Here is a 57,671-nt window from a genome sequence, read left to right as displayed (position 1 = left end):
GTCTAATAGCTCCAGCTATAGCCAAGGGCGAAGGAATAAGCAATGAGACAAAAGGCAGTGTGGTTGTGGACCGCAAGCTGGAGCAAGACGGAATCACTATTGGCAGTACCCTTATAGATCAGGCTACCGGGATGACCTGGAGCGTTGCTGGATATGTCCAGGATAGCTCCTATAGTCACACCCCAGTGGTCTATTTGAATTTGCCGGATTGGCAAGAGATGAAGCAGGGGATGTCCCGAGGTACGGCTGCTGACCAGACTGTGTCTTTTAACGTAATTGCTATTAAGGCCACTCAGAAGCAGGTGAACCAAATTTCCGAACAAACGAAAAATGTTGAGGTTATCACGAAAAAACAAGCCATTTCCAGTATCCCCGGCTATTCCGCCGAACAAAATTCCCTAAAGATGATGATTATTTTCTTATTCGTCATTGCAGCGTTTGTATTGGCGGTGTTCTTCTACGTTATTACGATCCAAAAAACAAGCCAGTTTGGGATTCTAAAAGCGATGGGGACCAAAATGTCATACTTGGCTTGGAGTGTAGTCGGTCAGGTTATGATTTTATCCGTCGCAAGTCTATGCATCAGTCTGCTGCTGACCTTTGGAATGAACATGTCACTTCCTGACTCTATGCCGTTCCAGTTGGACACCTCGACGATTATTTTAACAAGCTGCTTATTTATTGGAATGTCACTCTTGGGATCCCTAATTTCAGTGGCTAGAGTAGCAAAAATAGATGCATTAGAAGCAATTGGGAGGACTGGCGCATGAGTGCAAAGTTAGTAATGAAGCAAGTGTCCAAAACCTACGGAGACGGAGATTCTGTGATGTCTGTACTCCGAAATCTGGACCTGGAAGTAAATGAGGGAGAATTCGTTGCTGTTCTGGGACCTTCCGGCTCGGGGAAAAGCACATTTCTCTCAGCGGCAGGAGCTTTGCTTACTCCAACTAGCGGTGAAATTTTCATAGATGGAGAATCACTCACGAATAAAGATAAGGGAGAGCTCACCGAACTGAGACTTCAAAAAATAGGTTTTATGTTCCAAAGCGCTCAGTTGCTACCTTACCTGAAGGTAGAAGAACAGCTGCTGTATGTGGCTAAGCTTGCGAAACTAAATGCGAAGGAAGCTAAGCAACGTTCTGCTGAAATACTGAAACGGTTGGATATCTGGGAACGGCGCAATCACTACCCGGAACAACTCTCCGGTGGGGAGAAGCAGCGAGTGGCTATTGCCAGAGCCTGGATGAATAAGCCGGCTATTCTGTTTGCCGATGAACCAACCGCAAGCTTGGATTTCAAGAGGGGCAAGGAAGTTGTACGGATGATTGCTGAAGAAGTAAAAAGCCAAGGCAAAGCTGCAGTCATGGTGACCCATGATGAGCGTATGCTGGAATGGTGCGATCGGGTGCTGCATTTGGAAAATGGGCTTTTGGTTGAAGGTTAAGGATAGAGAGATTAGAAACCCCCGTTTGGCATTATGCCGGGCGGGGGTATTTGTTGTACGGATGATGCGGCATGATTAAAGAGTCTGTGTGGACAACGCCTCGAAATATTCACCAACGATTTCACGAAATTCCATAGCAGCCCGCGAAATGTACCGACTCCTGTGCCATAATAATGCAATCTCACGTACCAATTCCTGATTTTCTACTTGGAGATATGTGATCTGTTCCCGTGAAAACCTCGCTGTGCTTGGGATGAAGGCTATGCCGAGTTCGGCTTCCACAAGACTACTTAACCTTGCTGGTTCATCCCCCTCATACACATATTTAGGTACAAAACCAACCGATTCACATACAGAGTCCACTAAATCGCGGGTACCGTAGCCTTTTTTTACACCGACAAACCATTCATCTCTTAATTCTGCCAAGGATACGCTACTTCGGTCTGCCAGTCGATGCCCTTTTGGAACAGCTACTAGGATGGGGTCGATGAACACAATTTGACATTCAATATCATCCCCTTGTATAGGAGGTGAGGACAAGCAGAAATCGACTTCACCTCTATGAAGAAGCGTAATCATTTCCCGCGTTTTCAGCATTTGCACATGAAATTGGATATGGGGCCGTTTTTTCCGAAACTCTCGAAGGATATGGGGTAACGTGCTTGCGGTGGTCACCGCCAATTCGAGTGTGCCATATTCCGGACTGGATAAATCGCTAATCTCTTGCTTTCCTTGTTCCAGTTCAAACAAAGCCCTTTCAGCTCGGCGAAGGAAACTCCTTCCGAACTCATTCAATCGTAGCTTTCTTCCTATACGATCAAATAGAGGGACCCCTAAATCCTCCTCCAAGCGTTGAATCGTTTTGCTTAGTGAAGATTGAGTAACGTGCAGACTTCGTGCAGCTTCGGTCACATGTTCCAGACGAGCTACCTCAAGAAAATATTGCAGTTGTAAAAGTTCCATTTAAGCACCCTCCACTCATTCCCTCAAGTACATGAAATCATAACATGAAATGCGTTGGAATAAATAATTGATTTCAAGTACGATGACATTAATAAGCTTCGGGGGGGACCCAAAATGAGTGTTCGCAGCAGGTGGTTGATGATTTCCGTAGGTCTGGGGGTATTATTAAACCCATTAAATTCTTCGATGATTTCTATAGCTATTGCAAGGCTGCAAAATGTGTACAGCCTTGATTTTACAGCTGTATCCTGGATTATTTTTTCTTTCTACATTGCGAGTGCGGTTGCTCAACCTGTCATGGGAAAAGCCAGTGATTTATTCGGCCGTAGGAAGATATTTCTTAGCGGGCTTGTAATCTCCTTTGTTGCATCCTTATTAGCTCCACTATCACCCAACTTTGGGTGGCTCATCGTGTTCCGCATTGTACAATCCATCGGAACAAGCATGATCGTGTCCGTTGGGATGGCTATTGTGCGAATTCATATTACGGAGAAGCAAGCGACAGCACTGTCAGTGTTGTCCATATTTCTATCAGGAGCGGCAGCCATTGGACCCTTTATTGGCGGGGTCTTGATTCACTGGTGGGATTGGCCTGCTATCTTTCTCGTCAATATTCCGTTCGTAGTGACAAGCTTTCTATTAGCTTGGAGGAATATCCCTAAGGATGAACCGCCAACATCCGTTGCACAAGGCATGTCCTTTCGTAAATGGTTTGAGTTGATTGATGCGACAGGGGTCCTGCTCTTTACAATAGGATTGGTTGCCTTACTCGTTGGATTACTGTCCGCAAAATCTTCTGGGCATATCTCATTTAGGCATGTGATTATCGGATCGATTGGTCTTGTTTCACTGGGCGTTTTCGTACGACATGAGTTAAAAGCGAAGTCACCCTTTATTCCTTTGCGCACATTCGCCAAATATCCTGCGATGACTTGGGTCAATGTCGAATTCATACTCGTAAACTTGCTTTTTTACTCGCTCTTTTTCGGGCTTCCGTCCTACTTGCAAATGGTACGTCATGTTAGTGAATTCCATACAGGGATTCTCATGCTAAGTTTAGGGTTATGCTCGCTCGTTGTTTCTCCACTAGCAGGACGATGGATTGATAAGTCAGGACCTCGCCCAGCATTGCTGGTATCCGGAATACTGATGACCCTTGGGTCTGTATGGATAGTGACATTGAATGAAACTTCACCGGTGATCAGTGTGTGTCTGGCGTTAGCTGCATTCGGTATTAGCAACGGTTTGAACAATGTGGGTATGCAAACGGCCTTGTTCAGAAGTTCTCCAAAAGAGATTATCGGTGTAGCATCCGGAGTATTTATGACATCGAGATACCTGGGGACCATTCTCTCTTCATTGTTGCTAGGTATAGTAATGGGGGATAAGTTCAGCGCAGGAGGATTTCGACTTCTTGGGGTTATTCTTACGGTAATTGCATTGTCTTTGGTGTTCATGAGCTGGCGTCACAGGGACTCTCATCCATCGCAGGAGTCTTAGACCTACAATCATATCCCGAAATTGGCTCCGGGAAACACTGTGTAGCGATCCAAATATTTCGTTGAATTTGGTACAACCTTTACAGAACTAATTTTGTTTTGTGAATAAGTGAATTTCCATTTCTCCACTTTGATTTTATAATTATCTTCTGCCGTTACTCGTTGGACAATCCGCACTGTCAGACTAGTATCTGTAAGTGCGGTAGCTTTGAAATCTACAATAGTTGACAAATTGTAAGTACCGGCAGGGAAGCTTTCATTATAGATATCGGTAATGAAGTCCGGGCTAACTAATTCCTGCACTTCTTGATGCTGTCTCTCGTCATAAGCCATAATCCACTTGTTAGCTAAATTTCCGATTTGATACATACGATTCGTCATTAAGTCAACGGGAAGAATAGCGTAAAAACAATTTGTAACTTTATTGTTTTTACGTACGTCTATTTCTACTAAGGAGGGGATTGACTTGATAAAGTATTCTAGTTTTGCAATAACTACATTACTTGTTATTGTATTAGTAGGATGTTCAAATAAAACAACAGAATATCCTCATGTAATTATTTTTAACAACACCCAATTTTATTTATCAGTGGAAAAAGTCACTCTAGATAGGCTAGGAAATCAAGTCGGTGCAGTGAAACGACAGGTTGATCAAATGCCACAAAAAAATGAAGAATCAAACTTTACACCAGTAGGAAGTAAATTATACGAGATCAAGGAGATAGATCCAAACGAGGCAATTGCGGTTGAATTAGACGGGGAATACCAAAAAGCATCATCAAAGTAAAAATGGATTGCTATTTCGTTCACTCAGTATGATTCAGTTTTCTCACTCAGGCTCATGAATTCGCAGGATTTCACCTTTAGCTAAGTCTCAGATAAGAAGGAGACAGAGGAGGCCCAGTGGCTTGAGAACACCTGTAAGGGCATGCAAGAATAAAGGTGAGAGTTATCACCCAGTCTTTTCCATGCCCTCACAACTCCATGTCGCCCCTAGCGAATTTTCACTCCCATGTCTCAACGGGTCTATGCCCTATTATTCCTTCGTCACATCTAACAAAGGGGTGGAGGTCGGTTAAACGTTAGTTCAATAAAACGGCGGTAGCGGGATATGCTTCGGCACTAAACACTAAGGTTAAGGTTAAGCCGGATAATCCAAATTTTAGGATTTGTTTCATTGTAAAATTCCTCCAAAGTAGTTTATTATTTAGACACGAGTTAATCTAAGAAGTTTCTTTAATTCAGAGGAGAGATGAGCAATATGAAATTTTTCATGGTCGTTCTAATAGTATTCTGTGCAGTGGTCCCGACTTATTATTATATTAAAATCCGTGGATGGAAGAAAAAGTTGTAGAAAGAAGGAGTCGGGTATGCCTAAACGAACTAAGCAAAATCGATGGATATGGATATGTTCAGGACTGATTTTAGCATCTGCACTTCTTTTTTATGCAATTGTATATTTGTATGACAGACCTGGCGGCTTTTTAGATCAGCGAATGTCCCACGCGATGGGCCAGGAAGATACCATTCACATCCCACTCGGCAAAACCGCGGAGGAAGCCATTCAACTTTTTCGGCGGAGTCCGACGTTAAATGTAATTCACCGAGAACCGGTTGAAGGTGGCGTGCTTCTTTTTATGAATAGGATTAAACAGGAAGTAAGTAATCTACAGTTAGAATATGTACGCAAAACATGGCTCGGATGGAAATGGGGCTGGGGTGGAGAATTCAGTATAGGGAGTTCTCTGCAATCTAAGTCTGCACTCAATTATATGAGTATACCTGCTATAAAAGGCATATCAACGCCCTTTCCTTTAGTTTATGGCGATGTCTTAAATGCATCAATTAAGAGTGTGACCGTTGATATCAAAGGCACTGATAAATACAACGCCAAACTTACAAAAGTAACCTCAGAGCAAACGATTTGGTTCGTTTTACTGCCTTCAACCGCTTCAACTCCTTTTAATATCGAGGGTTATAATGAACAAGGTGACCTTATAGCTGTTAAAACAATAAGTGATTCCAGAGACAGTGGTTGGATAGATCTAAGAGATTGAGTTCGGATATTCAGTCTATCATGGGGGGTGATCATTGTAATTGTCTTAATTAATGGGGCATTTGGTGCAGGTAAAACCACAGCTGCTCATACACTACAGTCACGTATTCCAAACAGTATGATATTTGATCCTGAAGAAATAGGTTATATGCTGCGAAAAATTATTCCTGAAGAAGTTAGATTACACGATGAAAGAACGGATGATTTTCAGGATATGGAGTTATGGCGAACTCTAACCGTACAAGCATTGAGTGAGGTAAAGAGGAAATATAATAGACCAATAATTGTTCCAATGACGATTTATAAGCCTGTGAACTTTGATTATATTGTTAAGGGTCTTCAAGCTATTGATAACGAGGTTTACCACTTCTGTTTAATGGCTACTGAACAAACGATATATCAGAGATTAGCTTCTCGGGGGATCAAGAAGGCGGATGGACGTATCAGCAAACCCTAAAATGTCTAAAAGCTTTCTCCAACATTGAAAGATATAAAGAGCAAATTCATACAGATCTTTTAAACACAGATGAAGTGGTACATAGAATTCTTGATAGGATAAAGGAGCTGCAAGAATGACGCTAGAACCTACACTTGAGGAGATTAATGAATTATTCCAATTACATCACATCAGAGATGAAATCGTAATGATTAAAAAGCTGTCGGGTACTACAAGCGGCCTCGTGTATAGACTGGATTCCCAACTTAACAACCACTATATATTAAAATTTGACGATCCCGATCAAGTGCGGCTGGTTAGTGATTTTTTGAAACATCATCCTAACTCGACACTAATGCCAAAAGTACTTTATACAGCCTCAGATCATTCCCATCTAATCTATTCGTATATCAAAGGTACAACTCACTTTAATCGTGGACAGAAAATCAACTGGTTAAGAGTGCTTGTTCATGAACTATTTAATACATACAGCAAATATCCGAAGGCAAATATATGGGGGAGATTAGAGTATCCGCTGCTATCATGGAAAGAATTCAATGAGATAGGCATCGAGGAAGCGAGAAACAATATCGGGGATCTATTAACCACCGAAGATTACAACTTTGTAAAATCACTAGTCAATAAATTGTTCAAGGAAGAGGGGAAACAGGCTGAGCGTTACTTGTTGCATGGGGATACTGGAGTACATAATTTTGTTTTTGATAACTCCACTTTAATGGGTGTCATCGATCCTTCTCCTATGGTGGGTCCTTTAATCTACGATTTTCTTTATGCTTTTTGTTCTTCCCCAGACGATTTAGATATCAATACCTTATTTGCAGCCTTCGAAGATCTTGACATTGAAGAGAGTTATATGGACAGATCAAGGTTAATGGATGAAGTATCCGTTCAACTCTATTGTCGTATTGGTCTTAGTAAAAAGCATCACCCCCATGATCTGTCGGAATACTTAGAGGCATGGGAATATTGGAAAGCTCAAATTAGGAGGACTAAGGATGATCACACGGATTACAACGCCATATAGTTATTCAACGGCAGTCGTAGCAGGAGATTACGTTTTTTTAGGATTACATAGGGGTTTTGGGGAGAGCTTCACACAACAAATACACGAAGCTTTTAGATTCTTAAAGGATACTCTAAATGAAGTTAATGTTCCTCTTGAGAATATTGTAAAGGTAAACGTATATCTCAAAAACATTGCTGATTTGCCTGAAATGGAACGGGTGTTTATGGAGTATTTTGAAAAAGATAAATTTCCTGCACGAATGACAACAACAACAGAATTTATCGATACGGATTGTCTGATGATGATTGATGGGATCGCTTACAAGGATTGAACTAACGGGACATTGAGCCGGGGAGAACTATTCTCTCCGGCTTTCGGTTCTTACCAGCAGCTTTTGTAAAAATACATTGAGTGCCATAGAGCTTGTGCTGTCTTTATGACGGATAATGGAAAAGTCTCTTTCTAGATGATTGTGTCTAATCCGCAATTCCTTGATCTCACCGCTAGCCAACTCTTTCCGCACAATCCATCTGGATAACATGGCAATACCCAATCCAGCAGATACCGCCTCCTTGACGCCCTGGCTGCTGTTAAAGACGTAGGATCTCTTCACATTAATATTCGTTTCCTCCATGAAATGATCGCTGAAGGCACGCGTTCCTGAGCCATGCTCCCGAAGTACCCACACTTGATCTCGCAGCATTTCTTTCTCAACGACAATATTATCCGATAGAGGGTGATCCGTTGGGGAGACGACAATCATTTCGTCTTTCATATAGGGAATCACGGTTAAGTCCGCATCTTGTGTTTCGCCTTCGATAAATCCAATATCCAGTTGATTCGTGCGTACGGCTCCAATTACTTCTTCTGTATTTCCGATGGTAACCTGCAGGTTGACCTGCGGGTACTGATTCGCGAATTCTGCAAGCTTTGCCGGCAAAATATATTCACCAACCGTAAAGCTGGCTCCTATATGTATACTGCCTGTCACCTGATCCTGCAGCATTTGAATCTCCTGTCCGGCTTCTTCATAGTGGGTTAAGATTTGCTTGGCATGTTTATATAGAATTGCCCCCGCCTCCGTCAGGCGAACCTGCTTGGGAGAACGGTGGAGCAGCTTCGCCCCCAGTTCATTCTCCAGATTTCGAATATGCAGACTGACCCCCGGTTGAGAGAGGTTCAACAGCTCCCCAGCTTTGGAGAAATGGCTCTGCTCTGCTACAGTTACAAATACCCGCAATGCATCTACTATCATTACAATCCCTCATTGTTATTCATATTAATCCCTGTTTATAAGCCTATTAGGCTCATTTTAGCATAATTTTCAATTCAATCATAAGTTTTTATAATGATACAGATAGCAAAGTAGTATTTCACTTCCTCCTCTAATGCTTCTATAGTGAAGCTAAGAGATCCGATGATCGGTGAATGGGAGTGAGAAGTATGGAACACACACTTATGGCAAAAACCAAATCACACCAAAGGATAAATGTGGGGTTTATTCAAGGATTAATTCTCACGTTCGTACTGTCCGTTACAGCGAAGGGTTTAGCCGCTCTTCCTTTCCTAAGTATAATGGGGCAGCTTGTTCTGGCTATCCTGCTGGGGATTCTGATAAGGGCGATTGTAGGTGTTCCACACCAAGCGGTGTCTGGGATCACTTTTTCAAGTAAAAGATTGTTAAGAGTCGGCATTATATTGCTCGGGATGAAGCTTAATTTGGGTGATATCTTACATGCAGGGCCTAAAGTAGGGGCGATTGCCGTAATTAACATTATATTTACACTGTTCACAGTGTACGGGTTAACCCGCTGGTTGAAGGTAGATCGGAAGCTCGGACTCCTAACGGCTTGCGGAACAGCGATTTGCGGCGCCGCCGCGGTGGTTGCTATATCTCCTCAAATCAAGGCAAGCGATAACGAAACGGCAGTAAGTGCGGCTACGGTGGCGATCCTCGGGACGATTTTCACGTTGTTATACACGATCATGTATTCCATTCTAGGTTTAAGTCCAGCAGGATACGGGATCTTGTCAGGGGCTACTCTGCATGAAGTGGCACATGTAATCGCAGCGGCTGCGCCGGGAGGGCAAGAAGCGGTTGATATTGCGGTGATTGTGAAGCTTACCCGGGTGGCCATGTTAGTTCCTGTAGCTCTGATCATTGCTGTGTGGGAAGGTCGTAAGGAGCGTAAGAGAGAAGGCAAACCCAAAGGGATACAATGGAGAAAGCTACCTGTACCTTGGTTTATCTTAGGTTTTCTGATGATGAGCGGTTTCAACACCTTAGGAATATTACCGGGAAAGATCACAGAATTGATTATTGTTATTGCTTATTTATTGATAGCCATGGCGATGGCGGGGCTTGGGTTGGGTGTGGATATAGCGACATTTCGGCGGTTGGGGAAGAAGCCTTTTTTGGCAGGTCTCATTGGGTCTGTATTGCTCTCAATACTAGGATTTCTTCTTGTTCATGCTTTTGGATTGGCATAGCTTTCATTTAAATGGAAATATTTTCTTATCTACTTTTCAAATAAAACTTGTTACCCTAGGAGAGGACTAAAGAAATTGAGGTGGTAAACTGCGATGAGTAAGAAATATTGTTTGTTCTGTGATGAATTGGTCTCTGTAGAAGTACAAGGTGACTATGATCGGTATGTAAACTGTCATTGTTCACCCGATGGTTCGTATAATCTGCTAAGGGACAGCTATGAACCAATCAATGCGTTTTCGCATGGGACGAAACATCAAATGTTTCCTATAGTATCTGCGTTTATACGGGAGCAAACCGATTGCGATGAAAGAATAGCCCTATCGATTGAGGATTTAGAGAGTCTCATGAATTCTCCGAAAATACCAGTTACGTTAGAGGAAAAGGGAAATCGATTCCTGCAATACTTGTACAGACATTCCCAAGGGCCGGACGATCCGGTTGTGATCCCATTAACCCACAGTTATAACTTGACGTATTCTCCTAATATACAAGAACTGGTATTTATTATTGATAGGCTGAAAAACGAGCAATCCATTCTTAGGGAAGGGATGACCTTTCGACTCACCGAAAACGGCTGGAGAGAAGCGGCTGCCAGGGCCGGAGGAAGAAAGTTGAAATCCTGCGTCCTGCTGATCTCGGAGGAAGAGGAGAGTTCCGTTCAATGGTTAGAAAAAGTTCTCCCGAAAATTGAACAGTGCGGGTACATGCCGCGAATTTTAAATTCATCCGAAACTGTGAATCCTGAGCCCTTTTCTATGGAACTGATCGCTGAAAGCAAGCTCATTATAGCGGATATCAGCGGGCAAGGCCCTGAGGTGTATTTTGCAGCTGGTTATGCTCTCGGGTTAAATATTCCTGTGGTGTGGACCGTAAAAAGCAGCGCTGCTGATCAGATGTTTATCCCTTCAAATGATATTCGTCCTATGGTTTGGGAGCATCATGAGGAGCTGGCTGCCTTATTGCAGCAGAAGTTAATTCAATAAGTGGACATTTATTCTTGGCTGGGCTACAGTTGTTCTAAGTAACAATAAGGGGCAAAAGCCATGAATAAAACAGATCGACTGCTGGCGATTATCCTTGAATTACAGCGCAAGGGAATGCAGCGAGCAGAGGATTTAGCGGGTACTTTCGAGACAAGCATTCGAACCATTTACCGAGATGTACAAGCGCTAAGTGAAGCTGGAGTGCCCGTCATAGGAGCGCCGGGGATGGGTTACTCTTTGATGGAGGGTTATTTTCTGCCCCCTGTGAGCTTTACGGCGGATGAAGCAGTCACATTGTTGATCGGAATTGATTTTGTAGAGCAACAGTTTGATGCGGACTATAGGGCTAAGGCTATGGCAGGACGCAGTAAGATTGAGGCGGTTTTACCTGAAAATGTACGCCTCGAATCCTTGCGGATTCGTGAGGGGATGAAGATTATAAGCAAGTCCAGAAGAATCAATAAGACGAATGCGGAACTGCTCGGGAGCTTGCGTGAGGCGATACAGGGGAAACGTAAAGTACGGATGATCTATGCAAAAGTTAAACCTGATGCCTCCGAGGATCCACGCATGTCTCGCGAAATTGATCCATATGGTCTTGTGTTCATCAATGGAGGATGGATTCTGGTTGCCTTTTGTCATGTCCGGCAAGGGCTTCGTCATTTTCGTGTAAGCAGAATACAAAGTCTCGAGCTACTGAAGGAAACCTTTATTTTAGCGGAGGACTTTCAGTTACATTCGTATAAACCTATAGATGACAGAAATCTTCTTGTCCGGTTATTGATTCGCCCCGAGCTTGCATCCAGGGTTAAGGACAATCCGTACTATTACATGGAGCATATGGAAGATCAAGAAGACGGACTGCTTGTAACGCTAAGAGTTCGTGAACCTGAAGAGGTGTTGGATTGGGTGTTGGGATGGGGTGGAGGTGCCGTCGTGCTGGAGCCGGAGATTCTCAGGCAAAAAGTACGGTTGGAAGCTGAAAATATGTTAAAACGCTACTGACATAATGCTGTCAGTAGCGTTTTTATATACTGAAGCCACACCAATCACAAAGGAGAAATGATTCAATGATGAATACGAAAGAATATCTGCAGCGATTTGAGGATACAGTCAACATCTACCTTCAAGATCTGGAAGCCTATAATATGGAGCAGCTTCTGCTTAAACCGCAAGAGGACAAGTGGTCAATGGGACAAATGTATTTGCATTTAATTCAATCCGCTCAATTTATGGGGCTTCGCAATATCGAAGTTTGTCGTGTTATGGATACAACACCAGAAACAGCTGAGGTTAAAACAGACGCTGGTAAAGCTGTATTCGAGATTGAAGGCTTCCTCCCAACCTCCATCCAGGTTCCACCTTCTAAGGAATACACCCCTTTACAACCTGTAAGCAAGGAGCAGTTGTCAGAAGGATTGCATCTAGTTCTTAAGAAAATGCGTGAAGTTGAACCCTTACTGGCTGGAATTCCGACCACTCGTACTAGCCCGCATCCTAGATTAGGGGCATTGAATGCCTACGAGTGGTTCTATTTAACCGAAATGCATTATCGCCATCACTTCTTACAAAAGAAGCGTTTGGAGGAGTTTTTAGAGATTAAGATCTGATGAACAGCAGCTAGGACATGAGGTACATGTCCTGGCTGCTTTTTTAATTTCTTCATGACATTTACACCCCCGAGTAAGCCATAAATCCACCATCTACGGGAACGGTTATCCCGGTAATAAAGCCGGACATCCGCTCATCCGCAAGCCATAAAAGGGTGCCGAGCAGATCCTCGGGCTTACCAAAACGGCGCATAGGAGTATGCGCGATGATTTTTCGAGAGCGTTCTGTGAGCTCTCCATTTTCTTGTATAAGCAGCTTCTCATTCTGTTGGGTCAGAAAGAATCCCGGGGCGATAGCATTCACACGTATCCCTGCCTCTGCCAAATGTACTGCTAACCACTGCGTTAGATTATTTACGCCTGCTTTGGCGGCACTATATGCCGGTACCTTGGTCATTGGAGATGCCGCGCTCATGGAGGAAATATTAATCACAGAAGTACCTTGACGACCAAGCATCTGCTTGGCAAAGACTTGCGTAGGAATCAAGGTACCCATCATATTTAAGTCCATGACCTGACGAAATCCCGGAACACTTAGATCAAAAAAGGAGAGAACGTTCGGGTTCTCCAAATCTTCGGTCTTGAAGGTCTCGTGGGTCGTATTCGCGCTGGGATCGTTTCCTCCTGCCCCGTTAATTAGCAGGTCGCAAGGTCCCCAGTGCTTCAATACTTCATCTGCCGCGCGGAGTACACTGTCTTTATCTGTAACATCACAGGGATAAGCGACGGCTTGGCCTCCTGCAGCTATAACCTGATCTGCCACTTGAGCGCCTTTATCCAAGGTGCGGTTTAAGATGACAACCCGGGCGCCTTGACGACCTAGTTCTTCTGCCATCGCGCGACATAATATTCCAGCACCGCCTGTGATTACAACAATTTTACCGATCAATGCGGGATGTAAGGATAATTCAGTCATGACTATCACTCCTCCATTAGGTTACTTATTCTATTTCGTACTGTTTCGGTAAGCAGAAGGAGAGACTCCGCTTAACTTTTTGAAATATTTAGAGAAATGGGCCAGTTCCATCCCGACCTGTTCCGCGATGTCTGAGATGGTGGAATCCGAATAGGACAGCAGCCTTTTAGCAAATTCCATCCGTTTCAGGTGCACATAATGCATAGGGGGAACACCCATGAACTTTTTAAAGTAAGGAATGAAATAATTCGGGTGAAGGTGGACAAGTTCGGCTAACTCTTCCACCTCCAAAGGTTTATTCAGGCGCTCATCAATGTAATTAAGGACATGGGCGAGCTTTCCTTGATCACGGGTCTGGATAAATTCCTGCATGAAATCCGTGTAACCACCGGATTCCAGACATAAGGCGACCAGGTTCAGGAGATAGGATTGAATACGCAGCGTGGATAGAACATCGTTATTTTGCAGCTGGTGGATCATGTCGGAGAAGATTTCCCGTGCAGCGTCAGGATCGGGGGCGTCACTGATAAACAGCTTGTTAGCGGAGTGGAACAACGGCCATTCCCCGATACGAGCCTCGAAATGACAATAATAACGTGAATATGGATTCTCCGTTGAGGTCTCAGTCGTTTGGGTGCTTCCGGCCGGCATAATCATTAGTTGACCCGGTTTGGGAAAATGAGTGATTCCATTGAGGATCACCTTTCCTTCACCCCTATCTATGAAATACAGCCTATTGAAGGAAGGAGTCTCATTCGTGCGGTTCCAACCCGGGTATTTACTGCTTAGCTGAGCATGTGTTACCGTGACCGTTAGATTTTCAAGTAGACGGCCTGTAATTGTTGTGGGCTGATTCACGGTCTCACTCCTTCTAGTGATGCTTGTTATTGATTATATCGGATTTCATTTATCTAATACATCTTATTATTTGACAAAAGATTCTTAGTTTCAGTCATGTTATCTTTCGGCAATTGGGTATATTCTCTAACCATAAACTTAAAAAAGAATAGGGATGTGACCCACGTTGGAGTTAGTACGCTATGGAATTATTGGATTAGGAAATATGGGCCGAAGCCACGCCTTGAGTCTGCTAAATGAGGTTAAAGGCGCAGAGCTTACGGCCGTGTGCGATATGGACCCGGAACGACTGAAATGGGCTGAGAAGAATTTACCGGAGAGTGTGGTTTTATTCCAAAATCCAATCGACTTATTCAAGTCGCATTCTGTTGACGCTGTACTGATCTCCACACCCCACTATGATCACCCCACGCTCGCCATAGAAGCGTTAAGCTATGGATATCATGTGTTGATAGAGAAACCGGCCGGGGTATACACAAAGGCTGTGCGAGAAATGAATGATGCTGCCGCTCTGTCGGATCGCAAATTCGGAATCATGTATAATCAGCGGACGAATCCCCTTTACCAGAAGCTGAGAGAGCTCATTCAATCCGGAGAGCTTGGTGAAATCCGCCGAACCAACTGGATTATCACGAATTGGTATCGCTCTCAGAGTTATTATAATTCCGGCGGCTGGCGCGCCAGCTGGGCAGGTGAAGGCGGCGGCGTGTTATTGAATCAAGACCCGCATCAATTAGATCTGTGGCAGTGGACAACAGGAATGATGCCCAAGCGGGTCCGGGCTTTCTGCCACTTCGGTAAATATCGTGATATAGAGGTGGAAGACGATGTTACCGCGTATGTGGAGTATGAGAACGGCGCTACGGGCTTATTTATTACTACCACTGGTGAAGCACCGGGAACCAACCGTTTTGAAATAAATGGGGATAACGGAAAAATTGTCGTGGAAGACGGGGCACTAACTTTCTGGCGTTTACGGACACCGGAACCCAAGTTCAATGCAGAATTCACAGGCGGTTTCGGTGCCCCGGAATGCTGGAAGTGTGAAATTCCGGTAGAAAAAGGAATAGGTGAACAGCATTTAGGCATCCTTCGTAATTTCACGAACGCTATTTCCTTTAACGAGCCGCTCCTCGCACCTGGTGAAGAAGGAATTAAGGGTCTAACTCTTTCAAATGCCATGTATTTATCGGCTTGGACCGACAACTGGGTAGAACTGCCCATCGATGAAGACTTATTCTTTGAGAAGCTGTCTGATAAAATCAAATACTCCAATTTTGTAAAAGAAAACGTGGTAAGTAAGCCGCTGGATGTTAAGGGAACTCACTAAACGATAAATAGACTATGGAGATGAATACAGATGAAGCCTTCGATGATTGCAGCACAAATGTACACCTTTAGAGAGTATACACAGACCAAAGAAGAATTAAGGTCAACTTTTCAAAAGCTGGCTTCCATAGGTTATACCGCCGTTCAGGTGTCTGGTATCGGACCTATCGATCCGTTGGTAGTTAAACAATTCGCCGATGAATATGGATTGGAGATATGCGCTACGCATGTGCCATGGACTCGTTTGGTGGATGATTTGGACGCTCTGGCTAAAGAACATCAGCTGTGGAACTGCAAATATATCGGATTAGGCGGGTTGCCCGATCTGTACCGCACCGGTCTGGAAGGTTACCGTATCTTTATTAAAGAGATTTCAGCAATCGCCAAACGATTGAATGAGAATTACGGCTTGCAATTTATTTACCATAATCATGATTTTGAGTTTGAACGCCTAGAGGACGGCAGAACAGGAATGGACATTCTTTTGGCAGAGACAGATCCTGATTATGTGGGCTTCGAGCTCGATTTATATTGGTTACAGGCAGCAGGTGCGGATCCGGTGGAATGGATTCACAAGGTCAACGACAGAATGCAAGTGGTCCATCTTAAAGATATGGCCGTAATTGATCGAAAGCCTGTTTTTGCTGAGGTGGGTGAAGGGAATATGAATTATCCGGGTATTATTAAGGCTTGTCGTGAGACCGGTGTTGAATGGTATGTGGTGGAGCAGGACGTTTGCCGACGGGATCCCTTTGAGAGCGTTACCATTAGTTTGGACTATCTTTTACATACGATCGAGGGGGTTTAGGATGAGTCGCAATGATGGAATGCTGTACGCGCCTACTTATGAAGCCAAACCTGTAGTTAAGCCCGGAGAATTCATATTCGCGGCCATTGCTCTAGATCACGGACATATCTATGGGATGTGCAACGGTCTAATAGAAGCTGGAGCTCAGTTGAAATGGGTGTATGACCCCGATGCGGAAAAGGTTAAATCGTTTATAGATAGGTACCCGGGAGTGAGAGCCGCCCGTTCGGCAGAAGAAATTCTGGAAGATCCTGGGGTGCGTATGGTGGCTACTGCTGCTATTCCCTCAGAACGGGGTCCGTTAGGGCTTAAGGTCATGGGACATGGTAAGGATTACTTTACAGACAAAACACCCTTTACGACACTTGAACAATTAGAAGCGGCAAGGGTGCAGTCAGCTCGCACGAAGCAGAAGTATATGGTTTATTTCAGTGAAAGACTGCATGTTGAAAGTGCAATATACGCAGGTCAACTCATTCGCCAAGGAGCCATTGGCCGTCCTTTACAAGTGATCGGATTGGGCCCGCACCGTTTAAATGCTGCTAATCGTCCGGAATGGTTCTTCCAAAGAGAGAAATACGGCGGCATCCTGTGTGATATTGGGAGCCATCACACCGAACAATTTCTATACTATTGTGGATGTACTGATGCAACAGTCCTTCACAGCAAAGTAGCCAACTATAACAACAGCGCCTACCCTGAACTGGAGGATTTCGGAGATGCCACACTTGTGGGGGATAACGGAGCTACACAATATTTCCGAGTAGACTGGTTTACACCGGGCGGTCTGGGCACCTGGGGAGACGGACGAACGATGATAATGGGGACTGAAGGCTATATTGAGCTGCGCAAATACACCGATATCGGACGTTCGAGCACGCCAGACCATGTGTTTTGGGTAGATAGTCAAGGAGAACATTATGAGCATGTAGCGGGCAAGATCGGATACCCTTTTTTCGGGGAGCTAATTCTGGACAGCATGAATCGAACGGAATTGGCCATGACGCAGGCTCATGTATTTAAAGCGGCAGAGCTATGCCTTCTAGCACAAGCTAAGGCAATCCATCTTTCATCAATTTTGAGGTAACGCGTGGGGTAGAGCTCAGAAAGAAGATCGGACGGTGAAAAGACGATGGAACTTGGAGCGGCTATTATAGGATGTGGAGCGATTTCACCTTTACATGCCAAAGCGATCTCAGCCATGAAGGGAGTTCAACTTCGGGTGGTAGTCGATGTGGATGCAGCAAAAGCAGAACAGGCAGCGCGAGAATGCGGATGTTCCAGGGTGGTGGATTACCGAGAGCTATTGGACCGACCGGATATAGATGTGGTGCACTTGTGCACTCCCCATCACTTACACGCTGAGATGGCCATTGAATGTTTGAATGCGGGAAAGCATGTACTTACCGAAAAGCCGATCGCTTCAGATCTCCCATCTGCAAAGCGTATGGTGGAAGCTGCTGAGAACAGTACCGGTCAACTCGGAGTCGTGTTTCAGAACCGCTATAATGAGCCTTCGATTCGTATCAAGGAGGCTCTGGACTCTGGTGAACTGGGACAGCTGATCTGCATGAAGGGTATAGTAACCTGGCACCGCGATGAGTCTTATTATACAAATAGTACATGGAGAGGTCGCTGGGATACGGAAGGCGGAGGCGTACTGATTAATCAGACGATCCACACACTGGATTTACTTCAATGGTTTGGCGGAGAGATATCCTCAGTTAAAGGAAGTATCACTACAGATGCCCTGAATGGCATTATTGAGGTGGAGGATACGGCGCATGCAACCTTATTTTTTAAAAATAACGTCAGAGCTCTATTCTATGCCACCAATGCCTACCTCGTAAATTCCCCTGTAGAGCTGGAGCTGGTTTTTGAACAAGGGACATTAATTCAGCGCAGGGATTGCTTATATCTCTATAAAAAGGGTAAAGAAACCTTATGGAGCCACCCCCCTACGGGTAACGCATTGGGTAAGTCCTATTGGGGCGTCAGTCACAGTCTGCTGATTAAAGACTTTTACGAGCATGTTAGGGATAAACGGGATTTTTGGCTGAATGGTACGGAGGGAATGAAGGCTTTACAGCTGGTTTCGGATATCTATACCTCTTCGAGTGCCAGACTTACAAATCTCTAATCCAAAAGCATACAACCCAAAAGACTGTCTCTATTCGTATAGTAAATTCTACGAATAGACAGTCTATTTTTTTTACCAATAGTGAAACTAAAATAAGTCACAACCAAACTTCCGGTATGCGGCCACAAACTGTTATTATAGGATTTATAAATAAGAAGATAACGAAGAAGGTGATTAGGTTGTCGAAACTTCAGGTTCTAATCGTAGATGATGAATGGAACATGCGCAATCTGCTGCGGATCTATCTAAGTAAAGAGGGCTTTGGAACCAAGGAAGCTACAACAGGACATGAAGCCTTGGCGATGTGGCGTGAGCATCAATTTGATCTGATTTTGTTAGATGTGATGATGCCGGATATGGATGGTTGGCAAGTCTGCAAGTTGATCCGGGAGACCGATTCGACCATTCCGGTTCTGATGCTAACCGCCCGCTCAGAGACAAAGGACAAAGTTCAGGGGCTTGGAATGGGTGCGGATGATTATTTAACCAAACCTTTTGAACCGGAAGAGTTATTGGCTCGAATCTATTCTTTACTTCGGCGTTCCACCGGAGGATTGCAGGCCAAACAACCAGAACGTGTTGTTATTGAATTTCCCGGTCTGAAGATCTATCCAGAGTCCCGTGAGGTTCATATTCAAGATACAAACGTCGAGTTTACGCTTAAGGAATTTGATCTTCTATCTACGCTGGCCCAGAGCAGGCAACGTGCGTTCAACAGGGAAGAGCTTGTGGACAGGTTATGGGGGAATGATTACGGAGGAGAGACTCGTGTCATAGATTCACACATCAAGAATATCCGTGAGAAGCTGCACAATGCAGGGCTCCCGTATAACCCGATACAGACCGTCTGGGGACTCGGCTATAAATTTCAGATTCCTGGTGATGTCTAATGAGAAATAACATTATCGGGCGAAAACTCGGTGTTGTAATCATTTCCGTCTTTTTAGTGGTACTGTTGTTTCTGGGCTTTACCATTGACCGGATGTTTACTAATTTTTATTACAGTGAAATGCAAACAGAGACGGAGGAGCTTACCTCTCACTTTACGATAATGGCTGAATCTCAAGATACGACTACAGAACAGATGATGCGTACCTTTGCTGAATTCTCGAATGTCAGTATCTTTAATATTTCTAAGAACGGAAACGTTGATTTCCATTCAGGTGTGCACGATTCAACCGACCGTTCCTTTATTCGTGCTGCTGACTTAAAGGGAATATTCCTAGGGGATAGCGTAAGCTTTGACTATAAAGATCCTAGTGGACATCGCTACTTCGTAACAGGACAACCTATACTGGAAGGGGAAACCATACGCTCTGCTCTCTACGTAATGGCTTCCACAGAAAGTATGGATCGTTCCCTATCTGATGTTCGGAATATATTATTCTTGTCCGGATTCGGCGCATTTATCTTGGCCATGGGCATCACTTGGGTAATTGCCAGAGCTTTGTCCCGTCCGCTTGTACAAATGCAAAAGGCAACCCGTCAAATTGCTGCCGGTGAACTCGAAACCAGGCTAACCATTCGAAGTAAAGATGAGATTGGATTTCTTGCAGGTGCCATAAATGACCTGGCCGTGGATCTTCAGCGATACCGCGATACTCGTCAGGAGTTTCTAGCTAATATCTCTCATGAGCTTCGAACACCCATTACTTATCTGGAAGGTTATGCGAAGGTAGTCATGGATGGTCTATATGAGACTGAAGAGGAGAAAAACCTGTATTTGAATATTATTTATCAGGAAGCGCACCGAATTCAACATCTGGTTGACGACCTTTTTGAACTGGCCAAGATGGAAGAAGGCAATATTTCTCTAACCTTTGAATGGGTGGATCTATCCCAAATGGTAGACCGGGCAGTTCATAAAGTTGAATTGAAGGCCCGGGAGAAAGATCTTAAGCTGGACGTGCAGTATATTGGAACAGCCGTGAAGGTTCACGGGGATGAGAAACGCATGGAACAGATTGTGATGAATCTTTTGGAAAATGCTATTCGCTATACAGATCATGGTGAAATCAAAGTTTATCTAGATTTTGGAGCAGGCTCCGTTGCTTTTATTGTAGAGGACACGGGCATGGGTATACCTGAAGCAGAGATCCCTTATATCTTTGATCGGTTTTACCGGGTGGAGAAATCTCGTTCCAGGCAATACGGCGGGAGTGGACTTGGACTCTCTATCGTTAAAAAGCTGATGGATCTCCACGGTGGTAAAATTGTGATTACTAGTAAAGTTGGAATCGGTACCCGCTTCGAGGTCCATTTTACCTAGATAAACTGAAGCATTGGGATAATACCGTATTTAAAGTCTGATGTTCGTATTTTTGTCTCCTTAGATTGCCTTCAAGTATCTTATGAGCCCAGGCTAATGCTTTATAATATTGGTCTGGTTCTTGAACTCGAATTCTAAAGTGGCAAAAATCCAAATGTGTCTGATATTCCTCAACGGAGGTTTCAATATCGAGCTGGCGCAACTGATTCTTCCGGATACTCTCAGCATGCTGCTCTTGAACAAGTTCATGTACGTTAGAGACTTGTTGAGAATGCAGTCTGTATACGAGTAATACTTCAGGTAAGTTAACAATTTGCGTAACTTCTGCTAATCGATTCCATATTTCATAATCCTCCGCATAATAATAGTACAAATACCGGATTCCATGGTTGTTAAGAACGGATTTTCGGATCATTACGGAGGGATGGACAAGAGTACAGTGGAATAACTGCCAGCATTTAATTTCTTCATGATTTAAGGGTTTCTTGGTAATCTCGTTTCTTCCCAAGTAACGAACCTGAGAGCCACACACACCGCAGTCTGGATGAGCATCCATGAATGCCACCTGGCGCTCAAAGCGCTGGGGCAATGCGATATCATCCCCGTCCATTCGGGCAATATACTCGCCGTTGGCTAAATCTATCCCTTGATTTAAGGATTCGATGATACCCAAGTTGATCGTATGAGTAATTAATTTGATTCTGCTGTCGTCAAACTTTCTGATGATATCTAAGGTTCCGTCTGTAGATCCATCATCAATAATTAACAATTCGAAATCCCGATAGGTTTGCGTCAGAATACTGCAGATTGATTCTTCAATATAATTTGCTACATTATATACCGGCATGAGAACTGATATCTTGGCCAATACTACACACCACCCGTCATTAATTTCTGAATTATTGTATGTAGCGTAAGTCCTATACGACCTGAATACCTGTCTATCTGCATGAAAATAGACCAAACTGTCCAATCCCTTTTTCCCGCTGCTTAATTTAATAGCAGTATAGGGAGGGATGTACATTGAATTACAATGAAATTAAGGGTACCTATGATGTTATTTTCAGTTTAGGACATAATTGTCTAGCTGCAACTCAATTATCTCGTCATATGTTAAGGAAGGTAGGAGGCGTGCTGGATTGGGTGGAGTCGCCTATTCAAGCAGGAGTTAATCATTTACTGCGCAATCGTTTTGTGAATTTTATGGAATTCCCTAATCTAGCAATAACAGGAATTAACGAAAAGGCTGAAAGTTATATTGTACGAGATGCCGCCTATCATATCTTCTCCCATCATGATTTCCACCTAAAGGAGAACACACCTGAGCAGCTTATAAGCTACCCTGAGCTTAGAGCAAAGGTGGATCGGCGGGTTCCGCGGTTTCTACAGACACTTCAGAATGCTAATCGCATATTATTTATTCGCACGGAAGGAACCATACATGAAACAGCGGAACTCTTAGAGGTTCTAAAAGGACTGGTAGCCGGGGAGTTCAATGTACTTGTCATTAACCACGCCCCAGTACAAGGAGTGGTTGAAACCCCTTGGCCTTTCCATAATGTATGCGCTCTTCAGATCCCTGAGGTGCCGGATATGTTTGAAAATAACGATTACCTGTGGAAGATCATTTTGGATGGATTTCACGTTCGATAGTTCGAGTAGGTAATCTTATAAGTAATACTTTCACTTAAGGCTCAGAGGTTTCCTGAGTCTTTTTTTGTCATTTTTTGCTCGTAGAATTGAAAAAACTGAAACTTTTAATCCGAAATTTTCGTTTATGATAACTGTTAGTAGACATGTACGATTCAAGGAGGAATTAAAAGAAGTGAACCCGTCATCATTACCTCAGCGTTCCACGGTTAAGAAGAAGAGAAAAAGTCAGAAACGAAAGAAGAAAAGTTTTTTCCGTACCCTTTCCAAAGTAATTCTAACTTTTTTGATACTGATCCTTGCAGCGGGGGGCTGGTTTTACTTGGCTCCATCGGCCCGAAATTTCCGTTTCTTGGTCGCAGATACTTTGATTACAACCCAGCACCGTTATTTGGCGAAATATATTATAGGCGAAGATGAATTGAAAAATCGGGTGTCGGAGTATAGTACCCGCTTCGAACAGATGGGTGTGGAAGAAGATACCCATACCATAGACACTGCTAAACCCCAAGAAGAAGAACTAGTGAAACCCCTTGTCGAGGTTGAGAATGTTTCAGGCAGTGGTTATACGGGATTCGTCATGATCGTGAATGATCCTACCAAAATCCGTTTGGGTATACCGAATAAGGTCGGCTCCGGTGAGAAGGTATCCCACATGGTTTCACGTACAGGTGCGATTGCCGGGGTTAATGGCGGCGGGTTTGCCGATCCCAACTGGAAAGGCAACGGATTCAAACCGATAGGTGTCGTTATTTCACAAGGGGAATTATATTACGAAGGTTTGGGCGGTAAAAATTCTACTCAGATTGTAGGTCTGGATACTAAGGGGAAGATGATTGCCGGAAAGTACTCTCTTGAAGAACTTAGCAAGTTGGATGTTCAAGAGGCAGTCACGTTTCAGCCGCGTCTTATTGTAAACGGCAAGGGTCTGATTAGAAATGCCGCAGAAGGCTGGGGAATTGCTCCTCGTACTGCTATGGGCCAACGTGCAGACGGAGCTATAATATTCGTAGTCATTGACGGTAGACAACCGGGATACAGCATCGGTGCGAACCTCTATGATGTTCAGCAAATTCTCTTGAAGCATGGAGCGGTGATCGCGGCGAATCTGGATGGAGGTTCATCTACTGTGCTTGTGAAAGATAATCAGATAGTAAACAAGCCTTCATCTGAATACGGTGAGCGTTATTTACCAACAGCTTTCCTGGTGTTTGAACATCCTGAACAGGCGGATATTGCGAACATCTGGGAGGGTCTGGATCCTTATAAGATTGATGCCGGAAAAAAACGAACTCCCTAAAGGAAATTTGTTAATATCCTGCGATTAAATCATCCCGTTTTTAGCCTGTAAGAAGGCTGGAAGCGGGACTTTTTTTATATTGATAATCGGAACTGTTCATTAAGGACATATGTCCTTCACAAACCTCTGGATGTATCCTTTAATTAAAGATAAAGATATACAGAGATGAGTTAGAGGAGAGAGATGGAATGAAAGGTATACTATTTGCTTTTTTAGCCGGGGGATTTATTACTTTACAAGGGGTAGCCAATTCTCGGATTAGTGAGGATATCGGCACTTGGCAAGCAGCAGCACTGACTCAGTTCACTGGATTTGCAGCAGCTTTTCTAATACTGATGTTCGTCCGGGATAAGAATTGGCAGGGGTTGAAGCGAGTGAAGCCGTTATATTTGATCGGCGGTGCATTTGCATCCGTTATAATCTTCAGCAATGTCACAGCTATCCAACAAATCGGGGTAACTCTTACTATATCTGCTGTGTTGATTGCCCAACTGTGTCTGACTTTTCTGGTCGACAGCAGCGGATGGTTTGGCGTTGTGAAACAGAAGATGCGTCTGCCGCAATTCATTGGGATCGGAATGATGATGGCTGGAGTGGTGATCCTGAAGTTTTGATGAAAAAATGAAATCTACGGAGGTATATACTTTATGATTTTAGGACTTATATTGGCGCTTGCCGGCGGGACTTTGGTCGGTTTGCAGAATATTTTTAATAGTAAGGTAAATGAACGTGCGGGATCATGGGCAACCACCACTTTAGTACTGGGTATGGGGTTTGCAGCTTCACTGACAATCGGTTTAATTTTTCAGGGGAAACAAATGTTTGTTTTGCACAATATGCAGCCTTGGTATTATTTCAGCGGTCTGATTGGTGTCGGAGTGGTTATTTCACTGGTTCAAGGAATTAGGCTGCTAGGCCCTACGTTTGCTGTTTCTATTATGTTGACCTCTCAGCTCGGGTTCGCCTTGTTATTTGATTCCCTTGGGTGGTTAGGACTAGATAAGGTTCCTTTTACCCTCAATAAGTTGATCGGTGTGCTGGTTATCGTAGGCGGTATCATTGTTTTTAAATTAGGAGGTGCACGTCAGAAGCAAGAGGAATCTAACACCATTCCAATGAAGAAACTGCTTCATCAAGATTGATCTTTCTCATAAATTTTGCTCAACCCGCAGTAGCTCCTGTGAGGATAGCTTGTTAGCTAACGGGGGCAGAACCATAGAATAAAAAAGGAAAACGACAAAAGTGCATATCCCAAGTAAATAGTGAAGCCAGGTAATGGTGATAAAAGTCGGAAAGGTGAAAGTGACAATACCTAGTGCCAGCGAGTGGCCGAACATCATAATGGGTTCCGTCAGTGCATTCACTCTTCCCATATTTTGCGGAGTAATTAGTTCAGGCATCCAACTGCCTAATGATATATTTACAGGTGAAAGATTGATTCCCATAAGGAAAGTGACAGCTAGGTACACTCCAATCTGATTCGTCGATCCGAGCACAACTACCAGTACACTTGAAATAAACAAACCTGTAATCAGTATTTTGGTTCTTGTAAACCTCCGGATCAGAGAAGGGGCTGCAAAACTGCCTATTAAAACACCGATTCCTAGAGACATGGTAATGAGTGAAGAGAGCACCATATAATTGTCCGGACTAAGTTTGTATTTCATTGTAAAGATAGGCAGCACCGCGAACACCCCATTGACGATCCCAAAAAAAAGAAAACCCGATATCAGAACACGCAGCAGCTTGTGTTTCACAATATACGAAATTCCTTGACGGAAGTCTTTGATTATCAGTGGAAACCTTACATCTCGTAAGGTTTTTTTACCGTTTGGCATACGGACCTCTTCCGGGAAGCGGCAACATAATATAAGGATTCCGGAAAAGATAAAGCTCAACCCGTCGATAACGATAGCCCCTTTAACTCCTACAAAGTGATACGACAACGCTCCCAAGCTCAATCCAAAAATCATAAACAGTCCCATAATCATCTGATTTAAGCCTGTCGCCTGAACATACTGCTCTCGCCCTATACTTCCCTGGAGCAAGCCCATTTCCGCAGGTCCAAAAAACTTTGAAATCGCACTGCGTAGGAATAAGACAACGAAGCAAGCGAATATGGCATCGTAATGCACAAAGAGGAGGAGCACCACGGTCAATCCAGCCCGAATCCAGTCGCTGTATGCGGCGATTAACTTCCGGTCGAGTAGATCAGCCACAACTCCAACAATCCAGAATACCGCAAACGTAGGCAATGAATACATCAACTCCGCTGTAGTGGCCAAATCAGGGCGACTGCTGTATCGATCCACCAGATAATAGGCAAAAGCCATATTCCCAACAACACTGCCAAACTGAGAGGCAAAGGCGGCTAAGAATAGTTTGGTAAACGTAGGATTGCGAAAGAGTGCACGCATCGTATAATCCCTCCTAATATGTTTTCACATTGCCAGTCTTACATGGGGGATAGCAGTTGATTTAAGTAGTTAGTCATCGCTGCTAGCTGGTTTTCTGTATGAGCTTGCTCCGAACCTACTGCGAAAGTATGAGTCATTATTCCTTCTTGAAACGATGCGATAATTCTAGCGATGTCCCCAATAGGCATAATAGGCGCAAATTCCTGTTGATCTACTCCGAGCTGCAAAAGCTTTTCGAAAAGGGTAATTCCGTTCTCATAGCGTTTCAATAGCAAGCTTCTTCGTTGTTCTTTCCGCCACCCTGTAAGAAAATACTCATAAAAGGCCGGCATAAGACTTCCGCGCTCAGGTAACAGAAGCTCCTTCTTCTGCTGGGTGAATGTGGTTTGAATCACTTCCCATATAAGGGGCTTTTCAGCTAAGAGAGACTCAATGTAGCGCTCATATTCCGAGTCTTGAAGGTCAAGCAGGGCTTCAAATATTTCTTCCTTCGTTTGAAAATAAAGATAGATCCATCCTCGGCTCATGCCTGCTTCTTCCACAATATCCTTAAGGGTTGCCGGCTCATAACCTTTGTCGATAAATACCTGCTTGGCAGCCTCTAGAATTTTTCTTCTTCGTTGTTCTTTTTGATCATCGGATATTTTTGGCGACATATTGTTGAGCCTCCTAATTCAATAATAATGAACTGCGTGTCATTATACATATAATAATGACACGCGGTTCATTTTGCAATAACAAAATCTCATAACAGTAAAAACTTGGAATCGCATACTCTTTCCGTAGGATTAGCTATTAATGCTTAAACGCGCTAACTCTATAATGAATGTGTATTGCATCGGAAGGAGGATCTACAAAGAATGTAAGCGCTACACATTGTTTCTGATCCAAACCATTTTAAGGAGGAATAGAATGCGCAACAAGTATGTCGTATGGACGCTTGTAGGAATCATGTTAATCACAACTTTGTTCATGGGTATCGGGCCGCTAGTTTCGGTCTCAGCAGCTGGAGGACCAAACTTAACGCTAGGGAAAAACATAACCACAAGTGGCCAATCTCAAACTTACAGCCCGAACAACGTAAAAGACAGTAATCAAGGCACGTATTGGGAAAGTTCCAACAATGCCTTTCCACAATGGATTCAAGTGGATTTGGGTGCAGATACGAGCATTGACCAAATCGTTCTGAAAATCCCCGCAGATTGGGGCACACGGACACAAACGATGGCCGTTCAAGGCAGCACGAACGGCTCAACGTTCACGAATATGGTTGGCTCCACGAATTATGTATTCAATCCATCGGTTGCCGGCAACTCGGTTACAATCACTTTTGCAGCTACCAGTACGCGCTACGTTCGCCTTAACGTAACAGGCAACACTGGCTGGCCGGCAGCACAGGTATCTGAATTCGAAATTTACGGCACTAATGGTACAACGCCGACCCCATCGCCTACAGCGACGCCTTCCGGCACTTACCAGGCTGAGTCAGCCGCACTGTCAGGTGGAGCGAAAGTGAACACGGATCATACGGGCTACTCTGGTTCCGGCTTTGTTGATGGCTATTGGACACAAGGTGCGACCACAACCTTCTCCGTAAACGTGCCGGCGGCAGGCAACCGCAATGTGACGTTAAAGTACGCTAACGCGAGCGGCAGCACGAAGACAATAAGCATCTACGTTAACGGTATAAAAATCCGCCAATCCTCACTGCCTAACCTGGCAAACTGGGATACGTGGGGCAGTCAGGTGGAAGCGCTAGCACTTAATGCCGGCAATAACACAATCACGTATAAATACGACTCCGGCGATTCCGGTAACGTCAACATTGATCAAATTACTGTAGCAGCGACGATCTCTACACCAACTCCAACACCTACAGTGACACCAACACCAACGGTAACGCCAACACCAACGGTGACACCAACACCGACGGTGACGCCAACACCGACACCAACAGTAACACCACCTCCAGCTGGTAACCGCGGGGCAAGTGTACCTTATAGCCGATATGATACTGACGATTCTACACGCGGCGGTGCAGCTACTCTGAAGACCGCACCGACATTTGATCAAGCCCTGATTGCTTCGGAAGCTTCTGGTCAGCGCTATGTAGCACTTCCTTCGAACGGCTCCTATCTGGAGTGGAAAGTCAGACAGGGTCAAGGCGGTGCAGGAGTCACCATGAGATTTACCATGCCCGACTCTTCAGATGGTATGGGTCTTAACGGTTCACTCGACGCTTACGTCAATGGCGTTAAGGTCAAGACCATATCTTTGACATCCTATTACAGCTGGCAGTACTTCTCTGGTGATATGCCAGGAGACGCACCTAGCGCAGGACGGCCGCTTTTCCGTTTTGATGAAGTGCACTGGAAATTGAATACTCCACTCCAACCGGGCGACACCATCCGAATCCAGAAGAACAATGGTGACAGCCTGGAATATGGTGTGGATTTCATTGAGATCGAGCCTGTTCCTACTGCGATTGCCCGTCCAGCCAACTCAGTATCAGTGGTTGAATACGGTGCTGTTGCGAATGATAGTATGGATGATCTTGCAGCATTTAAAGCGACTGTAAATGCAGCAGTTGCATCCGGCAAAACGATGTATATTCCCGAAGGAACATTCAACCTTAGCAGTATGTGGGAAATCGGTTCTGCCAACAATATGATCAATAACATCACGATCACAGGGGCGGGATTATGGCATACGAACATTCAGTTTACCAATCCTAATGCGGCTGGTGGTGGAATCTCGCTTCGTATCTCAGGTAAGCTTGATTTCAGCAATATCTATCTGAATTCGAATTTGCGGTCACGATATGGTCAGAATGCGATCTATAAAGGGTTTATGGACAACTTTGGAACCAATTCTATTATTCATGATGTCTGGGTAGAGCATTTTGAGTGTGGGATGTGGGTAGGGGATTACGCTCATACTCCGGCGATCTATGCAAATGGACTGATTGTGGAGAATAGCCGTATCCGGAATAACCTTGCTGATGGAATTAACTTTTCCCAAGGAACTAGCAATTCTATCGTTCGCAATAGCAATGTGCGGAATAACGGGGATGACGGTCTTGCCGTTTGGCCGAGTAATGCAAATGGTGTAACTGTGGGTAATAACAACACCTTCTCTTATAACACAATCGAGAACAACTGGCGTGCAGCAGCTATTGCATTCTTTGGAGGCAGCGGACACAAGGCAGATCACAATTACATCATTGACACCGTTGGTGGTTCCGGGCTAAGAATGAATACCGTGTTCCCCGGATACCATTTTCAGAACAATACCGGCATTGTATTCTCGGATACGACCATTATAACGAGTGGTACCAGTAAAGATCTCTACGGCGGTGAACGAGGAGCTATCGATTTGGAAGCTTCTAATGACTCCATCAAGAACGTAACGTTTACCAACATTGATATCATCAATACGCAACGCGATGCTATCCAATTGGGTTACGGTGGTGGATTCGCAAACATCGTATTTAACAACATTAATATTAATGGTACGGGTCTAGATGGCGTAACAACCTCACGGTTCTCCGGACCCCATCAAGGTTCAGCGATCTACACCTATACAGGCAATGGCTCCGCAACGTTCAACAACCTGACAACCAGTAACATTGCTAACCCGAATATCAATTACATTCAGAGCGGATTTAATCTAATCATCCAGTAGCATTTATCTAAAGCTAAGGGGGGAGTTCTTTGGAACTCCTCTTTTTTTGTTGTGATCAGGAAAAGAATTTAAATAATACCTGAATAGTCGGATTTAGGAAGGCAACAATAATTATATGAAGTAAAGAGAGGTAGTTGTGATTCTAGGAAGCGTTTTCATGAGGGGGGATAATTATATATATTATTTTGACTAAGTAAGTGCGTTTATAAGCAACTGTCACATTGTTGAAGATGTATAAGTTAACCAAGTAAAAAGCCGGCAGACAGCAATACTCTGGAAATAAAATCAATATTGAAAGTGAGTATATCTTGGAATTTTGAATTTGTAACAAGTATATGGATAATAACTATGTGATAGATAATCATAGGTCGAAAGGAAATTTTGTTGTCGATCAAGATTAGATGGTTAAATCAGAGTCATCAAACTCAAACACAATTAAACACTAATTAGATATCGGTATAACTACTTAGATAGTTATCTAAAGATAAGCGTTCTGATAAATAAACTTAATATATGTTCGAATAATATATTTCTCGGCACACTATAAACGTAAAGGTGATGTCGGCAATTTATCAAAATACCAGATCATCGAGAAATCGAGTAGTACCAAAGATTTAAATACAGTTAACAGATGAAGTGCTGCTAAAGTCTATATACAAAAAAAAAGGGAAAATTACGGCAGTTTAATTAGTCCTAATTATTTTCCTACACACATGTTCACAAAACCCGTATTTTGTACATATGTCTGTGATTGTGGAAAACCCCTTATGTATCAATGGTTTTTATATAGTGTCATACATTTTATATGTCTTTTTCAGATATCAAAATTATAAGTTCCAAGGTTTCGCGCTCCTTTCGCGCTCCGGCTCTGCTCCGCCGAGATCTTCCGATGAACGAAAAAGCAGCTGATCCGAAGGATCAGCTGCGGCCATTTTTTCTCCTCTGATTCACTTATTATGATATTTATGTTGGACTGAATGTCCGCTTGCAGGAATGCCTTTAAACTTCTTCATTTCCTGTCAACTGCAGAAAAATAGGCTCTTCTGTATGGCGCGCAATGACCGTAAATGTTAAGAAAGAACAGCATTTTCGCTCCATGCTTACCCATTCATTGATAAGCCGCAGCGTTTCCGCATCTCCAGGAAATTGATATTGATATCCGTTTTCAAGCTCGGAAATGCTGATCCTTCTTGTTTCAAGCCCTCCCCAGATACTTTTGCACTCCACGCGTTGTTCCCTTGTAAATACAGAATGACAGCATGCCACCGGTATATCTTTTTCCATATCTCTTATGCTCCTTTCGTCTTGCAAGAGTTGCAACCACATCCTGTTGACATACAAGTGGATCCATTTGTTTTTCGTCTATGATAAATCATGATGGCAACTACGATGAATATAAGCGCGACACCAGCAATAACAAACGGATTCAAAAAGAAGGATATATCCCTATAACAGCTAGACCTCCAATAAGCGGCAGCGCACAGCATAAAGCGCATGCCCCTAATATTCCAAGACCGGCAAGCCAACTGCCCTTTTTCATTTACATCACCTTCCAAGAAAGTTATAATGCAATCACCTCTTGACTTAAAGCTAACTTTAAGTCAAGAGGTGATTGTTATAGCTGGATTGTGTATTGGTCAGCTCGCGGCAAAGGCAGAGATTAATGCCTCGACGGTAGCGATTGTGAAGTAAAGACGTAAGTAATATATTTATTAATTTGAATTTATTGGGTTTTTACTCGCATTGATAACTCCCAATTTAAGGAGGAAATATAAAGTGAGTAGATTTAATAATAAGCAAGGAATTTTTGAAAGGTTATTGATATAATAGAAAGGTGGGAGATTTTTGATAGAAACAAAACGTCTTATAATTAGAGAAATGGTGCAGTCCGATTATGATGCATTGTGCGGAATATTGTGTGATGAGGAAGTAATGCGTGCTGCTTATGAGAGTGCATTCAACTTAGAAGAAGCACAAAATTGGCTTAACAGACATCTTAAAAGATATGAAGAGTATGGTTTTGGACTTTGGGCTGTTGTATTAAAAGAAACAAACGAAATGATTGGTCAATGTGGCTTGACAATGCAAGGCTGGAGAGAAAAAGAAATTTTGGAAATAGGATTTTTGTTTCAAAAAGCGTATTGGCACAAAGGTTACGCAACAGAAGCGGCAATTGCTTGCAAGGAATACGCTTTCTCAGTTCTTAATGCAAATAGGGTTTATTCTATTATTAGGGACACAAATATAGCCTCTCAAAAAGTTGCTGTTCGAAACGGTATGAATATTATTGATAAAGATACTAAGATTTTTAGGAATATAGATATGGAATTTTTTCTGTATTCTGTAGAGCGAACAAATTTAGCTTAATTCCAGCACTCATAGTAATCATACTAGGAGGGATAAAATATTAAGTTTAAAGAAAGTTTTGCCAGTATTTCCAACAGTTTTCCTAATCTTTACGAGTGTTGTGTCAGCCAAAGAGAGTTCCGATCCTAAGAGTAAAGATTATAATGATTTTCATCGAATTCACGCGATTATTGTTGAAAATGGTTGGGGATATTTAAATGAAGAAAATCTTTTACAAATTACTGCTACCGCGGACGATCTTACTATTTCTGCAGAGGTATATTCAGAGTACTTAACTGACATGAAGTCATCTGCTACTATTTATTAGAGTCCTGGTAGATACTTAGTTGGGTGGGGTTCGGAAAGACCAAAAGAAACCATATGGAGTTTTACTCACATGTGGTCAAATTGTTCTCTCTACAGCGGTGTATCACATAGCCACTACATAACAGATTGAAAAATGTCTAGTATACATTCGTAAATACTTTAAACTTCCTCATTCTGAAGCGCTTTTCCAAAAATCTCTCTCATCCTTACTCTCATCTTACTAAGATAAGTCATAAAGATATTTCTTTCATCTTCTGTAACATATTTTGCTTGAGTATCAATCTGTGTATAGATAAGAAATAGAAGAGCTACCATCTCTTTTTCAACATTCTTTTCGTTATAAAGCAAACTTTGTAATTCATCCATTAGTTTAAATAGTTCACTAAACGCTACCTCGTTGATGACTTTCCTTCTTAAGGGCACAATTATTTCGGTAGCTACTGCATCAAGCAATTGAATGATCTCCTCAATTCTATTATCCATACACTCCACCCCTTTTCTACAAAATTAATTAGTAAATATAACTCCAACAATTGCACTTTGAGGAACACAATATTTAATTAATACTTCTTGATCTCTAAAGGCTAAATTATATGCACGAGTACCAGGCTTTAAGCTCACTACCGGATACATTTTTTTCCTTGTGTGTGTATTCTATAGGTGTTGTTGATTGACACAAAGTTCCCTACTAAACGCTTTATTCGTTAAAAATTCTAAGAATTGAGTAGATCTGATTTAGGTCAGTAAGCATCTTTGTGTAACAGTTTTTTACTACTACACCTTACGTATCGATTTTATTAACTGCAATTCGCATCTCTTCAATAGAATGGGACAACGCTTTGCTATCAACTGGATCTGTACTGATTTACTCATAGCCAGTATCAAAAAGGGATAGATCGGCTGCTTAAAATAAAATCGTGTTGTGTGAATTTCTTTATATTATTCTTTTACTTTTGTAAGTACACCATCTTTATTTACATATTTTCTTTTTTCATTTTTTCCATTTTATTCACTATCTCTTCTTCCAAGTTAATTCCTAGAAGTTCCGATAGTCCTATTAAGTAAAGTGCAACATCAGCCAATTCTTCTCCCAAATCGTCTTTCTTTTTCAGATAAGCTTCGCAAGCTTCTGATAATTCGCCATATATAAAACAAAATTCTTGAAAAATATCAGTAACATTAAATCCTTTCGCAATTTTATTCTGATAAACTCTTTTTTGTAACTGTAATAAATCAATCATTTTATTCACCTATCCTATATATAATTTTTATTTGCAATAGAGCATACAAGGCTGCCTATTAAGTTCTCCGTATAGCAATGATTTCAGTGAAGAAGAGCGTGTTCCCTTCCTCAATGACCCCCGAAGGAAGTGAGTTGCATTATTCATTTCTAAGTTTTTCGTGCAACAAGTTGTAAACTATTAGCATCATAAATATTAATTTCATCTCCAAAACATTTAAGGACATCCTTTAATCAATTTTTAAGTAATGTAAACTGCGTTTTTTCCAACGCTATATGATGATGATAAGTGCTGCATAACCGTCTGCATTAAACGTCCTTAACCCATAATACAATTTGTTGTTTATATCAACAAATCCATATTTCGCAGCTATCTCGGCTGTATTTTTACACATCTCTCAGTGTACTCCCGTAAAGCGAATAAAATGAAATATAATCCTTTTTATTGCAAACTAAATTATTTAATGTAAATAAATGGATTTTATGAATTACATTATAAACTATACAATCTCTTTTATATATGGCTCAAATTTCGGATAGGTGTACTATATTTCGGTTACTAATTTTTTAATAACAATTCCCCTTTTTCGCTATGGAGTGTTCGCTCTCTATAGGGAATCCCTTTGACAACTTCTTCATCACAAGTTATTTCGGAGATATCGGTTTATAATGCTGAGAGAACCTATGACTATTATCTCCAGCGTTTTGGCCGCAACAGTCTGGACAACAACGGGTTACAGATCCGCTCCACGGTCCATTACAACACTTCCTATAACAACGCCTTCTGAAATGGAGCTCAAATTGTTTTCGGCGACGGGAATGGGTCTACCTTTAACCTGCTATCCGGTTATTAGGATGTAGTGGGCCACGAATTGACCCATGGAGTGATTGTGAACACATCCAATCTTGAATACATGATGAATTTGGGGCACTGAATGAATCCTTCTCCGACATTTGGCGGAAATACTTTTCCTCAGGCGCTCACGATAAAAAACTTGATGCAGAAAACTCAGATTCTTATCCTTCTGATTTTAATAATATAAAAGTTTTCTTTGCTGGAGCAGATAAAGTGCTCGATGAATTGGCTGATTTCTCAATTCCTGCGGTCACACACCACTTGCTTCAATCGCTAGAGTTCTTAATACCAGTGGATCCGATTGAAGTTTTCAAACGTATAGTTCGCACAATACATGCTGGTCAAAATGGCAGATATCAATTTAAGTCGATGACTTGTCAAACTCGTAGAGCGTTATCTGGCAGAATATCGTGTTATCTTCCGTGATAATCCTGCTTATCTTGAATCACTAATAAAGGTACTAAAGGTACTCGACATATTTGTTAAAGATGGTTGGCCAAGTGCACATAGATTAACTTATCGTATGGAAGAGGTATTTAGATAAGATTAAACTTCATTGCTGTGAATTCTGCAAAAAGAGAGCTGATAATATGAAGAATGTGTAGTGAAAAAGCGGACTGCCTCAGTGAATTTTTACCAAAGACAGTCCGCTTACTTATTATAATTTCTTAATCCATAGGCAAGGTATCGACTACGTGCCACTTTAAATCGAGCAGAATCGGAGGATAGTAAATTGGCTGCATCCAGTTGTAGCTGCCGTCAGCTTGAAGACTTCCTAGTCGGACTGTCCCATCGGGTGCATGCTGCAGCCTCCACTTACCGCTTGCGCAGCCTTCTCCATTTAATATCCGACGTTCATCCTCCTGAAATGAAAATTCATCCCTCTTATTGCACTCTACAGCCGTCAGCATTTCTTGATACCGGCGATCCAGATCCGCTTCTGCATCCACTCTTGATTCGGAGTTCCACAGTAGCTCAAAGGAAAACCCCTTCAATCCATTTTTTCCAACCGCCTCTTTAAATACGTCTGAGACATATACACGTCGACGTCTGTATTCAGGAATCTAAAAATCGGATAATCGTGGATGACTTCAATTTTAAATGCGTACCTACTTACATTTTTAACGAAGTTTGGGTGTCCTTCTACGAACTCTATTTCGGAATGTTTGTAATCTAGTCCATCTAAAAGCGAAATGACATTGACTGCATAGAAGTTCTTGATCGGATGTTGCAATGGTAGCAACTCAACATTGGAATTCAAATAAGGAGCAAGTACTTGAACGGCACGATCGCTAAAAATTGGGTAGTTACTACCAACTCCGGTGCAGTCACAGGCTTTACGAGATCGGTAGGTTTCAAATTGCACGCTCCCCCATTTGCTCCTATGACTGCACCATTAAAATTAGGATCGAAGTATTGATTAAAATCATTTGGATTTGGAAAAGTAAAAGAATCATAATTATCACTTTCGTAACCCCATTGCCAGATTTTCATTGCCTTCCTCCAAATTTTTTATTGGACTCTCCCTAGCGAAATCTTACCTTCAATTAATTTTTATGAGGACAAATTCATAATCGGATTCAAGTCTGGACTGGCAGTTAATATTGAAGAATAGATGGAAAAATAAAAGGCACTCTACAAAGTTAATGTAGGGTGCCTAGCTATATTACGTATCTACGTCACATGGCGGGTATGAGACAGCTCCAGTCTTCCTCGTCCAAAGTGCCTTCAAACTGATATGCAGGACGATAATACCCTTTTGTATCATAAACATAGGTGAGACTGTAATTGTCAATGCTAAGCAGATAATCTTCTTTTAGGTCATTGTATTGCTCGAAATTGCCCCTTTTCACTTGCTCAAAGGCTTCCATTGGTGAAATGATATCCACATTTCGAACATAGGAAAAATCAACCATTGCATAGAACATCGATTGGGGAACCACCAAATCATCAGAAATCTGCACCATGATAATACCGCCGGAATAGCTGCTGTTTCTTAGGTGAATATCATTGGGGGCCTCTTTGTCCCATCGGAGTGTGTCCTTGTTTTGTACACTGAATTCTGAATCTGACGGCATAAGTTCGCTTTCAATAAACCACTTTTCAATGATTTGCCGTTGATTTCGCAAGGTTTCTTCTTTCGGGAGTTTTTCTGAGTGTTCATTTTTCGTTAGTGTCCAGCTTCCGTCAGACAAAGAGAAGGTAAAATAATACTCTAATCCTAAATCATCTCTTAGAGAATAAACTCGATTACTGCCATCAATGCGTCTGGCTCCAATCTGATCCAGTAGGAATTGCTCCTTTACAATAGATAGTACCTTTTCGCCGTATTCAACATTATGGATATTCTTATTGTAATACATTGCTACCGGCTCAGCTGTTTCAGGTAAATCTAAGTTAATCTGGATTTTGCCCTCGGATGTATCTTGAGGAATAGCAGGGCGTATAGGAAGATTGCCAAGCTCTTTTGCGTGGTAAACAATGGCGGCACCAGAAAATATAACGGTGAAAACAAGCGGTATTACAAGCACTCCAAGTAAAGGCTTTACTGTTAACTTCTTTCGTTCTATACATGAAAGGATTGCAGCAACAAGTAAATATCCGGCTATGCTCCCGATTGTGTTATGGAAAATATCATTCAGTTCGAAAATACCAGTCCCTGTAAGCATTTGTGTAGTTTCTACAAAAACGGTGACTAAAATGGTGGTGATTAAAACGGGTGTAAAGCGACGCAAACGTTTCCCTAACATGGGAAGCAAAAAACCTAAAGGCATAAACATCAGCATATTAAAGATAATAAGCTGTAATTCGCTTAAAGACCATTTATTCCATGCATTGACGTAGTCACTAAAAAGCGTGAAATTAATCCAACCTTTGAAATTTGCACCTCGGCTGAACATAGTTAACCCTAAGACTACACTAAGCCAGGTGATAAGCAAGAAAAAAGCGGCAAATTGCATTTTAGTGACAGTATACTTGCCGCCCCTTTTTCTGTAGAATCGGTATCCTAAGAGAGCACCGCCAATGAATATGACCGCCGCAATTAGTGCCACCAAAGCATAGGGCGCAACTCTTGATATTATACTTATTAAATCCATATTCTGTAAACCTCCTGAAATTTCATCATTCTCTATGTTTTCAATTAGCCAATCTGGCACTTCGCTGCTACCGGTATATTCCCCTCTCTATTACCAAGTTGTTAAGCTAAATGCTCTCCTGCTTTAATGCATCAATAATATTTTCTTTTTTCATTTTGGAGCTGGAGTAGAGCATGGCTGAACCAACGATGATAAATACAGCTACAATGACATATAGAATATTTACCAAAGGTAAAGCGAATTTATAGTCAAAACTATTCATCAACGATCTGTGAATGAGATACATGATGATGATGCTTGTGGGCAATCCATAGAGCAAGGATTTGACTCCATAAAATATACTTTCATAATGAATCATCTTATTAAATCCTTTTGGGGTCAGCCCTACTGATTTAAGCATGGCAAACTCTCTTTTTCTAAGTGATATACTCGTTGATATGGTATTGTAAATATTCGCTATGGAAATAGCTGTAATCAAGGCAATGAATCCATAGGTAAATACCGACATTAACATGATGGTTTGTTCTTGTCGCTGATTATATTTATACACATTGTTAACGATTATATTTTCCGATTTTAATTTTTCAATTTCCTGTTGCGTGTTCATCGGATCTTTACTATTTAAGTAAAGATAGGTCTCAGGCCCGACAATCATTTGTTTAACAACTAATTTATCCAAGACAGCATTAGAGACTACGATATCTAATTCACCTATTCCTGCTGTTGTAACTCCCATGGGGAAAACGTCTGTTAAAGCAGCAATATTAACTTTATTTAGCTGCGTTTCTTCTTTCTTTTCCCAATCTATATACATTAAATCGAGATTTCTTCCTGCTTTCGTAAGCACAGCCTTAGTTTCTATATATTTCCCATCTTCACTTCTTTGACGAGTAACTGTATCAATGACAATTGCAGATAGATTCGTAGTGTCTTCGAGCATCTTGTAGTCTGCACCTACGATTTCAGCATAGGCTTTCAGATCTTGTTTCTCTAATGCATGAACGTTAATCTGATAGAGGTAATTTCCATTCTTGAACATACTCGATTCATCATTCACCATTACTTTAAAATCTTCCGTGGTTGAATTTTTATCGATCCAAGAATTCACAATGAGTTCCTTAACTTGGCTATACTTTGTTACCTCTTTCAAGGAAGCAATATGCTTCAAATGCTGTGATAATAGTTCGGATTTTTCTCCTCTAAAGATGACCTGAATATCGTAGCTTAAATTATCTTGTGTAAGCTGTAATGACTTCTGTAAGTTAGAAGTAAAGAAGGATACAGCTAGAAATAGGATGATACTGAGCACGAGAGAGAATACCGTAGCTTGATATCTACGTTTATTTCTTTTCAAGTTTTTTAAGCCAATTTCTGCTTCTATCCCAAAGATTTTACGAATTAATTTTGATGTTCTGACCGTTTTCCCAGTCAGCCTAACATCTGTCGTTTGGCGAATAGCGTCAATTGCAGAAATCTTGGATGCTTTTACCGCCGGTAGATACGTTGAAATGAAGATGGTTACTATTGAAACAACACAAGTAATCAAGACCGATACAGGTGTAACAATCACCGTTAATCTCTCAGTGACTCCTAATGCATCTTGTATCTTAGAATTAATTAGCCAAAAGGTAATGGCAATTCCCACAAGACCACTAACGATCCCAATGGGGATACTAATCATTCCAATAACGAATCCCTCGAAATAAACTGAATTTCGCTTCTGTCGCTTAGTAGCTCCTACACTTGCGAGCATTCCTAAATGACGGGAACGTTCTGATACGGAAATGGCAAAAGCATTATAAATGAGAGACACTGAACCTATAATAATGACAGTCATAATAATGAATGTTAAAAAAAATAGTGTACTACGTAGTCCATCATTATCAGTAACACCATAGAAACGGAGTAAACCATTATTAAATTCAATGTCCTTTGTATCTATGTTGCTCTGTTTGGCTAATTCACGAATATGAATAAACAAGGCAGTATCCAATTTCTTTACCTGAATACTTGCATTGACTGTCTCACTTGCCGTAATTAAGCTTTCATCTACATATGACAATACGGTGTAACCCGGTGAGTTGGTTGGCTCCCATATGGGCCTTGTAATCATCCCAACAATAATATAACTTGCCTTTTTTTTATTCATTAATGATTCAATGATCTGACCTTGATCTTTCTGCAATGAGTCCCTCTGAGTAAGTGGGTATTCGCTAATTTCTTGAAATCTTTCACCAGCATCAACGGATAAAGAATCACCAATCTTATAATTCACTTTGGCATTATTGATAATCTCTTCAGAAATAACCACTTCATTGGCTGCTTGCGGAAGACGTCCTTTACTGAGCTTAATTGGAAAATATTTAAAACTTTCATCATTATACTCCCTAATAAATAAATAAGGTTTATTTTGATTTTGTCCGCCCTCTAATGAGGAATATCCAACGTCTCTTGAAATCATAAGCGTCTTTGTTAATTTATCTTTTTCTATAGCTAGGAGCTGACCCTTGTTCACATTCTTAAATTGAACATGCCATTCCCCTTCATTTGCGATGTTTTGCTTTTGCATCAATCCCATAAAAGAGGTACTAAGAGTGGATACTGCCATCAACATAGCTACTGAAATAACGACTCCGATTATGGTGATAAGCGTGCGTCTCTTATTCTGCTTCAAATGTCTAAGCGTTAGTAGATTGACTATATTCACGGAGTAATCACCTCATCATTTGCAATCCTTCCGTCTTGTATAGAGATGATTCTATCTGCCTGTAGTGCAATCCGTTCATCATGTGTAATGACAACTAGGGTTTGTTTAAACGACTTGTTAAACATTTTTAACAGATCAATGATTTCACTACTATTCTTACTATCTAGATTTCCGGTTGGCTCGTCGGCTAGCATGATAGCTGGATGACAAACGAGTGCTCTACCGATCGAGACCCTCTGCTGTTGACCACCCGAAAGTTGGTTTGGCAAATGGTTTAAGCGATTTTGTAAATTTAGGGTGTCCACAATATGATTGAACTGAACAGGGTCTACTTTATGTCCGTCAAGTAAAAGAGGTAGTGTAATATTCTCCTCGACGGTTAAGACTGGAATAAGGTTATAGAATTGATAGATCAAGCCGATTTGTCTGCGCCTGAAGATAGCAAGTTGTGTTTCATTCATTTGGTATATATCCGTATGATCTACCCATACTTTTCCACTTGTAGGTATGTCTACACCGCCGAGCATGTGTAATAGCGTTGATTTCCCAGATCCCGATGGACCGATAATAGCGACAAACTCACCTTTCTTTACAGTAAAAGATACATCATCTAGTGCTTTTACTGCTGTATCCCCTTTTCCATACACTTTAGACAGATTCTCTATCTTCAAAATCTCCAAGAGATAACCTCCATATTGTTGTTGATAGGTTTATCATATCCCTCTAAAATGACTTTCCAGTGACTGTAAAGTGACAGTTTAGTCACATAAGAATACGTGATCTATTTATAGAACTTAATCTGAAAATATGTACCCTTACCCGGGTCACTCCTTACGACGATAACCCCGTTTTGTTTGGTGATAATCATATGTGCCATCGCTAGACCAATCCCGATGCTACTTTCATTTTCACCCTTTCCTTTATAGAATCGTTTGAATATATAAGGCAAATCTCCCTTCGGAATTCCTTTCCCGTTGTCCTTTATGTTAATTTCTGTAAACAGCGCATTTTCTGAAAAAGAAATATCGATCATTCCTCCTTCATGAGTGTGCTCTACAGCATTTTTTAGAATATTAATGATGGCTTCCGATGTCCAATTCACATCTCCCAGGAAGGTAACGGTGTCCTCCCCTTGAATCCTAATTGTTTGTTGTTTAATATCAATGGGTATGAGTACAGGCTCTAAAGATTTTTGAATAAGCTGATTTACAATTATTTGTTGTTTCTTGAATAGCACAGTGTCGGCATCCATTTTTGACATTTTTAACAGAGAAGAAACCAGCCATTCCATACGTTCTAGTTGAATTACAATATTGCGTGTAAATTCTGTTCTCTTCTCAGGAGGTAGATGGTCATCACTTAACAAATCTGCCATGACCATCATTGACGTAAGCGGAGTTTTTAATTGGTGTGATATATCAGAAATTGCATCCGTGAGATGGATCTTTTCTTTTTTCAAAAGTGTGCTCTGTTCTAATAACATGATCGTTACTTTAAAGATGTCATTCTTTAGAATACTAAGTTCTCCTTCTTGATTATCACGAACATCAAGAGTATAATCGCCACTGCTAATCTGACGTAAATAATTAGAGAGTTTCTCAATCTCACGGTATCTCCAGGTAGTAAACAGGATGCTACAAACGATGAATACAACAGAAGTGATGAGAGTGAAGACCATTGCAACGAACGAGAAAAATGACGCTATAACAAGTAATACAAGACTGGTCGTACACATCGTTAATATTAGAATGCGAATTTCACGATTACGTAACATGCAAATCACCCACCTTATAGCCTAAACCACGCACGGTTATAATGATCGTCGGATTTTTCGGATCTTCCTCACATTTTTCCCGTAGTCTCTTTATATAAACGGTTAGTGTATTATCGTTCACGAAATCTCCAGCTACATCCCAAATTTGCTGCAACAATTGGTTTCTTGAGAGTACTTGTCCGATATGACTGGCAAAGATCAGCAATAAGCGATATTCTAACGCAGTCAATAGAATTTCTTTACCCTTTTTATAAACCTTACCTTCAAGAGTATTAATCATAATATCCTGTATCTCCAGCATTGTCTTTGGCTGATTTTGTTTATCATATCTGCGCAGTACCGAATTAATTCTTGATAAAAGCTCACGAATCCTAAAGGGCTTTGTAATATAATCATCCGCTCCCATATCAAGTCCCATCACAACATTGACCTCATCATCCACTGCTGTTAAGAAAATAACCGGAATATCACTTCGCTCTTTCACCATAGTACACAACTCATAGCCACTTCCATCGGGCAGAGACAAATCAAATAAGCATAGTGTTAATTCATCTAATTGTTCTACGATCACCTTCTTGGCAGATATAACATTGTAGCAAAGAACGGTATTGAAATGTTCTTGTTCCAGCGAATACACTAATCCAGATGCAATCGTCCTATCATCTTCTACAAGTAGTATTTTCATAAATAATCACCCTAACTTTAGTTTATTAATTTGTACTTCTTTACAGAAAACACCCCTTTTGTTTGGTATCATTGAAGTGTCGAAGCAACCATGCAAACAAAGAAGGAAAGGTGTGTAACCCTATGGTACAATGAAATATATCTTTAATAAGCTAACGACAGTTCAATCAAATCATCAAAATCTCACGATGCGATATACCTTGGTAACGGTAACATGATCTCCTTCCGCTATACCTCTATTTTCGGCGAAAAGAAAACCACATGGAGTTGTTACACTCGCATGTGGTAAACAAGCTCTATTGATTATTCTTCGCTAATGCTTCACAAAGATATCCAACAACATATTCTATTGGCGTATTTAATTCCAAATCATTGTTATCAATTAAGTCACGAATTCCTTTTTCGATTGAACTCCATAAAACGGTGCTTTCAAAACTTTTGTACGGGTGATTCAAAATAGTGTCCCTCCCTAAGTTTTTTTTTTTATTTTTTGGCCCTCCTGGCCAGATTTATTTTCCACCAAAATCATATATGTCCACTTGTATCGCGATAACCTTGATTACCTCTTAGCTTCGTAAATGAACCTGGATGAGTGTTTGGAGTTTGAATCAATATTCCAACATTTGCAAAGTTAGGATCAGATAGTGCAGCATGTCAGATCAAACCCTGCAAAGAAATCTGGGAATCCTGATTCTATTTGATATGCCATGTACTTCTCTAGTTGTTTTTGTCTTAAGCGCGTTTGGGTATTGGAGTCTAGACTTGGCTAGAAATTGGGATTATCTGTAGTTAACCATGCAATATATAGAAAATCATCCTTGTACATTGACCAATAGTTACCTTGATAATGCGCTGCTTCATTGATTGTATTCCCATTGTTACCAAGAAATCCATAAACCTTGCCATTTATCAAAATAGGATGTCCTACAAAATCCTTATCCTTATCAAGATAAAAACTAGTTGAGGAATTACATCCACCCGCATGGGCATTGTTACCTTCGTTTGATACACAATAATGTCCTGTCGGGTCAATATTCGTAAGCGGATTATTATGAACATACGTATAAAAATTCAAACTTAACGAGTTATCAATTTGTCCCTCATACGTATCCTCATTTAAGAACCGCCCAATACTTGGGTCATACCAACGAGCTCTCAAGTATTGCAGATTCGTGGTATCATCCCACAGCTAGCTCTCCGGAATACCTAAACGGATTGAGTACCTGCTCTTCCTTCGAAGTGATGTTCCCCACATATCGTAGCTGTAGCGGTTCAGCATCTCACCTGCTTCACTCCGCAGCTCAACTATGTCTCCATGTCCATTATACAACGTATATGCCTTGCTGCCATTGGCATACTGAATAGCTTCCAGTTGGTTGCCCCAAATATAACTCGCAATCAATGGAGTTGTTTCGGCTATTAATTTTGCCTCGGCAATAATCTGGTCTCCATCGTAGTAATAACGCGTCGTCTCCCCATCTTTTGTGCGACCCAACTAAAAGTCTGTCGCCATCGTAGATGTAGGTGACCGTTTCACCGATCTCATTCGTAGCACTTTTTAGTTGGTCCCGCTCGTTATAGGAGTAAGTGGCTGCAGTAAGCTCCGGTCCCGTATCTTTCATCAGTACACTCCGGTTACCGCGCAATCGTATTCGGATACTTCCGAATTTTCGGTATTCGTAAGTATCCGGTCAAACCAAGAAGCCCGCTCACCGAGCGGGCTTCTTGGTCTTTGTCTTCTTGGTCTTTGTCTTCTTGGTCTTTGTCTTTTTGCTCTTGTTCAACTGCTGGTACTTCCTCCACCATCGTTCGATCAGGCCATGCCAGCGATAGAACAGGGTGCTTCGAGGGGATTCATGGATGACTCCGAAGTCTGGGTCTCCGTAAACCTCCGAGCCGAGGACATGAATGGAGTCGTGGAGCGAGGACGTCAGCAGGAACCGGCCCAGTTCATCCGAGGACTTGAACGAGCCCAGACGCTCCACGATACGGTCCTCGGCTTCCTGCAGCTGGCTGTCCCAGCCGGAGATGGCTTTGACAGCCGATGGGATCTGGGACCACGGCGTCACTCTTTGAAGATTGAGCCCCTGGGCCTTATACCATCGCAGGGCTTTTCTCAAAAAACTTCGATGAAACCGAAGGAACGAAATGCCGTCGCCCAGACGCACGTCCCGATTCATATGGCTCATATGCCATCGGGCATGCTCATCCATAAGCCTTTGGGGAAAATTGGGGATCTTCGCCATATGCTTCATCCTCTTTCTGAATATACATTCGTTTCTGCATTTTCATCATTTTCATATGGGTGCTTCTTTTTATGTATATGTCAGCACGCTGGCGTTGGCTTGGGCGATAGCCCCCTCCCCAGTTGTCCCCCTACTCCACTTCCAGCGACGTACTTAATTAAGCACATTCGAAGGAGCACCCAACATTTGACCGTTAGGTGAGAGAGGCTGACGGTTGATTCCTTCGTTTATGACTATCGCTTTAATACAATCAAGATATGCCTCTTCGTTCTCATATTCATTCATCAATAAAAGCTCACTTTAGTGGCAATAGATACATGTTCATGTCCTCTTACAAATGGTAACACATATTAAAAAAAGTACTTATCTATCATGATCAAGCCCCCATTTGGTAGACATAAAAAAAACCTAAGTTGCGAATTGGCATCGGTACTCTACCGGTTTAGTTTACGTCACGGCCTTAAAAGATGAATTCTTGTTCAAGTCATAAATAAGATGAGGAGGGATGGGCTGAAGTCGAGTATTATCGTGATATCTCTGTTGCTAACCGGTATGTTATATGTTCGGAAGTGCGGTATTTAGTGAAGATTGATTCACGAGCACCAACATAGCACCCATTATTAATATGGCGATGATAACATTGTTCCTTTAGGTGCCTTTTCCATTTCATTTTCCTCCATATATCTCTTCTTTAGTTTTGATTGAATTTTGATTTTGGCTTCCTTAGGTTTGATCGGCATAACGCCACCAGGTGAGAGTGCCTATAATGCCAATCCCACCGGTTAAAAATGGAAGGATGAGACTCAGAGCCTGTAAATGTGAATTGACCTCCCCCGAAGCGCCGCTGAGCATCGCAGGAACTGCCCATGGAATATATTCACCGATACCCATGCTCCCGCCGAGATTAGCAACCACCATGGTAAGCACGACAAATCCCAGAGGGGAAAGATAACCGCGCCCAACACTGGCGATCCAGGCTACCGGTATGCATAAACAGATAAACATAAAAGCGAGCAATGCATACCCTGCAAAGCTTTGGCCCATGACCTCAAGACTCCAGCCATCCAACTGGACGATCCTTGCGGTTAACCCTCCAACACTGTACATAAGCACGGCCAGTACCATACACCAAACTGTAGCAACAATCAATTTAGCGGCTACCACTCCGTAACGGGAAAGCGGAAGTGCCAGCAAATCCTTGATCGTGCGGTCTGAATATTCCCGCCCAAATATCCAACTATACACAAAACCAAATCCGATCAATCCCCCGATCGAAATAGTAGTACCAAGCTGATTCATGAAGCCTGACGCATCCGTTTCCCCCTCAAAAGTGTTCTGGGAGCCAATTAAGCCAGAAAAGGTGAGCCCGAGCATGACCGGCAGCAGCGTGCTGGCGAGCATCGAAATCCACAATAGTTTAGAGCGGGAAATTTTCAAGGTTTCCGTCCATATGGCCGATAGCAATTGATTCATCCTTTTATTCCTCCCTTGGTCTCAATCATTCTAAGAAAGTAACCTTCCAGATCCTCTTCTTGGACATTTAACAGGATGGGCAGCATCTGCGCATCCGTAAGTAGTTTGGAGATATACTCTGGATTCGCAATAGCGTGATCTTCAAGGAGTAGCAATGGTCCATCCTCGGACAACTTCACGTCATAACCTGCCTGAGTCAATTTAATCCGGGTAGCATCGGGATTCCGGGTTTGTACAAGGAGACGTTTCCGGAGTAAATGCTGCAATTCCCTAACGTCCGTTTCCTGAAGCAATATTCCATGATGAACTATTCCAATCCGCGTCGTCAGCTTGGAAACCTCGCCCAGAATGTGGCTCGAGATAAAAATCGTTACGCCGTGATTGAGAGCCAACTCGCGGAGCAGTTGCCGTACCTCTACAATTCCTGCCGGATCAAGTCCATTGGTAGGCTCATCCAGAATCAGAACTTTCGGATTGTGCAACAGCGCTTTGGCTAAACCTAGCCGTTGTCCGTTGCCAAGTGACAAACTACCGGCTTTACGATCCCGGTAGGAGGTAAGCTGAAGTTTATCCATTACGGAATCGATGGCACCACAATCAGGTATGCCCCGCAGACGGCGGATGATCTCCAGGTTCTCCAGAACGGTAAGTTCAGGATAAGAATAGGGTGTTTCCACCATGTATCCAACGTTTGCCCACAGTGTATGGCTGCCAGCATCCACACGTTGTCCGAATAAATAGGAAGCCCCGGAATCTGGCCGGATCATGCCTAGCAGCATGCGAATCGTTGTCGTCTTGCCCGCACCGTTCAATCCCAGAAATCCGTAGATTTCGCCTTTGTCAACATGCAATGAAAGTCCATGAACAGCTTGATTACTCCCAAAATGTTTAGTTAGGTCTTCTGTACGAATAATCTCATTCATCTTAATCCCCCTATAAAACTAACTAGTTATTTATATTATGAGAAAAAAAGCAGCCATCCTTTACAGCGAAGATGGCTCCATGACACCATAAATTACGAATTTTGCAATCTGCTCAATTGTCCGCTCTCTCATCTGCGGCGAGTCTAGTTTGCCCAACACATTCTCATACCGGGAAAACGATTGAATGGTAGCTGTGATCACATTCATAACCAAAATTGGAAACATGGCCGGATCGAAATCCTGCCGGAGGATGCCATTCCGCTTGGCTGCTATGGCAAGCTCATGCAATTGGGTAATATCGTCAGGACGGTAAGTGATTTGATTCCATGTCTTCCACTCCTCCGCGGCTTCCCAGAACAAAATCTTCAAGTAGCGAGGATGCTCCAGCAGAAATCCATACATTTCCCGAGTCATTGTTTCTATAAACTGCCGAAATGCTATAGGGTCAGTTATAAGATGTTCGTTCTTCAACAACTCGGTAATGACAGAGCCTGTAATTTGATCGCCAATCTGATCCGCCCGTTTAACGACTTCTGTATAAAGCCCCAATTTGTCACCAAAATACTGATAGATCAGGCTTTTATTATACCCTGACGCCTTTGCAATACCATCAATTCTTGCTGCTGAATAACCAAGCTCGGCAAATACTTCCTCCGCAGCATCAAGGATAATTCCTTTGGTTCGGGCAGCGTCGTAAGTTCGCGAACTTTTCTTACTCTCTGTTGGTGCTATTAGCTCCACCCCGCTTTTTATAACTAACTGGTTAGATTGTATTGTGATCTTAAAGAGAAGTCAAGTAGAATTAACAAATATGGAACAAATGTAATGAATGAACCTTTCTCCATAAACTCTTACTTTACTTCTTTCATAATCTTCTCCTGTCCTAATCTGACAATGATAAATTTCTAAAGGCTGAGCCCAACAAGAAATGAACTATGTTTACTTTACAATAAAGAGACACTACCATGTTCCTAAATAATAAAAATTTTACAGCAAAACACTCTGTGAAATTCCGGAGTCATGGAATTCACAGGGTGTTTTTCATTTTAGTACTATACGTCAACTGTTCTATCTGATTTGGGTTCCTTCAAAAACAGATCCTACACATTCTCAATCGTACTAATGTCGATCACAAAACGATACCGGACATCCGAAGCTAATACGCGTTCCCATGCTTCATCAATCTGATTCGCACTGATAACCTCAATTTCAGGAACGATGCCGTGTTCAGCACAGAAATCAAGCATTTCCTGCGTTTCACGAATTCCGCCAATCATGGATCCGGCAAACGACCGGCGGTGACCGATCAGCGTAAATACATTAACGGACAACGGCTCCGCAGGTGCGCCTACATTGACAAGCGTACCATCCAGTGCCAGTAAAGAGAGATAAGCGCTCATATCGATCTTAGCACTCACCGTATTAATGATGAGATCGAACGAACCAGCCAATGCTTAAATGTCTCCGGATCACTTGTGGCATAATAATGGTCTGCGCCAAGCTTTAACCCATCTTCTTTTTTCTTCAATGACTGTGATAGAACGGTAACCTCTGCCCCCATGGCATGAGCGAGTTTGACCGCCAAGTGTCCAAGTCCGCCAAGCCCAACAACAGCTATTTTTTTACCAGGAGCAGCTCCCCAGTGGCGCAGAGGTGAGTACGTTGTTATGCCTGCACAGAGTAACGGAGCTGCAGCATCCAGCGCAATGCTATCTGGAATTCGAACCGCAAAATCTTCAGTTACAACGATGTGTGTGGAATAACCACCTTGTGTATATTGGCCATATCTATCAATAGCAGCATAAGTACCCGTCATTCCATTTAGACAATACTGCTCTTCTCCCTTATGGCAATTAGCACACTCTCTACAAGAGTCGGCCATACAGCCTACTCCTACACGGTCCCCAATGCCAAACTTTGTGACTGCGGAACCCATTCGAGTGACAATGCCGGCAATCTCGTGTCCTGGAACAAGTGGATAGTCCACCGGCCCCCATTCACCGTGAGCTGTATGAATGTCAGAGTGGCAAATCCCAGCGTACTTAATCTCAATCAGGATATCATTCGGTTGAAGATCTCTTCGTTCTATAGTGGTCAGTTTAAACAGACCCTCTGGACTAAACGTTGCACTTGCATTAACAGTAATCATAGTAAACCTCCTAGTATTTTTGAATTTATCGTATCCTTCAGGAATAATATCAACGAGCTGGCTAGGAAACGCTGGAGTTAATTCCGGGTCTCCGTTGATAAAACCCTCCACCTTGTTCTTTAACTCCACCATATGGCGTGCCAACAATAATCGCTAGATATGTTAGAGATTTCTCAATATCTTTAGACAAATATATGTCTGCCGCAATTTACCCAAATCAAGCTGAGCTCGGCTATTCAGGCTCTATGGGCTTTTCACAAAAATAAAAAGGAATTCAACTGAGGTCAGTTGAATTCCTAGCTTCATGAATTTTCAAAATTGATAATGCCAAAGGAAAGGCGAAGCGATGATCGGTTCAGACATTACTACTCACGCACATGGCATCATAAAAGGCGTTGTATGTTTCTTTTTCCATCCTATACATTTTTTTCGTGCTCTCAATGATTCGCTCTAACACCTCATCTTCCGGGCTAAAATTATATTTCATGACCAACATTCGTATTTCATTAGATAATTTCACTAATTCATTTAATGATTCTGTAAATTCTTGCTCCCCAAGATCAAATCTCAAATACTCTATCCGCTCTTTCATCAATACATTATGCTCATAAAGGGTATGAAAAGCCCTGTAGTCAAGTAACGATAATTTCTTCCTGCAGCCTTCTATTTCCTTAATCAGGCACTCGTACACTTCTATACCAAACACATTATCTTCCTTTTGATACATTTTGTGATTCAGATCATCACAGGCATTCAATTTCCCGGTATTGATGCAACATACATATTCTTTGACCCGTTCCATAAAATTTCTGGTATTAAATTCATACTGGGTAGACTCATCAAAGCGTGGTTCTATACACAAAAAGTAATTTATGCCATGGTAGGTATCAAACAGCTTAGAAAGCTTTACGCCACTACGAAACGCCTTCAGGAAAATATCATAATCCACTTCATATCCCTGAAAGAAACCATCCTTGAATCCCACTACCTGAAAAACTCTTCTTTCATCATCATAGCCATACACTAAAATATCATGGGAGTTATGCTTGCTGTTCTGGATATAATATTCATCCACATAACAATATATATATTGTCCTGTCCCTATAATACTCTCAAAGGAATGTTCGTCATATGATTCCACATCTTTTCGATTCAGACTATTAATATCAAACAGCTCTCTTGGTTCAGTCCAGCCGCCATAAAAATCAAGAAACATCTCTTTGTGCTTCGAACTAAGAACTTTTTTGTTGAAGGAATAATATAATTGCACATAATGCTCATAAAACCAAGTCTGCATATTGTCATAGGCAAGAATCACGCATAGAAATCCTGCATTACATAGCTGATTATTTATTTTATGCTTTATCTTGATAGGTAACTCTCTTCTCATTACAATCACCTTTTTCCTTTTATATGTTTTGTAACAACTGCACCAATACTTCTTTCGTTGATACCTCGTATCCGGCCTCATTCATCATTGATGCAATTTTTAATGCTTTAAGAGAATCCCCCCCCATTGCAATAAAATTATCACTTTGTCCATATTCTTCGACATTCAATATTGTTTTGCATATTTCATATAATTTAGCATCTTTTTCATCCACTGCTTCTACATGCCTTTTGTTACTGGTCATTTTAATATCGGGTAGCATTTTTCGATTTAATTTTCCGTTGCTTGTCACTGGAATGGCATCAATTTGCTGCATACGTGACGGCACCATGTATACCGGCAAGGTCATTTTCAGCTCATTTATCACATCATGAATCGGAATCTCTTTATCGGATACGAAATATCCATAGATGACTTTATCACCATTCTGATCCAGTTTATCCACCACGGCACAGTCACTGATGTAATCCAGTTTTCGAATGGAATTTTCAATCTCGCCCAATTCAATGCGCAATCCACGAATTTTTACCTGACTATCCATTCTGCCCAAATAAGCGATATCTCCATTTCCCCTCCAACAAGCCAGATCTCCCGTCCGGTACATTTTCCCTTCATCATACGGGTTATCAACAAACTTATCTTTGGTCAATTCTTCCTTATTCAGATAACCCTTTGCCACTCCGATACCGGCAATGCACAATTCTCCCGGAACACCAATGCCACATAATTTCATTCCATTCAGGATATAAATCTGTATGTTACTGATCGGTTTTCCAATCGGTATCAGGTTTTTTTCTTGGCATGGACTGCATTCAAAATAAGTAACGTCAATGCAAGCTTCAGTCGGTCCATATAAATTAGACAAACAGGTTTTATTTTTTTGATACAATATCTTGTTGAAGGTATCTACAGTTTCTTTATTCAAAGCTTCTCCACTAGCAAAAACCCGTCTTAAACTGCCAAGACTTCCTACCCGTTCGTTTCTATTTTTAATATAGGCAAGGAACGAATTCAGCATGGATGGGACAAAATGCAGCACGGTGACTTTTTCTTTTTCAATCACATCACAGATTTCTTCCGGATTCTTTTCTACCTCCTGTTCTAACATGACAGCTCTGGCCCCGAAAAATCCCCACCATACGATTTCCCATACAGAAACATCAAAAGAAAAGGTGGTTTTTTGTAAAATGACGTCCTCCTCACCAAGCGGGTACATGGATTGCATCCATAAAATACGGTTTACCAAACTAATATGTTTAATCATGGCACCCTTTGGTTTTCCAGTGGTTCCAGAGGTATAGATACAATACGCCACATCATCTACACGATTGACGTGAAGAAGATTCCCCTCTCCCTTCCATGCCATAGAACCTTCTAACTTCATTACTGGCACTGCCGTCTCTGCCGTTGCACGATAGGTCAATAATACCTTTGGATTACAGTCTTCTAAGATATATTCGACACGATCCCTTGGATATGTTGGGTCGATGGGGACGTAGGCGCCTCCAGCTTTGATGATGCCATAAATTCCGATGATCATCTCGATGCTGCGTTCTGCCATAATCGCTACATAGTCTCCAGGTCCTACTCCCCTGTTCCGCAACTCTTTTGCCAGATGATTGATCTTGCCATTCAATTCCCAGTAGCTGATTTTGGCATCCTTATATACCACCGCTATCTTCTCAGGGGCTCTTTCTACCTCGGCTTCAAAGAAATCGATCATGGTCTTGTCGCTTGGAAATGCAACTCTGGTATCATTAAAGTCCTTTAAGATGTTTACACGCTCATCTTCTGTAATAACTTCTACATCCTTCAACATAATTTTTCGATTTTCTACCAGCTGCTGCAGCACCACATGATAATGCTCTAACATTCGCTCTGCACTGGACTTTTTGAATAGGTCTGTACAATATTCCAGTTCAACTTTATACGATTTCTGCTCCTGATAAACATTAAAGGTCAGGTCACATTTAGACACCTTTGTCTCTGCCCGGATAATCTCGGTTTTAGCACTGTGGAATAATAGTTTTTCTTCCTCATTGTTCTGCAACACAAACATCACATCAAACAATGGATTTCTGGACATATCGCGTTCCAGGTTTAATACTTCTACCAGTTCTTCAAATGGATATTCCTGATGCTCATAAGCCTTCAAACAGACCTCTTTGATTTCTCCTAAAAAATTCTCGTACTGCTTAGTTTCTTCCGGTCTTCCACGCATAGCCAGTGTATTGATAAACATACCTAACATATCTTCTGTATCGCGATGGGTTCTTCCGCTTATGGGCGTTCCAATCACAATGTCTTCCTGTCTACTGTATTTTCCAAGCAGCACCATGATTGCAGAAAGGAATACCATATATTCCGTTGTTCCTGTTTCTTCTGCAAGTTTTTCAACAGCATGATATAAGTTAGCATCCAAGTTCATTTTCACCAGAGCTCCTGCATAGCTCTGGGTTTGAGGCCGCTTATCATCCAATGGCATGTTCAAAACCGGGATTTCATCCGAAAACTCTTTGACCCAGTAACCTTTTTGTTCGGATAGATCTCTTCCGTTCATCCATTCACTGTAATCTTTATATTGTCTCGCTGCTTCTTCCGGCTGCACTCCATTGTAATACCCTGCCCACTCCCGAATGAAATTCCCAATGCTCATTCCGTCTCCAACGATATGGTGCATATCCGCCAACAGTACATAATCCATTTTCCGTTTGATCAGTTTCATACGAAGCAGAGATGCAGATGCAAAATCAAATGGTTGAATAAACGCATCGATCAGCGCACTATCCTCCTCATTCTCTTCCACATAAGTAAAATCTGCCGCTACTTCTTCCCAAATTCTTTGCACCGGTTCTCCATCTATCATCGTAAATTCTGTGCGCAGGATTTCATGACGGTTGATCACCTGTTGCATGGCATTTCGCATCGCCTGGGCATCGACGTCTCCCCTAAGGCGAAGTGCAAATGGCATATTATAGGTCACTCCGGTTTCATCTATCTGGCAGATAAGATATACTCTCTTTTGCGCTGACGACATTGGATAATAATATTTTCCTTCTGCCTTTGGAATCTCCTGATATGTATCCTGGTCCCTTGCATCAATTAGTTCCGCAATTCCCTCTACAGTAGGTTTTGCGAAAATATCTTTGATGCTAAGTCTGCCGCCCGTCTTTGCTTCAATCCGGTTTACCATTCTGGTCGCCCGCAGGGAATGTCCACCTAGTTCAAAGAAGTTGTCTTTCTTCCCTGCCGATTCTATTCCTAAGATTTCACAGAACATCTCGCTGACAAGCCGCTCACTGTCTGTTTCTGGTTCTATATAAACTTCCATGCTCCCCACATCAATCTTCGGCAATTTTTTCAGATCGACTTTTCCATTGATGGTCATTGGTATCTTGTCAATTTGCATCATACGGGTTGGAACCATGTAAGCAGGCAGTTTTTCTTGCAGATGATTTTTTAAATAAGCTAGGTCGATGATCTGGTCGGCTACAAGATAGGCACATAATACTTTTTCTCCGTTGTCCTCCTTAAATGCCATTACTGAACAATCACGGATTCCTGTGTTTTCTCGAATAGCGTTGTCTACCTCTCCAAGTTCGATTCGGAATCCCCGAATTTTCACCTGTTCATCAATACGTCCCAGATACTCTATATTTCCATCAGACAGCCATCTTGCCAAATCTCCGGTACGATAGAGAGTTCCTTTTCCAAAAGGGTTCTTGATAAATTTCTCCGCAGTAAGTTCCGGTCTGTTTAAATATCCCTTGGTCAGGCCTGCCCCTGTCACACATAATTCTCCCGGCACTCCAACACCGCAAAGTTCCATACCATTCATAATATAAATTTTGGTATTGCTAATCGGTTTTCCGATGGAAATCTCTTTTGTACTGCCTTTCTTAAAGTTCCAGTCTGTTGCACATATGGTGGTTTCTGTCGGACCGTAGGCATTAATGTACTTAGAAGATCCGGCTTTTTCAATTACCTTCCAGTTCGTTTCTGATCCTGCAGTGATTAAAAGTCTTGGTTTGATTTCGCCAATCTGTAAAAAGTAATTCGGCGGTAACGTTGCAATACTAATTTCATTCTGACAAAACCATTGCGCAAAGGAATCCACATCATAGATAGTCTGCTCAGAAGGGATAACTAACGCGGCACCATTCAACAAGGCCATGTTCATCTCCCATACTGAAGCGTCAAAAATGGATTTTGCAAATTGCAGTACCCGGTCTGCAGGTTGTACTTCATATATTTCTTCAAAATACACCTTCAGATTACTGATACCTGTATGTGCAACCATGACCCCCTTCGGATTGCCGGTGGTTCCAGAGGTATAAATACAATACGCCACATCATCTGGCTGATTGACTTGTTCAGGGTTATCCTCCGCTTCCCAGGCAAGGCAGTCCTCCATTTTCATTTCAGGTACATTGGCATCTGCTGTAGTATGGTAAGTCAGCATCAGCTTCGGCTGGCAGTCCTTTAACATATATTCCACCCGTTCTTTTGGATAGGTGGAATCAATGGGAACATAAGCGGCACCGGCTTTTATAATACCGTAGATCCCCACGATCATCTCGATGCTGCGCTCTGCCATTATTGCTACATAATCTCCCGGAACTATACCTTTTTCTCTTAATCTCTTTGCCATATGGTTTATTTTCCCATTTAATTGCTGGTAGGTGAGCTGAGAATCCTTGTATTCTACTGCCACCCGTTCAGGTGTTTTTTCCACCTGCTCTTCAAATAGCTCAATCATGGTCTTTTCTTCCGGGAACGTCAGCCTGGTAGCATTAAAATCCTTTAAGATTTTGTCATGCTCTGCTTCTGTGATTACGGCTACGTCTCTTATCTTCATACTGGAATTTCCTGATACCTGCTGCAGCACTGCCACATAGTGCTCTAATATCTGCTCGGCACTGAATTTTTTGAACAATTCCGTACAGTATTCTAACTCTATCTTATAAGCGTTGTTTTCCTGGTAGATATTAAAAGTCAGATCACACTTTGCCACCTTGGTCTCTGCCCGGATGATCTCTGTTTTTGCATCACGGAATACCAGTTTTTCTTCCTCATTGTTCTGCAATACTAACATCACATCAAACAATGGGTTATGTGATAGATCCCGTTTAATCTCTAATGCCTCTAACAGTTCTTCAAATGGGTACTCTTGATTTTCATAAGCCCTTAAACAACTTTCCTTTATTTCTGTTAAGAATTCACCATAGGATTTTGCCTCCTCGGGTTTTCCCCGCATAGCCAGGGTGTTGACAAACATACCTAGCATATTCTCCGTATCCCGATGAACTCTTCCACCGATCGGTGTTCCTATTATAATTTCTTCCTGTCTGCTGTATTTTCCAAGCAGTACCATGGCTGCTGAAAGCAAGACCATATATGTCGTCGTCCCTGTTTCTTCTGCCAGTTTTCCAATGGCACGATACACACTGGAAGTCAGTTCCTTTTTCACCAGGGCACCTTGGTAGCTCCGATTTTGCGGACGATTATAATCCAGAGTCATATTTAAAACTGGGATCTCATCCGAAAATTCTTTGACCCAATATTCCTTTTGTCTGGAAAGTTCACGGCATCTCATCCATTCACTATAATCTTTGTATTGCCGTGCAGCACTCTCTGGTTGTACTCCGTTGTAATAGCCTGTCCACTCCCGGATGAAGTTGCCTAAACTCATGCCATCTCCAACGATATGATGCATATCCACCAACAATAAATGATAGGCTTCCCGATTGATCAGTTTCATGCGAAGCAGGGATGCAGACGTAAAGTCAAAGGGACTTATAAAGTCGTGAATCAATTTTTCGTCGCTGCCTTCTTCTTCCACATAGGTGAAATCAGCCTTTACCTTATCCCATACTCGCTGCACAGGTTCTTCTGCTATCATTGTAAATTCTGTACGCAGTATTTCATGACGGTCGACTACCTGCTGCATGGCTTTTTTCATGGCATCCGCCTCGACATCCCCGGTAAGACGAAGGGCAAACGGCATATTATAAGCCACTCCATTTTCATGCATTTGACAGATGAGATATACTCTCTTTTGTGCTGACGACATAGGGTAGTAGGGTTTTTCTACTGCTATTGGAATCTCTTGATATGCGTCCTGGCTCCTTGAATCAATCAGTTCCGCAATTCCCTCTACGGTAGGTTTTGCAAAAATATCTTTGATGCTAAATCTGCAGCCCGTCTTTGCTTCAATTTGGTTTAACATTCTGGTCGCCCGCAGGGAATGTCCACCTAATTCGAAGAATTCATCTTTCTTCCCAGCCTGCTGTACTCCTAAGATTTCACAGAAAACCTCACTGACGAATCGCTCGCTTTCTGTCTCTGGCGCAATATAATCTCCGGTACTATCCATTTGGATCTCCGGTAGTTTCATCCGGTCTACTTTCCCGTTGGCGGTCATCGGAATCTTATCGATCTGTATCATGCGGGAAGGCACCATATAAGCCGGAAGTTTATCCACTAGATAACTTTTTAACTCTGTCCTATCGATTACCTGATCAGATACCAGATATGCGCATAATACTTTATCCCCGTTTTCTTCCGATTTTGCAACC

General features: G+C 42.1%; 52 protein-coding genes and 2 pseudogenes (2 of these 54 only partly in view). 25 read left to right on the top strand and 29 right to left on the bottom strand.

All coding sequences use genetic code 11. The features are described from left to right. Together PWYN_RS20400 and PWYN_RS20395 are read left to right on the top strand one after the other, a co-directional pair. Nucleotides 1–770 carry the 3' portion of an ABC transporter permease gene (locus PWYN_RS20400; protein ID WP_036655650.1) on the top strand. The gene continues 349 nt to the left of window position 1, outside the view, so only the last 770 of its 1,119 coding nucleotides appear in the window; its start codon lies off the left edge, out of view; its stop codon occupies nucleotides 768–770. Further along, entirely contained in the window at nucleotides 767–1,444 is a 678-nt protein-coding gene (locus tag PWYN_RS20395; protein WP_036655648.1) for an ABC transporter ATP-binding protein, read from the top strand. Before PWYN_RS20400 ends, PWYN_RS20395 begins: the two co-directional genes overlap by 4 nt. A 75-nt stretch (nucleotides 1,445–1,519) precedes the next feature. On the opposite strand, the gene PWYN_RS20390 is transcribed toward PWYN_RS20395, so the two are convergent. Beyond that, entirely contained in the window at nucleotides 1,520–2,407 is an 888-nt protein-coding gene (locus tag PWYN_RS20390; RefSeq protein WP_036655645.1) for a LysR family transcriptional regulator, read from the bottom strand. Nucleotides 2,408–2,521: 114 nt separating this feature from the next. On the opposite strand from PWYN_RS20390, the gene PWYN_RS20385 reads away from it, so the two are divergent. After that, the gene (locus PWYN_RS20385; RefSeq protein WP_036655643.1) at nucleotides 2,522–3,907 is read left to right on the top strand and encodes an MFS transporter; all 1,386 of its coding nucleotides are present in this window, start codon (nucleotides 2,522–2,524) and stop codon (nucleotides 3,905–3,907) included. 8 nt (nucleotides 3,908–3,915) lie between these two features. On the opposite strand, the gene PWYN_RS20380 is transcribed toward PWYN_RS20385, so the two are convergent. Continuing rightward, nucleotides 3,916–4,275: a hypothetical protein gene (locus PWYN_RS20380; protein WP_157261229.1), complete on the bottom strand. Its 360-nt coding sequence runs from the start codon at nucleotides 4,273–4,275 to the stop codon at nucleotides 3,916–3,918. A gap of 97 nt (nucleotides 4,276–4,372) precedes the next feature. Between PWYN_RS20380 and PWYN_RS20375 the strand changes: the two genes are divergently transcribed. The 5 genes from PWYN_RS20375 to PWYN_RS20355 all read left to right on the top strand — a co-directional run bounded on the left by PWYN_RS20375 (nucleotide 4,373) and on the right by PWYN_RS20355 (nucleotide 7,756). Continuing rightward, entirely contained in the window at nucleotides 4,373–4,693 is a 321-nt protein-coding gene (locus PWYN_RS20375) for a hypothetical protein (protein WP_036655641.1), read from the top strand. Nucleotides 4,694–5,276: 583 nt separating this feature from the next. Further along, the gene (locus PWYN_RS20370; protein WP_052088219.1) at nucleotides 5,277–5,963 is read left to right on the top strand and encodes a hypothetical protein; all 687 of its coding nucleotides are present in this window, start codon (nucleotides 5,277–5,279) and stop codon (nucleotides 5,961–5,963) included. 27 nt (nucleotides 5,964–5,990) lie between these two features. After that, complete coding sequence (locus PWYN_RS20365) at nucleotides 5,991–6,419, top strand: AAA family ATPase (protein ID WP_052088217.1); 429 nt, start codon at nucleotides 5,991–5,993, stop codon at nucleotides 6,417–6,419. A gap of 115 nt (nucleotides 6,420–6,534) precedes the next feature. Continuing rightward, entirely contained in the window at nucleotides 6,535–7,443 is a 909-nt protein-coding gene (locus PWYN_RS20360) for a phosphotransferase (protein WP_036655638.1), read from the top strand. Further along, nucleotides 7,415–7,756 carry a RidA family protein gene (locus tag PWYN_RS20355; RefSeq protein ID WP_036655635.1) on the top strand — a complete coding sequence of 114 codons (342 nt, stop codon included), beginning with the start codon at nucleotides 7,415–7,417 and terminating at the stop codon, nucleotides 7,754–7,756. The genes PWYN_RS20360 and PWYN_RS20355 overlap by 29 nt, the downstream gene beginning before the upstream one ends. 27 nt (nucleotides 7,757–7,783) lie before the next feature. Here PWYN_RS20355 and PWYN_RS20350 read toward each other — a convergent pair whose 3' ends face one another. Continuing rightward, a complete protein-coding gene (locus PWYN_RS20350; RefSeq protein WP_036655632.1) occupies nucleotides 7,784–8,680 on the bottom strand; it encodes a LysR family transcriptional regulator in 897 nt (298 codons plus the stop codon). 188 nt (nucleotides 8,681–8,868) lie between these two features. Here PWYN_RS20350 and PWYN_RS20345 point away from each other — a divergent pair, with 188 nt between their 5' ends. The 4 genes from PWYN_RS20345 to PWYN_RS20330 all read left to right on the top strand — a co-directional run bounded on the left by PWYN_RS20345 (nucleotide 8,869) and on the right by PWYN_RS20330 (nucleotide 12,509). Next, on the top strand, nucleotides 8,869–9,915 hold the full coding sequence (locus tag PWYN_RS20345) for a YeiH family protein (protein ID WP_052088215.1): 1,047 nt from the start codon (nucleotides 8,869–8,871) through the stop codon (nucleotides 9,913–9,915). Nucleotides 9,916–10,008: 93 nt separating this feature from the next. Then, nucleotides 10,009–10,899 carry a hypothetical protein gene (locus PWYN_RS20340; protein ID WP_036655626.1) on the top strand — a complete coding sequence of 297 codons (891 nt, stop codon included), beginning with the start codon at nucleotides 10,009–10,011 and terminating at the stop codon, nucleotides 10,897–10,899. A 60-nt stretch (nucleotides 10,900–10,959) separates the two neighbouring features. Continuing rightward, the gene (locus PWYN_RS20335) at nucleotides 10,960–11,904 is read left to right on the top strand and encodes a helix-turn-helix transcriptional regulator (RefSeq protein WP_036655624.1); all 945 of its coding nucleotides are present in this window, start codon (nucleotides 10,960–10,962) and stop codon (nucleotides 11,902–11,904) included. Between the two features lie 65 nt (nucleotides 11,905–11,969). Then, nucleotides 11,970–12,509 carry a DinB family protein gene (locus PWYN_RS20330; protein ID WP_338049216.1) on the top strand — a complete coding sequence of 180 codons (540 nt, stop codon included), beginning with the start codon at nucleotides 11,970–11,972 and terminating at the stop codon, nucleotides 12,507–12,509. Nucleotides 12,510–12,570: 61 nt separating this feature from the next. Here PWYN_RS20330 and PWYN_RS20325 read toward each other — a convergent pair whose 3' ends face one another. Together PWYN_RS20325 and PWYN_RS20320 are read right to left on the bottom strand one after the other, a co-directional pair. Next, nucleotides 12,571–13,425 (bottom strand): SDR family oxidoreductase, encoded by an 855-nt coding sequence (locus tag PWYN_RS20325; protein ID WP_036655621.1) that lies wholly within the window; start codon nucleotides 13,423–13,425, stop codon nucleotides 12,571–12,573. A gap of 30 nt (nucleotides 13,426–13,455) precedes the next feature. Continuing rightward, nucleotides 13,456–14,283, bottom strand: coding sequence for a helix-turn-helix domain-containing protein (locus PWYN_RS20320; RefSeq protein ID WP_036655619.1), 828 nt, complete (start codon nucleotides 14,281–14,283; stop codon nucleotides 13,456–13,458). 166 nt (nucleotides 14,284–14,449) lie between these two features. Between PWYN_RS20320 and PWYN_RS20315 the strand changes: the two genes are divergently transcribed. From PWYN_RS20315 to PWYN_RS20290, 6 genes are all read left to right on the top strand, one after another. Next, nucleotides 14,450–15,613, top strand: coding sequence for a Gfo/Idh/MocA family protein (locus PWYN_RS20315; RefSeq protein ID WP_036655617.1), 1,164 nt, complete (start codon nucleotides 14,450–14,452; stop codon nucleotides 15,611–15,613). Nucleotides 15,614–15,643: 30 nt separating this feature from the next. After that, the gene (locus PWYN_RS20310; RefSeq protein WP_036655613.1) at nucleotides 15,644–16,420 is read left to right on the top strand and encodes a sugar phosphate isomerase/epimerase family protein; all 777 of its coding nucleotides are present in this window, start codon (nucleotides 15,644–15,646) and stop codon (nucleotides 16,418–16,420) included. Nucleotide 16,421: 1 nt separating this feature from the next. After that, complete coding sequence (locus PWYN_RS20305) at nucleotides 16,422–17,507, top strand: Gfo/Idh/MocA family protein (protein WP_036655610.1); 1,086 nt, start codon at nucleotides 16,422–16,424, stop codon at nucleotides 17,505–17,507. A 45-nt stretch (nucleotides 17,508–17,552) separates the two neighbouring features. Then, nucleotides 17,553–18,560, top strand: coding sequence for a Gfo/Idh/MocA family protein (locus PWYN_RS20300; RefSeq protein WP_036655608.1), 1,008 nt, complete (start codon nucleotides 17,553–17,555; stop codon nucleotides 18,558–18,560). A gap of 179 nt (nucleotides 18,561–18,739) precedes the next feature. Continuing rightward, nucleotides 18,740–19,450, top strand: a complete 711-nt coding sequence (locus PWYN_RS20295) for a response regulator transcription factor (RefSeq protein WP_240479800.1) — start codon at nucleotides 18,740–18,742, stop codon at nucleotides 19,448–19,450. Beyond that, entirely contained in the window at nucleotides 19,450–20,829 is a 1,380-nt protein-coding gene (locus PWYN_RS20290; RefSeq protein ID WP_036655606.1) for a sensor histidine kinase, read from the top strand. Before PWYN_RS20295 ends, PWYN_RS20290 begins: the two co-directional genes overlap by 1 nt. Here the strand turns inward: PWYN_RS20290 and PWYN_RS20285 are convergent. Further along, a complete protein-coding gene (locus tag PWYN_RS20285; RefSeq protein ID WP_036655603.1) occupies nucleotides 20,822–21,697 on the bottom strand; it encodes a glycosyltransferase family 2 protein in 876 nt (291 codons plus the stop codon). The genes PWYN_RS20290 and PWYN_RS20285 overlap by 8 nt on opposite strands. A 155-nt stretch (nucleotides 21,698–21,852) precedes the next feature. Here PWYN_RS20285 and PWYN_RS20280 point away from each other — a divergent pair, with 155 nt between their 5' ends. The 4 genes from PWYN_RS20280 (at nucleotide 21,853) to PWYN_RS20265 (ending at nucleotide 24,921) form a co-directional block, all read left to right on the top strand. After that, nucleotides 21,853–22,482: a DUF1796 family putative cysteine peptidase gene (locus PWYN_RS20280; protein WP_036655601.1), complete on the top strand. Its 630-nt coding sequence runs from the start codon at nucleotides 21,853–21,855 to the stop codon at nucleotides 22,480–22,482. A 172-nt stretch (nucleotides 22,483–22,654) separates the two neighbouring features. Further along, nucleotides 22,655–23,779, top strand: a complete 1,125-nt coding sequence (locus PWYN_RS20275; protein ID WP_036655599.1) for a phosphodiester glycosidase family protein — start codon at nucleotides 22,655–22,657, stop codon at nucleotides 23,777–23,779. Between the two features lie 188 nt (nucleotides 23,780–23,967). Beyond that, a complete protein-coding gene (locus PWYN_RS20270) occupies nucleotides 23,968–24,393 on the top strand; it encodes a DMT family transporter (protein WP_036655596.1) in 426 nt (141 codons plus the stop codon). Between the two features lie 33 nt (nucleotides 24,394–24,426). Further along, nucleotides 24,427–24,921 (top strand): DMT family transporter, encoded by a 495-nt coding sequence (locus PWYN_RS20265; RefSeq protein ID WP_036655595.1) that lies wholly within the window; start codon nucleotides 24,427–24,429, stop codon nucleotides 24,919–24,921. Nucleotides 24,922–24,927: 6 nt separating this feature from the next. Here PWYN_RS20265 and PWYN_RS20260 read toward each other — a convergent pair whose 3' ends face one another. Further along, nucleotides 24,928–26,196 carry an MFS transporter gene (locus PWYN_RS20260; protein ID WP_036655593.1) on the bottom strand — a complete coding sequence of 423 codons (1,269 nt, stop codon included), beginning with the start codon at nucleotides 26,194–26,196 and terminating at the stop codon, nucleotides 24,928–24,930. 38 nt (nucleotides 26,197–26,234) lie between these two features. Further along, entirely contained in the window at nucleotides 26,235–26,852 is a 618-nt protein-coding gene (locus PWYN_RS20255; RefSeq protein WP_052088213.1) for a TetR/AcrR family transcriptional regulator, read from the bottom strand. A gap of 256 nt (nucleotides 26,853–27,108) precedes the next feature. Here PWYN_RS20255 and PWYN_RS20250 point away from each other — a divergent pair, with 256 nt between their 5' ends. Next, a complete protein-coding gene (locus tag PWYN_RS20250) occupies nucleotides 27,109–29,880 on the top strand; it encodes a galactose-binding domain-containing protein (protein ID WP_036655591.1) in 2,772 nt (923 codons plus the stop codon). 999 nt (nucleotides 29,881–30,879) lie between these two features. Here PWYN_RS20250 and PWYN_RS20245 read toward each other — a convergent pair. Continuing rightward, nucleotides 30,880–31,164 (bottom strand): hypothetical protein, encoded by a 285-nt coding sequence (locus PWYN_RS20245; RefSeq protein WP_205622779.1) that lies wholly within the window; start codon nucleotides 31,162–31,164, stop codon nucleotides 30,880–30,882. Between the two features lie 561 nt (nucleotides 31,165–31,725). On the opposite strand from PWYN_RS20245, the gene PWYN_RS20240 reads away from it, so the two are divergent. Next, nucleotides 31,726–32,247 (top strand): GNAT family N-acetyltransferase, encoded by a 522-nt coding sequence (locus tag PWYN_RS20240; RefSeq protein WP_036655590.1) that lies wholly within the window; start codon nucleotides 31,726–31,728, stop codon nucleotides 32,245–32,247. Between the two features lie 465 nt (nucleotides 32,248–32,712). Here PWYN_RS20240 and PWYN_RS20230 read toward each other — a convergent pair whose 3' ends face one another. Beyond that, the gene (locus tag PWYN_RS20230; protein WP_036655588.1) at nucleotides 32,713–33,036 is read right to left on the bottom strand and encodes a hypothetical protein; all 324 of its coding nucleotides are present in this window, start codon (nucleotides 33,034–33,036) and stop codon (nucleotides 32,713–32,715) included. A gap of 491 nt (nucleotides 33,037–33,527) precedes the next feature. After that, on the bottom strand, nucleotides 33,528–33,794 hold the full coding sequence (locus tag PWYN_RS20225; RefSeq protein ID WP_036655586.1) for a MazG nucleotide pyrophosphohydrolase domain-containing protein: 267 nt from the start codon (nucleotides 33,792–33,794) through the stop codon (nucleotides 33,528–33,530). A 670-nt stretch (nucleotides 33,795–34,464) separates the two neighbouring features. On the opposite strand from PWYN_RS20225, the pseudogene PWYN_RS30100 reads away from it, so the two are divergent. Next, nucleotides 34,465–34,748, top strand: a pseudogene (locus PWYN_RS30100) (peptidase M4 family protein); the annotation flags it as partial. 569 nt (nucleotides 34,749–35,317) lie between these two features. Here PWYN_RS30100 and PWYN_RS20220 read toward each other — a convergent pair. The 18 genes and pseudogenes from PWYN_RS20220 to PWYN_RS20140 form a co-directional block, all read right to left on the bottom strand. After that, nucleotides 35,318–35,644 carry a hypothetical protein gene (locus PWYN_RS20220; RefSeq protein ID WP_036655584.1) on the bottom strand — a complete coding sequence of 109 codons (327 nt, stop codon included), beginning with the start codon at nucleotides 35,642–35,644 and terminating at the stop codon, nucleotides 35,318–35,320. After that, complete coding sequence (locus PWYN_RS30720) at nucleotides 35,641–36,015, bottom strand: imm11 family protein (protein WP_420805791.1); 375 nt, start codon at nucleotides 36,013–36,015, stop codon at nucleotides 35,641–35,643. Before PWYN_RS30720 ends, PWYN_RS20220 begins: the two co-directional genes overlap by 4 nt. Next, nucleotides 35,907–36,143 (bottom strand): hypothetical protein, encoded by a 237-nt coding sequence (locus tag PWYN_RS20210; protein ID WP_036655581.1) that lies wholly within the window; start codon nucleotides 36,141–36,143, stop codon nucleotides 35,907–35,909. The genes PWYN_RS30720 and PWYN_RS20210 overlap by 109 nt, the downstream gene beginning before the upstream one ends. A 185-nt stretch (nucleotides 36,144–36,328) precedes the next feature. Then, nucleotides 36,329–37,747: a VanZ family protein gene (locus PWYN_RS20205; protein ID WP_036655580.1), complete on the bottom strand. Its 1,419-nt coding sequence runs from the start codon at nucleotides 37,745–37,747 to the stop codon at nucleotides 36,329–36,331. 106 nt (nucleotides 37,748–37,853) lie between these two features. Next, nucleotides 37,854–40,454, bottom strand: coding sequence for an ABC transporter permease (locus PWYN_RS20200; RefSeq protein ID WP_036655578.1), 2,601 nt, complete (start codon nucleotides 40,452–40,454; stop codon nucleotides 37,854–37,856). Next, nucleotides 40,451–41,134 (bottom strand): ABC transporter ATP-binding protein, encoded by a 684-nt coding sequence (locus PWYN_RS20195; RefSeq protein ID WP_036655576.1) that lies wholly within the window; start codon nucleotides 41,132–41,134, stop codon nucleotides 40,451–40,453. Before PWYN_RS20195 ends, PWYN_RS20200 begins: the two co-directional genes overlap by 4 nt. Before the next feature lie 101 nt (nucleotides 41,135–41,235). Further along, the gene (locus tag PWYN_RS20190; protein ID WP_036655575.1) at nucleotides 41,236–42,228 is read right to left on the bottom strand and encodes a sensor histidine kinase; all 993 of its coding nucleotides are present in this window, start codon (nucleotides 42,226–42,228) and stop codon (nucleotides 41,236–41,238) included. Beyond that, the gene (locus tag PWYN_RS20185) at nucleotides 42,218–42,913 is read right to left on the bottom strand and encodes a response regulator transcription factor (protein WP_036655574.1); all 696 of its coding nucleotides are present in this window, start codon (nucleotides 42,911–42,913) and stop codon (nucleotides 42,218–42,220) included. The genes PWYN_RS20190 and PWYN_RS20185 overlap by 11 nt, the downstream gene beginning before the upstream one ends. Nucleotides 42,914–43,208: 295 nt before the next feature. Beyond that, a complete protein-coding gene (locus PWYN_RS29655; RefSeq protein WP_169744136.1) occupies nucleotides 43,209–43,367 on the bottom strand; it encodes a hypothetical protein in 159 nt (52 codons plus the stop codon). Nucleotides 43,368–43,678: 311 nt separating this feature from the next. Beyond that, nucleotides 43,679–44,071: an RHS repeat-associated core domain-containing protein gene (locus PWYN_RS30095; protein ID WP_240479799.1), complete on the bottom strand. Its 393-nt coding sequence runs from the start codon at nucleotides 44,069–44,071 to the stop codon at nucleotides 43,679–43,681. Between the two features lie 30 nt (nucleotides 44,072–44,101). Then, nucleotides 44,102–44,407, bottom strand: coding sequence for a hypothetical protein (locus tag PWYN_RS30090; protein WP_036655572.1), 306 nt, complete (start codon nucleotides 44,405–44,407; stop codon nucleotides 44,102–44,104). Nucleotides 44,408–44,621: 214 nt separating this feature from the next. After that, a complete protein-coding gene (locus PWYN_RS20170; protein ID WP_205622778.1) occupies nucleotides 44,622–45,158 on the bottom strand; it encodes a hypothetical protein in 537 nt (178 codons plus the stop codon). Between the two features lie 723 nt (nucleotides 45,159–45,881). Beyond that, nucleotides 45,882–46,631 carry an ABC transporter permease gene (locus PWYN_RS20165; RefSeq protein ID WP_036655570.1) on the bottom strand — a complete coding sequence of 250 codons (750 nt, stop codon included), beginning with the start codon at nucleotides 46,629–46,631 and terminating at the stop codon, nucleotides 45,882–45,884. Continuing rightward, a complete protein-coding gene (locus PWYN_RS20160; RefSeq protein WP_036655567.1) occupies nucleotides 46,628–47,554 on the bottom strand; it encodes an ABC transporter ATP-binding protein in 927 nt (308 codons plus the stop codon). Before PWYN_RS20160 ends, PWYN_RS20165 begins: the two co-directional genes overlap by 4 nt. Nucleotides 47,555–47,614: 60 nt before the next feature. After that, entirely contained in the window at nucleotides 47,615–48,295 is a 681-nt protein-coding gene (locus tag PWYN_RS28290; RefSeq protein WP_052088212.1) for a TetR/AcrR family transcriptional regulator, read from the bottom strand. A 359-nt stretch (nucleotides 48,296–48,654) separates the two neighbouring features. Beyond that, nucleotides 48,655–49,703, bottom strand: a pseudogene (locus PWYN_RS20150) (NAD(P)-dependent alcohol dehydrogenase). 355 nt (nucleotides 49,704–50,058) lie between these two features. Next, complete coding sequence (locus PWYN_RS20145; RefSeq protein ID WP_036655565.1) at nucleotides 50,059–51,093, bottom strand: hypothetical protein; 1,035 nt, start codon at nucleotides 51,091–51,093, stop codon at nucleotides 50,059–50,061. A 19-nt stretch (nucleotides 51,094–51,112) separates the two neighbouring features. Continuing rightward, nucleotides 51,113–57,671: the 3' portion of a non-ribosomal peptide synthetase gene (locus PWYN_RS20140; RefSeq protein WP_052088210.1), read on the bottom strand. It continues 2,546 nt past the right edge of the window; the window shows 6,559 of its 9,105 coding nt (coding positions 2,547–9,105); its start codon lies off the right edge, out of view; the stop codon is at nucleotides 51,113–51,115.

The organism is Paenibacillus wynnii (assembly GCF_000757885.1).
GTDB lineage: Bacteria > Bacillota > Bacilli > Paenibacillales > Paenibacillaceae > Paenibacillus_AQ > Paenibacillus_AQ wynnii.
The sequence above is the reverse complement of the archived record's forward strand: the minus strand, read 5'-3'. Positions and strand labels throughout refer to the sequence as shown.

Excerpts from the sequence above, each read along its gene's own strand:
- PWYN_RS20395 (WP_036655648.1), top strand. The coding sequence starts at position 767 with ATGAGTGCAAAGTTAGTAATGAAGCAAGTGTCCAAAACCTACGGAGAC.
- PWYN_RS20390 (WP_036655645.1), bottom strand. The coding sequence starts at position 2,407 with ATGGAACTTTTACAACTGCAATATTTTCTTGAGGTAGCTCGTCTGGAA.
- PWYN_RS20385 (WP_036655643.1), top strand. The coding sequence starts at position 2,522 with ATGAGTGTTCGCAGCAGGTGGTTGATGATTTCCGTAGGTCTGGGGGTA.
- PWYN_RS20380 (WP_157261229.1), bottom strand. The coding sequence starts at position 4,275 with ATGTATCAAATCGGAAATTTAGCTAACAAGTGGATTATGGCTTATGAC.
- PWYN_RS20370 (WP_052088219.1), top strand. The coding sequence starts at position 5,277 with ATGCCTAAACGAACTAAGCAAAATCGATGGATATGGATATGTTCAGGA.
- PWYN_RS20360 (WP_036655638.1), top strand. The coding sequence starts at position 6,535 with ATGACGCTAGAACCTACACTTGAGGAGATTAATGAATTATTCCAATTA.
- PWYN_RS20355 (WP_036655635.1), top strand. The coding sequence starts at position 7,415 with ATGATCACACGGATTACAACGCCATATAGTTATTCAACGGCAGTCGTA.
- PWYN_RS20350 (WP_036655632.1), bottom strand. The coding sequence starts at position 8,680 with ATGATAGTAGATGCATTGCGGGTATTTGTAACTGTAGCAGAGCAGAGC.
- PWYN_RS20345 (WP_052088215.1), top strand. The coding sequence starts at position 8,869 with ATGGAACACACACTTATGGCAAAAACCAAATCACACCAAAGGATAAAT.
- PWYN_RS20340 (WP_036655626.1), top strand. The coding sequence starts at position 10,009 with ATGAGTAAGAAATATTGTTTGTTCTGTGATGAATTGGTCTCTGTAGAA.
- PWYN_RS20335 (WP_036655624.1), top strand. The coding sequence starts at position 10,960 with ATGAATAAAACAGATCGACTGCTGGCGATTATCCTTGAATTACAGCGC.
- PWYN_RS20330 (WP_338049216.1), top strand. The coding sequence starts at position 11,970 with ATGATGAATACGAAAGAATATCTGCAGCGATTTGAGGATACAGTCAAC.
- PWYN_RS20325 (WP_036655621.1), bottom strand. The coding sequence starts at position 13,425 with ATGACTGAATTATCCTTACATCCCGCATTGATCGGTAAAATTGTTGTA.
- PWYN_RS20310 (WP_036655613.1), top strand. The coding sequence starts at position 15,644 with ATGAAGCCTTCGATGATTGCAGCACAAATGTACACCTTTAGAGAGTAT.
- PWYN_RS20305 (WP_036655610.1), top strand. The coding sequence starts at position 16,422 with ATGAGTCGCAATGATGGAATGCTGTACGCGCCTACTTATGAAGCCAAA.
- PWYN_RS20300 (WP_036655608.1), top strand. The coding sequence starts at position 17,553 with ATGGAACTTGGAGCGGCTATTATAGGATGTGGAGCGATTTCACCTTTA.
- PWYN_RS20290 (WP_036655606.1), top strand. The coding sequence starts at position 19,450 with ATGAGAAATAACATTATCGGGCGAAAACTCGGTGTTGTAATCATTTCC.
- PWYN_RS20270 (WP_036655596.1), top strand. The coding sequence starts at position 23,968 with ATGAAAGGTATACTATTTGCTTTTTTAGCCGGGGGATTTATTACTTTA.
- PWYN_RS20265 (WP_036655595.1), top strand. The coding sequence starts at position 24,427 with ATGATTTTAGGACTTATATTGGCGCTTGCCGGCGGGACTTTGGTCGGT.
- PWYN_RS20260 (WP_036655593.1), bottom strand. The coding sequence starts at position 26,196 with ATGCGTGCACTCTTTCGCAATCCTACGTTTACCAAACTATTCTTAGCC.
- PWYN_RS20255 (WP_052088213.1), bottom strand. The coding sequence starts at position 26,852 with ATGTCGCCAAAAATATCCGATGATCAAAAAGAACAACGAAGAAGAAAA.
- PWYN_RS20250 (WP_036655591.1), top strand. The coding sequence starts at position 27,109 with ATGCGCAACAAGTATGTCGTATGGACGCTTGTAGGAATCATGTTAATC.
- PWYN_RS20245 (WP_205622779.1), bottom strand. The coding sequence starts at position 31,164 with ATGGAAAAAGATATACCGGTGGCATGCTGTCATTCTGTATTTACAAGG.
- PWYN_RS20230 (WP_036655588.1), bottom strand. The coding sequence starts at position 33,036 with ATGGATAATAGAATTGAGGAGATCATTCAATTGCTTGATGCAGTAGCT.
- PWYN_RS20225 (WP_036655586.1), bottom strand. The coding sequence starts at position 33,794 with ATGATTGATTTATTACAGTTACAAAAAAGAGTTTATCAGAATAAAATT.
- PWYN_RS20210 (WP_036655581.1), bottom strand. The coding sequence starts at position 36,143 with ATGAAAATCTGGCAATGGGGTTACGAAAGTGATAATTATGATTCTTTT.
- PWYN_RS20205 (WP_036655580.1), bottom strand. The coding sequence starts at position 37,747 with ATGGATTTAATAAGTATAATATCAAGAGTTGCGCCCTATGCTTTGGTG.
- PWYN_RS20190 (WP_036655575.1), bottom strand. The coding sequence starts at position 42,228 with ATGTTACGTAATCGTGAAATTCGCATTCTAATATTAACGATGTGTACG.
- PWYN_RS20185 (WP_036655574.1), bottom strand. The coding sequence starts at position 42,913 with ATGAAAATACTACTTGTAGAAGATGATAGGACGATTGCATCTGGATTA.
- PWYN_RS20170 (WP_205622778.1), bottom strand. The coding sequence starts at position 45,158 with ATGGCGAAGATCCCCAATTTTCCCCAAAGGCTTATGGATGAGCATGCC.
- PWYN_RS20165 (WP_036655570.1), bottom strand. The coding sequence starts at position 46,631 with ATGAATCAATTGCTATCGGCCATATGGACGGAAACCTTGAAAATTTCC.
- PWYN_RS20160 (WP_036655567.1), bottom strand. The coding sequence starts at position 47,554 with ATGAATGAGATTATTCGTACAGAAGACCTAACTAAACATTTTGGGAGT.
- PWYN_RS20145 (WP_036655565.1), bottom strand. The coding sequence starts at position 51,093 with ATGAGAAGAGAGTTACCTATCAAGATAAAGCATAAAATAAATAATCAG.